General features: G+C 52.1%; 47 protein-coding genes (1 of these 47 running past the window's edge). 15 read left to right on the plus strand and 32 right to left on the minus strand.

Annotation, left to right across the window (positions count from 1 at the left end; all coding sequences use genetic code 11):
- Window positions 1-240 precede the first annotated feature (240 nt).
- The 8 genes from KJB30_RS01915 to KJB30_RS01950 form a co-directional block, all read right to left on the minus strand.
- Window positions 241-2,358 (minus strand): chemotaxis protein CheA, encoded by a 2,118-nt coding sequence (locus tag KJB30_RS01915; RefSeq protein WP_214296252.1) that lies wholly within the window; start codon window positions 2,356-2,358, stop codon window positions 241-243.
- 78 nt (window positions 2,359-2,436) lie between these two features.
- Complete coding sequence (locus KJB30_RS01920) at window positions 2,437-2,802, minus strand: response regulator (protein WP_214296253.1); 366 nt, start codon at window positions 2,800-2,802, stop codon at window positions 2,437-2,439.
- Window positions 2,802-3,143, minus strand: a complete 342-nt coding sequence (locus tag KJB30_RS01925; RefSeq protein WP_214296254.1) for a hypothetical protein — start codon at window positions 3,141-3,143, stop codon at window positions 2,802-2,804. The genes KJB30_RS01920 and KJB30_RS01925 overlap by 1 nt, the downstream gene beginning before the upstream one ends.
- A gap of 11 nt (window positions 3,144-3,154) precedes the next feature.
- Window positions 3,155-4,990: a methyl-accepting chemotaxis protein gene (locus KJB30_RS01930; RefSeq protein ID WP_214296255.1), complete on the minus strand. Its 1,836-nt coding sequence runs from the start codon at window positions 4,988-4,990 to the stop codon at window positions 3,155-3,157.
- A 62-nt stretch (window positions 4,991-5,052) separates the two neighbouring features.
- Window positions 5,053-6,726, minus strand: a complete 1,674-nt coding sequence (locus KJB30_RS01935; RefSeq protein WP_214296256.1) for a methyl-accepting chemotaxis protein — start codon at window positions 6,724-6,726, stop codon at window positions 5,053-5,055.
- Window positions 6,727-6,781: 55 nt separating this feature from the next.
- Window positions 6,782-7,258 carry a chemotaxis protein CheW gene (locus tag KJB30_RS01940; RefSeq protein ID WP_214296257.1) on the minus strand — a complete coding sequence of 159 codons (477 nt, stop codon included), beginning with the start codon at window positions 7,256-7,258 and terminating at the stop codon, window positions 6,782-6,784.
- A gap of 60 nt (window positions 7,259-7,318) precedes the next feature.
- Window positions 7,319-7,930 (minus strand): MBL fold metallo-hydrolase, encoded by a 612-nt coding sequence (locus KJB30_RS01945; RefSeq protein WP_214296258.1) that lies wholly within the window; start codon window positions 7,928-7,930, stop codon window positions 7,319-7,321.
- 262 nt (window positions 7,931-8,192) lie between these two features.
- Window positions 8,193-9,902: a sigma-54-dependent Fis family transcriptional regulator gene (locus tag KJB30_RS01950; protein WP_214296259.1), complete on the minus strand. Its 1,710-nt coding sequence runs from the start codon at window positions 9,900-9,902 to the stop codon at window positions 8,193-8,195.
- A gap of 282 nt (window positions 9,903-10,184) precedes the next feature.
- Here KJB30_RS01950 and KJB30_RS01955 point away from each other — a divergent pair, with 282 nt between their 5' ends.
- Window positions 10,185-11,840 carry a PAS domain-containing hybrid sensor histidine kinase/response regulator family protein gene (locus tag KJB30_RS01955; RefSeq protein ID WP_214296260.1) on the plus strand — a complete coding sequence of 552 codons (1,656 nt, stop codon included), beginning with the start codon at window positions 10,185-10,187 and terminating at the stop codon, window positions 11,838-11,840.
- A gap of 202 nt (window positions 11,841-12,042) precedes the next feature.
- Here KJB30_RS01955 and hypF read toward each other — a convergent pair whose 3' ends face one another.
- On the minus strand, window positions 12,043-14,319 hold the full coding sequence (gene hypF / locus KJB30_RS01960) for a carbamoyltransferase HypF (RefSeq protein ID WP_214296542.1): 2,277 nt from the start codon (window positions 14,317-14,319) through the stop codon (window positions 12,043-12,045).
- On the opposite strand from hypF, the gene KJB30_RS01965 reads away from it, so the two are divergent.
- The gene (locus KJB30_RS01965; protein ID WP_214296261.1) at window positions 14,230-14,478 is read left to right on the plus strand and encodes a hypothetical protein; all 249 of its coding nucleotides are present in this window, start codon (window positions 14,230-14,232) and stop codon (window positions 14,476-14,478) included. The genes hypF and KJB30_RS01965 overlap by 90 nt on opposite strands.
- Window positions 14,479-14,486: 8 nt before the next feature.
- Here KJB30_RS01965 and ahcY read toward each other — a convergent pair whose 3' ends face one another.
- From ahcY to KJB30_RS02030, 13 genes are all read right to left on the minus strand, one after another.
- Window positions 14,487-15,881 (minus strand): adenosylhomocysteinase, encoded by a 1,395-nt coding sequence (gene ahcY, locus KJB30_RS01970; protein WP_214296262.1) that lies wholly within the window; start codon window positions 15,879-15,881, stop codon window positions 14,487-14,489.
- 42 nt (window positions 15,882-15,923) lie between these two features.
- A complete protein-coding gene (locus KJB30_RS01975; protein ID WP_214296263.1) occupies window positions 15,924-16,844 on the minus strand; it encodes an ArsR/SmtB family transcription factor in 921 nt (306 codons plus the stop codon).
- 70 nt (window positions 16,845-16,914) lie between these two features.
- Complete coding sequence (locus KJB30_RS01980) at window positions 16,915-18,561, minus strand: fatty acid--CoA ligase (RefSeq protein WP_214296264.1); 1,647 nt, start codon at window positions 18,559-18,561, stop codon at window positions 16,915-16,917.
- Between the two features lie 111 nt (window positions 18,562-18,672).
- Complete coding sequence (locus KJB30_RS01985) at window positions 18,673-19,746, minus strand: NAD(P)H-dependent flavin oxidoreductase (protein WP_214296265.1); 1,074 nt, start codon at window positions 19,744-19,746, stop codon at window positions 18,673-18,675.
- Window positions 19,747-20,175: 429 nt separating this feature from the next.
- The gene (locus tag KJB30_RS01990; RefSeq protein ID WP_214296266.1) at window positions 20,176-21,360 is read right to left on the minus strand and encodes an ImmA/IrrE family metallo-endopeptidase; all 1,185 of its coding nucleotides are present in this window, start codon (window positions 21,358-21,360) and stop codon (window positions 20,176-20,178) included.
- Between the two features lie 8 nt (window positions 21,361-21,368).
- A complete protein-coding gene (locus KJB30_RS01995) occupies window positions 21,369-21,653 on the minus strand; it encodes a type II toxin-antitoxin system HigB family toxin (RefSeq protein WP_214296267.1) in 285 nt (94 codons plus the stop codon).
- Window positions 21,654-21,778: 125 nt separating this feature from the next.
- Window positions 21,779-23,050, minus strand: a complete 1,272-nt coding sequence (locus tag KJB30_RS02000) for a restriction endonuclease subunit S (protein ID WP_214296268.1) — start codon at window positions 23,048-23,050, stop codon at window positions 21,779-21,781.
- The gene (locus tag KJB30_RS02005) at window positions 23,043-24,677 is read right to left on the minus strand and encodes an HsdM family class I SAM-dependent methyltransferase (protein ID WP_214296269.1); all 1,635 of its coding nucleotides are present in this window, start codon (window positions 24,675-24,677) and stop codon (window positions 23,043-23,045) included. The genes KJB30_RS02000 and KJB30_RS02005 overlap by 8 nt, the downstream gene beginning before the upstream one ends.
- Window positions 24,671-27,790 carry a type I restriction endonuclease subunit R gene (locus tag KJB30_RS02010; protein ID WP_214296270.1) on the minus strand — a complete coding sequence of 1,040 codons (3,120 nt, stop codon included), beginning with the start codon at window positions 27,788-27,790 and terminating at the stop codon, window positions 24,671-24,673. The genes KJB30_RS02005 and KJB30_RS02010 overlap by 7 nt, the downstream gene beginning before the upstream one ends.
- A gap of 479 nt (window positions 27,791-28,269) precedes the next feature.
- Window positions 28,270-29,598 carry an anaerobic C4-dicarboxylate transporter gene (locus KJB30_RS02015; RefSeq protein ID WP_214296271.1) on the minus strand — a complete coding sequence of 443 codons (1,329 nt, stop codon included), beginning with the start codon at window positions 29,596-29,598 and terminating at the stop codon, window positions 28,270-28,272.
- Between the two features lie 299 nt (window positions 29,599-29,897).
- Complete coding sequence (locus KJB30_RS02020) at window positions 29,898-31,313, minus strand: sigma-54-dependent transcriptional regulator (RefSeq protein ID WP_214296272.1); 1,416 nt, start codon at window positions 31,311-31,313, stop codon at window positions 29,898-29,900.
- Window positions 31,306-33,066: a transporter substrate-binding domain-containing protein gene (locus KJB30_RS02025; protein ID WP_437179721.1), complete on the minus strand. Its 1,761-nt coding sequence runs from the start codon at window positions 33,064-33,066 to the stop codon at window positions 31,306-31,308. The genes KJB30_RS02020 and KJB30_RS02025 overlap by 8 nt, the downstream gene beginning before the upstream one ends.
- Before the next feature lie 187 nt (window positions 33,067-33,253).
- The gene (locus KJB30_RS02030) at window positions 33,254-35,107 is read right to left on the minus strand and encodes a cytochrome c3 family protein (protein WP_214296274.1); all 1,854 of its coding nucleotides are present in this window, start codon (window positions 35,105-35,107) and stop codon (window positions 33,254-33,256) included.
- Between the two features lie 293 nt (window positions 35,108-35,400).
- On the opposite strand from KJB30_RS02030, the gene KJB30_RS02035 reads away from it, so the two are divergent.
- Together KJB30_RS02035 and KJB30_RS02040 are read left to right on the plus strand one after the other, a co-directional pair.
- Window positions 35,401-36,474, plus strand: coding sequence for a pyridoxal-phosphate-dependent aminotransferase family protein (locus KJB30_RS02035; protein ID WP_214296275.1), 1,074 nt, complete (start codon window positions 35,401-35,403; stop codon window positions 36,472-36,474).
- 96 nt (window positions 36,475-36,570) lie between these two features.
- Window positions 36,571-36,747: a hypothetical protein gene (locus KJB30_RS02040; RefSeq protein WP_214296276.1), complete on the plus strand. Its 177-nt coding sequence runs from the start codon at window positions 36,571-36,573 to the stop codon at window positions 36,745-36,747.
- Window positions 36,748-36,779: 32 nt separating this feature from the next.
- Here the strand turns inward: KJB30_RS02040 and rd are convergent, their stop codons facing one another.
- Window positions 36,780-36,938: a rubredoxin gene (gene rd / locus KJB30_RS02045; RefSeq protein WP_214296277.1), complete on the minus strand. Its 159-nt coding sequence runs from the start codon at window positions 36,936-36,938 to the stop codon at window positions 36,780-36,782.
- 20 nt (window positions 36,939-36,958) lie between these two features.
- On the minus strand, window positions 36,959-37,150 hold the full coding sequence (locus KJB30_RS02050; RefSeq protein ID WP_214296278.1) for a ferredoxin: 192 nt from the start codon (window positions 37,148-37,150) through the stop codon (window positions 36,959-36,961).
- 99 nt (window positions 37,151-37,249) lie between these two features.
- Here KJB30_RS02050 and KJB30_RS02055 point away from each other — a divergent pair, with 99 nt between their 5' ends.
- Window positions 37,250-37,873: an MBL fold metallo-hydrolase gene (locus KJB30_RS02055; protein WP_214296279.1), complete on the plus strand. Its 624-nt coding sequence runs from the start codon at window positions 37,250-37,252 to the stop codon at window positions 37,871-37,873.
- A gap of 11 nt (window positions 37,874-37,884) precedes the next feature.
- Window positions 37,885-39,075 carry a bifunctional phosphopantothenoylcysteine decarboxylase/phosphopantothenate--cysteine ligase CoaBC gene (coaBC, locus tag KJB30_RS02060; protein WP_214296280.1) on the plus strand — a complete coding sequence of 397 codons (1,191 nt, stop codon included), beginning with the start codon at window positions 37,885-37,887 and terminating at the stop codon, window positions 39,073-39,075.
- Between the two features lie 11 nt (window positions 39,076-39,086).
- On the opposite strand, the gene KJB30_RS02065 is transcribed toward coaBC, so the two are convergent.
- A complete protein-coding gene (locus KJB30_RS02065; RefSeq protein ID WP_214296281.1) occupies window positions 39,087-39,989 on the minus strand; it encodes a zinc dependent phospholipase C family protein in 903 nt (300 codons plus the stop codon).
- A 101-nt stretch (window positions 39,990-40,090) separates the two neighbouring features.
- On the opposite strand from KJB30_RS02065, the gene KJB30_RS02070 reads away from it, so the two are divergent.
- A complete protein-coding gene (locus KJB30_RS02070; RefSeq protein WP_367618908.1) occupies window positions 40,091-40,849 on the plus strand; it encodes a uracil-DNA glycosylase in 759 nt (252 codons plus the stop codon).
- Between the two features lie 6 nt (window positions 40,850-40,855).
- Here KJB30_RS02070 and KJB30_RS02075 read toward each other — a convergent pair whose 3' ends face one another.
- Together KJB30_RS02075 and KJB30_RS02080 are read right to left on the minus strand one after the other, a co-directional pair.
- A complete protein-coding gene (locus KJB30_RS02075) occupies window positions 40,856-41,854 on the minus strand; it encodes an NlpC/P60 family protein (protein ID WP_214296283.1) in 999 nt (332 codons plus the stop codon).
- Window positions 41,855-41,860: 6 nt separating this feature from the next.
- Window positions 41,861-42,772 (minus strand): DMT family transporter, encoded by a 912-nt coding sequence (locus KJB30_RS02080; RefSeq protein ID WP_214296284.1) that lies wholly within the window; start codon window positions 42,770-42,772, stop codon window positions 41,861-41,863.
- 186 nt (window positions 42,773-42,958) lie between these two features.
- Here KJB30_RS02080 and KJB30_RS02085 point away from each other — a divergent pair, with 186 nt between their 5' ends.
- From KJB30_RS02085 to KJB30_RS02110, 6 genes are all read left to right on the plus strand, one after another.
- Window positions 42,959-43,702, plus strand: coding sequence for a basic amino acid ABC transporter substrate-binding protein (locus tag KJB30_RS02085; protein ID WP_214296285.1), 744 nt, complete (start codon window positions 42,959-42,961; stop codon window positions 43,700-43,702).
- A 51-nt stretch (window positions 43,703-43,753) separates the two neighbouring features.
- The gene (locus KJB30_RS02090) at window positions 43,754-44,536 is read left to right on the plus strand and encodes an amino acid ABC transporter permease (protein WP_214296286.1); all 783 of its coding nucleotides are present in this window, start codon (window positions 43,754-43,756) and stop codon (window positions 44,534-44,536) included.
- A complete protein-coding gene (locus KJB30_RS02095) occupies window positions 44,523-45,266 on the plus strand; it encodes an amino acid ABC transporter ATP-binding protein (RefSeq protein ID WP_302466912.1) in 744 nt (247 codons plus the stop codon). Before KJB30_RS02090 ends, KJB30_RS02095 begins: the two co-directional genes overlap by 14 nt.
- Window positions 45,267-45,354: 88 nt before the next feature.
- On the plus strand, window positions 45,355-46,785 hold the full coding sequence (locus KJB30_RS02100) for a hypothetical protein (RefSeq protein WP_214296287.1): 1,431 nt from the start codon (window positions 45,355-45,357) through the stop codon (window positions 46,783-46,785).
- 89 nt (window positions 46,786-46,874) lie between these two features.
- On the plus strand, window positions 46,875-47,162 hold the full coding sequence (locus tag KJB30_RS02105) for a hypothetical protein (RefSeq protein ID WP_214296288.1): 288 nt from the start codon (window positions 46,875-46,877) through the stop codon (window positions 47,160-47,162).
- Between the two features lie 26 nt (window positions 47,163-47,188).
- Window positions 47,189-48,370: an ABC transporter substrate-binding protein gene (locus KJB30_RS02110; protein ID WP_214296289.1), complete on the plus strand. Its 1,182-nt coding sequence runs from the start codon at window positions 47,189-47,191 to the stop codon at window positions 48,368-48,370.
- A 101-nt stretch (window positions 48,371-48,471) separates the two neighbouring features.
- Here KJB30_RS02110 and KJB30_RS02115 read toward each other — a convergent pair whose 3' ends face one another.
- Window positions 48,472-49,989 carry an FG-GAP repeat domain-containing protein gene (locus KJB30_RS02115; RefSeq protein WP_214296290.1) on the minus strand — a complete coding sequence of 506 codons (1,518 nt, stop codon included), beginning with the start codon at window positions 49,987-49,989 and terminating at the stop codon, window positions 48,472-48,474.
- 287 nt (window positions 49,990-50,276) lie between these two features.
- Between KJB30_RS02115 and KJB30_RS02120 the strand changes: the two genes are divergently transcribed.
- Both KJB30_RS02120 and KJB30_RS02125 read left to right on the plus strand, forming a co-directional pair.
- Entirely contained in the window at window positions 50,277-51,884 is a 1,608-nt protein-coding gene (locus KJB30_RS02120; RefSeq protein ID WP_214296291.1) for an alginate export family protein, read from the plus strand.
- Window positions 51,885-52,023: 139 nt separating this feature from the next.
- Entirely contained in the window at window positions 52,024-52,281 is a 258-nt protein-coding gene (locus tag KJB30_RS02125; protein ID WP_214296292.1) for a hypothetical protein, read from the plus strand.
- Between the two features lie 108 nt (window positions 52,282-52,389).
- On the opposite strand, the gene KJB30_RS02130 is transcribed toward KJB30_RS02125, so the two are convergent.
- The 4 genes from KJB30_RS02130 to KJB30_RS02145 form a co-directional block, all read right to left on the minus strand.
- Window positions 52,390-52,731, minus strand: a complete 342-nt coding sequence (locus tag KJB30_RS02130; protein ID WP_214296293.1) for a P-II family nitrogen regulator — start codon at window positions 52,729-52,731, stop codon at window positions 52,390-52,392.
- A 50-nt stretch (window positions 52,732-52,781) separates the two neighbouring features.
- Window positions 52,782-55,886 (minus strand): efflux RND transporter permease subunit, encoded by a 3,105-nt coding sequence (locus tag KJB30_RS02135; RefSeq protein ID WP_214296294.1) that lies wholly within the window; start codon window positions 55,884-55,886, stop codon window positions 52,782-52,784.
- 145 nt (window positions 55,887-56,031) lie between these two features.
- On the minus strand, window positions 56,032-57,288 hold the full coding sequence (locus KJB30_RS02140) for an efflux RND transporter periplasmic adaptor subunit (RefSeq protein WP_214296295.1): 1,257 nt from the start codon (window positions 57,286-57,288) through the stop codon (window positions 56,032-56,034).
- Window positions 57,285-57,671 carry the 3' portion of a TolC family protein gene (locus KJB30_RS02145; RefSeq protein WP_214296296.1) on the minus strand. The gene runs 909 nt beyond the window's last position, so only the last 387 of its 1,296 coding nucleotides appear in the window; the start codon falls outside the window, past its right edge; its stop codon occupies window positions 57,285-57,287. The genes KJB30_RS02140 and KJB30_RS02145 overlap by 4 nt, the downstream gene beginning before the upstream one ends.

Here is a 57,671-nt window from a genome sequence, read left to right on the forward strand (position 1 = left end):
TTTCCTTCGTGTCTTTGCGCCTTTGTGTGATAACGATCCGGTTCCTACAATGATTCTCTTTCCTGCTGCTCGATGTTGTTCCGGCTGTCGTGGCTCTGCGACACTTCATGATTCTTCCAGAAAATAATTCAGGACAACATTATTCTCACACGAAGCCACGAAGGCACAAAGAGAGAGTTAAAGGTCCGGGCATGCTTTTCCTTCGTGTCTTTGCGCCTTTGTGTGATAACGATCCGGTTCCTACAATGATTCTCTTTCCTGCTGCTCGATGTTCTGCAGCAAAACCGCCATATCCAGAATAAGCGCCACGTTGCCATCCCCGAGTATGGTGGCACCGGAAAGCCCCTTCACATCCCGGTACATCTTACCCAGGGACTTGATCACGGCCTGATGCTCGCCCAACACCTTATCGACCACAAAACCTACCTTGGTGTCATGGATATTGGCGATCACAATCTGCTCGATATCGGGACGCTCTCCTGCAATCATGAAATGCTCTCGCAAAGGTATATAAGGAATGATGGCTCCGCGTACATTGGCCAGATGACGCCCATGAGAATTAAGCACATCTGCGCTGGTCAGCTCAATGCATTCCTCCACCGTCGCCAGGGGCAGGACGAAATGATCGGTGCCGATCTTGACCAACAGACTGTCGATGATCGCCAGGGTCAGCGGGATCTTTAGGGTGATCGTGGTTCCGACTCCCGGCACACTGTCCACACCGATCGAGCCGCGCAGTCCGTCGATTCCGCGCTTGACCACGTCCATTCCGACACCGCGGCCGGAAACGCTTGTCACCGCAGTGGCGGTTGAAAAGCCTGGTGCAAAAATCTGGGCGTAGATCTCCTTGTCAGAGACCTCGGCATTGGCATTGAGCAGTCCGCGCTCAACTGCCTTGGCGCGAATCGCGTTGCGATCGAGACCGCCGCCGTCGTCGCGAATGGTGATCAGCACTGAATCACCGGAATGTTCCGCTCCCAGAGTGACCGTGCCGGTTGATGATTTTCCTGCAGCAAGACGGGCTTCGGGCATTTCGACGCCATGATCGATGCTGTTGCGAATGATGTGCACCAGCGGATCGTTCAACTTCTCGATCACGGTCTTGTCCAGCTCCGTATCAGCGCCAAAAGTCTCCATCTCGATTTCTTTTCCCAGCTCCTGAGACAGATCGCGCACCAGGCGCTTGAACTTGCTGAAGGTGCTGCCGATAGGGAGCATGCGAATGTTGAGGGCCGTATCCCGCAACTCATTGGTCAATCGCTCGACCTCTTCGGCAATGGCAATGTACGTGGAATCTCTGCCGGCCATGGAAACCTGGGAAAGATGGGCCTGGACCGTGACCATTTCGCCCACCAGGTTGATCAGTTGATCCAGTTTTTCGGCAGGCACGCGGATGCTGGCTGCTGCTTCCTGGGGGGCCTCACTGCGCTCTTTGCGGACATTTTTTACATGCTGCTGCTCCACGAGGGCAGATTGAACCTTTCCCGGCGATACGATTTCCTGTTCCACCAGCAGTTCACCGAAGCGCTTCTGCTGCAGCAAGACCTTCTGCATCTCCTCCAGCGACAGGTCTCCACGCTCCACCAGGATATTTCCCAACTTTTTGTAATCCTGGTCAGGATCGATCTTGCCGCTGTCGATCAGCTCAATCCTGATATCACAATCATCCTCCACAAAGATGAAAACATCCCGGATGGCGTCTTCACCTCGGGTGCTGGTCAGGATAATATCCCAGTAAATGTGACAATGTTCAGGGACCAGGCTGTCAAGCAGCGGAACTTCATCAAACTGGGCGATGACATAGCATACTCCCAGCCCCCGCAATTCATTGATCAGGGAGATTGGATTGGTGCCGCACAACAGGATTTCCGGTGCGGGACGGAATCGTATCCGCCAGGTTTTCTCATCAGCTGGTTCTTCACCCGCCATGGAGAGCGCGGAAACATTGGGTACGTCGGAGGCTACCTCCACCATGTCTGCCTTCGGCACAAGCAGACGCAAGCCGGAAATGATCTCGTCTCCCCGACTGCGATCAACTTCACCGGCTATTCCTGAATCATTCAGCAGAGCCAGGATATGATCCCGCGATGTAAGGGTCAGGTCCAGCAGCTGTTTGGTGACTGCCATCTTGCCGTTACGTACCAGATCGAAGACGGTTTCTACTTCGTGGGTAAATGCGGCAATTTCATCGAATCCGAACATGGCTCCGGAGCCTTTAATGGTATGCATAGCCCGAAACACGCGGTTGATCAGATCATCATCATCCGGAGTCTCCTCCAGATCGAGCAACGAAGTCTCCAGTTCTGCCAGCAGCTCAGCGGCTTCTTCGCGATAGGTTGCCATTGCCTGTTCCATCATAAAGTGCACCTCTGCTTCGTGATTCAAGTAGTTCGGGGTTAACCGATCCCCAGTCCCAGCCTTTCCCGGTCCCCGCTGTTATCCCAAGACTTTCTTGATCACCGCAATCAACTGGTCCGGCTTGAACGGCTTGACGATCCAGCCGGTGGCACCGGCAGCTTTCCCTTCCGCCTTGCGGGAATCCTGGGATTCCGTGGTCAGCATGACGATTGGAATGAATTTGTTGAGCGCCCCGGCACGTACCCCTTTGATGAGGCCGATGCCATCCATGTTGGGCATGTTCAAGTCAGTCAGCAGCATATCGACTTTTTGCGCACCCAACTTGTTCAGAGCGTCACGACCGTCCACTGCCTCGACAACTTCATAACCGTTCTGTTTGAGGGTGAATGCCACCATCTGCCGCACACTGGCCGAGTCATCAGCCGTCATGATTACTTTTGCCATTATTGTGTTCCTCCGGACCAGATGCAGGTAGCATCAGTATTGTACTTGCATGCAAGGCGATTTTCCAAACCGCAGGAAGTGATCATGTCACCGAGACCCTGGAGCTGCTGGCAGTGATATGAAAATATCTTGCCCCTGGCGGCGGCGGTTTTGCAGGCCGAACGGAGGATCTGAATGCCGGTGATGTCCAGAACGACCCCCTCATCAAACTCCACAGATACATGCTGGACCACCTCAAGGGCTTCACGAATCAGCCGGGCAAATTCCGCCGCATTTTCTATGGTCAGACGATCACCACTGGCGATGACGATGGAACCGTCTTCACGGTAAGAACTGTTCATAATCTCTCCTGTCAAAACAAGTCAACGTTATCGCCAAACTCAGAGTCGCTGTCCGAAGGGTTCCCGAGATCAACCTGCTCTGCTGCAGCAACCTGACCGCCCCGTTTTCGGGCTATCGCCTCGTGGATGTGCCGTTCGCTTTCCATCGTGTAGCGCTGCTCCATGTGAAGGAGGTTCTGCTTGAACTCACTGCTGGCAGGTTCAATCCGACGAGCCTGGGTAACGATCAACTCCAGGCCTTCAAGCACCCCTTTGGCCATCTCCCGGGTCCGCTCATGAACGTCGATTTCGGCGGTGGCCTGTTCAATATCCAGGGTCAGGGACTGGACATTTTCGCTCAATGCCGCCAGCAGGGAGAAAAGGTCATTGTTCATGGCAGCCAGGGTTGGCAAAATTTCGGCCAGTTCATGTTCTATTGCAGAAATGTCGGAAGCGGAACCTGATTCGTCGGTACTGTTTTCTGCCGCAAGATGACCGGTTGCCGTGTGGATATTGTTCAGTGTGGAGGAAACCAGATCCGTCTGCCGTCCCGCTTCATCGGAAAGCCGCTTGATCGCTTCGGCCAGCACCCCCAGGGCAGCCCCCTCATGCCCGGTGTGAGCCGCCTTGATCTGGGAATTAAGCGCAATCAGGTCTATTTCGGTTCCGATGAACTCAATATCACCGACAAAAGAGGTGATCTGTTGAATCGTACCAGCCACATCCTGCATGGTAACCGCCATGTCATGATCCGTTCTGGCACATTTTGTCAGCACCGTGGTAACTGATGTAACCCCCTGCCTGAGCGCATCCACAAACGAACTTCCACCGGCGTCAGCCACTCCGGCAACAGTCAGGGTTTCCTGAGCAATTGCATTCTGTTTGCGGGCTATGTCGCGCAAATTATCCACAATGGCGCAGACAGCGGCATACAGCTCTGTTGAGGCAAAACGTAGCTGAGCTTCCTGCAGCTCGCAGACATCGCCACATTCAATCACCAACTTCCTGAGCTGGTCCTCCCCCGGACTCTCAGTATCAGTGGCATCCAGATTATTGATCAGGCGCTCGAGAGCCTCCACCACATGTTCCACCTGCTGGCGGGTGATATCATGGGTTTGTTGGGATGCCACGACTTCCCCTATGTCCGCAATGACATCGCTGGAGACCGCCGCGACCATTGACCCAAAACGGGTACAACGGTCATTAACCGCAATGAGCTCTTGAAGATTATCAGCGGTTGACGCCACGGAAATACGCAGTTCTTTGTCCTGTAATTTTTCACTGGCCCGGACCGCCGCAAGATTGGAAGTGATCGTGGAGGCCAGGATCTGACGCTGGTTAAGTATGGCCGCGGACTTGTCATTAACCTGATGGGAAAGCTTTTCAACGTCCATGGCGAGGTTTACAAAAGCGTTGCCCATCTCTCCCAGACGTGAACTCTCGATTTTTGTGGAGATACTCAACATGCGCAGGGTTTTGTTCATTTTCTGAAAACCCTCCAGCGGCTGAGTCACCTCCTCCAACAGTTCCTGAACCCGCACCAGAATTGAGCTACTCTCGCTGCTGCGAAGACGGGAATCGGCCAGATAAGTTTCCATTGCTGTCATGATCTGCTGCAGTCGGGCAATCAGCATCTGCAGACGATCGCCCGATACAACCTCCATCAACTGACCGGCCATCCGGGAGATATCCACCGACCGCTGATAAAACGACTGCATTCGCGAGCCGATCTGCAGGAATTCATCTTCCGTGGTGCCGGCCATCTGACGCAGCGTAGAGAGCGAAGGAGTAATAACCCCGCGCCAGGCTGAGAGGTTTACCTCTCCTATCTCATTTTCAGAAAAATTATATTGTTGTATGGAAGACATGCGATTCCTTTATGCGGGTTCATGGGCACAGGAAAACTCCGGTGCCCATGAAATTTTGCGTTTCAGTATCTCTCAAACTCGTCATCCAGATGATCCGGCCCAGCCTGTCCCAGCTGCAAATTTATCCCGCCCTCGGAGTTGCGTTTGACAGGTGCAGCAGGACCTTTAGCATGGGCAATCTGGGTCCTTTTTCCAGGCTTACGGCTGACTGCTGCCGTACGGCGTTGATTGCCGATATCGAAGAAGCTGATTGAACTCTGCAGCTGTTCCGCCTGGCTGGAAAGCTCTTCCGAGGTGGAAGCCATCTCTTCCGAAGCAGAAGCATTCTGCTGAATAACCTGATCCAGTTGCTGAATGGCCTTGTTGATCTGCTCGGCCCCGGTATCCTGTTCCTTGCTGGATGCGGTGATCTCTTGCACCAGCTCGGCTGTCTTCTGGATATCAGGCACCATGCGGGTCAGCATCTCGCCCGCCTGTTCGGCAATCGCCACGCTGCGGGTGGAAAGACCGGAGATCTCGCCGGCAGCGGATTGGCTCCGTTCAGCCAGCTTGCGAACTTCCGAGGCAACCACGGCAAAGCCCTTGCCATGCTCACCGGCACGGGCAGCTTCGATGGCGGCATTCAGCGCCAGCAGATTGGTCTGGCGGGCGATTTCCTCGATGATGCTGATTTTGGTGGCGATCTCTTTCATGGCAGCAACAGTCTCGGTGACAGCCTTGCCCCCTTCCTTGGCATCCACGGAACTCTTCATGGAAATCTTTTCAGTCTGCATGGCGTTGTCGGTGTTCTGGCGAATGCTGGAAGCCATCTCCTCCATACTGGAAGAAATCTCCTCGGCGCTGGCAGCCTGCTCGGTGGCACCCTGGGACATTTGCTGGGCAGTGGAGGAAAGCTCCTGACTGCCGGAAGCTACGTTATCGGAAGCAGTCATGACATCGCCCACAACCTGCTTGAGCTTTTCAACCATCTGGCTGATGGCAGCCATCATCAGGCCGGTTTCGTCCTTGGATTTTGATTCAACGGTAATGGTCAGGTCCCCTCTGGCCAGGGAGTTGGCAACACCAACCGCTTCATTGATCGGGCCGGTAATGGTGCGGGTGATGAACAGGCCCAGGCCTACTGCCAACAGGGCGCCGAGTACTGCAAGGATGGTCATCAGGCGGGAAGCAGCTATTGCGATAACTGTATTTTCATCGGAGGTCAATTTGGCCTGATTTATCTTGGCATCAACAAGTTTGTCAATTGTTTCGCCAAAAGCCCCTGCAACCTTTGCCAACTGACCGGAATCAATAATTGCCTTAACCTCGTCCTCTTTATTAGCCAAAGAGAATTGCAGTAATTTTTCCATAGTCGCGTAATAGGACTTTCGTTCCTCTTTAAATTCGCTGAACATTTTTTTGCCAGCTTCTGTGAGGATAGTTTTTTCAAATGACTCTGATTCTTTGTCCACTTCTTCACGCAGAACTTTAATCATCTGTACATACTTTTCTTTTTCAGCTGTATTAGTTGCTTTAAGAAGGTACAGGATATTGACACGTATTTTTTGAAAACTGGTTCCAATTTTCAGTAATTCAGCCGTTGGCACGGTGATTTTTTCATAAAGTTTTATGTCCGCATCTTCTATCTGATGAATTTTCTGAATGCCGATAAAGCCGATAATTCCTGCAAATAACGCTACAATAATGAACCCCGAAATAAGTTTGGTACCTATCTTCAGATCATTGAACCATTGCATGGTAACCCTCCTGATTGGTATGTTGCCTGGATATGGTAACTGATACTGGGACTTCTTATCCTGAAACCGCGGCCAGTTCAGCGCCGGAAAAGACTTTGTCGATATCGAGAATCATGACGAACCGTTCGTTGTGCTTGCCCATCCCTTTCAGAAATTCTGTTTTCAGATGCGTGCCAATGTGCGGTGCCGCTTCGATCTGGGAGGGTTCCATTTCAATCACCTCCTGAACACTGTCCGCCAGCGCGCCAAGAACAATGTTCTCACCCCCCATATCGACTTCGACCACAATGATACAGGTGTTGACGGTTTGAGCTGTTTCCTCCAGGCCGAACTTCAGCCGCAGGTCGATCACCGGCACAACACAACCGCGCAGATTGATCACACCCCGCATGAAATCCGGCACCTGCGGCACCTTGGTGATGCTGGTGATCTCCAGGATTTCCCGCACCCTGGCCACATCAACGGCAAACACTTCCTCGGCCAGTGTAAATGTCAAAAACTGGGTTGTTTCCATCATTGTTTCCATGCTCATGTTCCCTCCATTTCATTCTGCTGCGACGTTTTTTGCCCGTTAACTAATTGCAGCCTGAACTCAAGCCTCGTTGTCTGTAATGAAAATATTCCGCCTGACGTTATCCAGCATGTGCAGAATCATGCCCTGGCTCCCCCGCATCACCGGCTCATCATGAGTTGAATAAATTGTCAGGATTTCTCTGCATGCAATTTTCAAAAGTGAATCCATATGATTTTGCCTGTAGATTTCTCTCCACATGGCGAGTCGCAACTGCATGTCGCCCGAAAAAAGTGCTTTTTCAGACGGTGCATACAGGCAGATGGAATCAGATACATCACTGGGAGTATGAAGCACCTCGAGACAGTCGTCGCCTGCATCCACTGACTGCCCATCCTGAAGAAGTTCATCAATATCAGGCCCGGCGGTCAGGGCCAGAGTTTTCGACTTGTAATACCTTTTAAGAGCCTTTGCGCCACCGGACTGATCCACATAACTATGAGTGAGAATCACCTGGGACACCGGCGCATTGCCATAGATACTTAAGACCTGTTTTACCTTTTTAAGAATTGACGCATCAGTACCTGGATCAATCATAGTGGTAATGGTAGTGGGACTGTTCAAGTTGCCGAGGATCAGGTATGAGTTGCAGCAATTCTTTTTGTTATTTTTTTTCAGCGTGATTATTTTCATGTCACATCCACGACTTCTAAAATTCGAATCACTTAGATGTAAATAATTTAATTAAATAAGTGCTCCTCGCATAAATGAATTCCACTTCATATTACGTGCCGTACTGCAGCCATTGATCTTATTTAAATTAAAAGCTTTGTAGAATTGAACGGATAGAGATGCGACATGCGGAGGCAGGGGTTAAGCGAAGTCAAACGGATTGTGTATCATGCGACATATATGTAGCAGATGCATGCCTACCAAGTGTCGCATGAGACAGTTATTACAGAGAGTTGTCGAGGAGAGTTGGATCTTCTTGAAGTTTGCGGTAGATGGTGCAGCGGCTTACACCCAGCAGACGGGCAGCCTTGGCCTTGTTGCCGCCTGCCTTTTCCAATGCCTCAGCCAGAGTGAGTTGTTTTTCGAAAGCAGAATCAGGCACTTCATCGTGAGGATGGTGTCGGACAGCGGAGATAAAGTCCTGGGGGAGATCTTCCACGGACAACACCGTGGAGGGGCATAGGATAGCGGCATGTTCAAGAGTATGTTCCAATTCGCGTACATTCCCCGGCCAGGAATGATGCATGAACAGCTCAAGTACATCCCGGGATACGGCTGACAAAGGCCTTTTGAACTTCCGGCTGAACTTTTCCAGAAAATGCTCAACCAGAAGAGGAATATCATCCCTGCGATCTTTCAAAGGAGGAATGATCAGGCGAACTACGTTCAGCCGGTAATAGAGATCGCTTCGAAAGGTGCCGAGCCGGACCTTCTCAGCCAGGTCCTGATTAGTTGCTGCGATTACTCTGACATCGACCTTGATTGAATTGGAGTCACCGACCGGCTCAAACTCCTGCTCCTGGAGCACACGCAACAGCCTCATCTGCATGGCAGGGGAGATGTCGCCGATCTCATCGAGAAAAATTGTTCCACCATCGGCTTTTTGAAAACGGCCTACCTGGGCGCTCACCGCGCCGGTATAGGCGCCACGCACATGACCGAACAATTCGCTTTCCAGCAGGTGTTCCGACAGAGCGGCGCAGTTGACCTTCACAAAGGGCTTATCCCGCCTGACCCCCTGATGATGCAGTGCAGCGGCGACCAACTCTTTGCCGGTGCCGCTCTCGCCGTTGACAAGAACAGTTGTCTGCACGTCGGAAAGCGCCTCAATGAGGGTATACATGCGTTGCATAGCCGCATTCTGGCCCATTATCCCGCTATAGCCATTTTGGCGGTGTACCCGCTTTTCAAGAGAGACCAATTCGGTTTCGTCACGCATAATAGCCACTGCGCCATCGACGGTGCCGCTCTTGTCGAAAACCGGGGAGACGCTGATGCTGATAATCCGCTTTGGTCCATTAATTTTCCTGCATTCCAGTCGGCGAAGATTACGCTGAGTACCGTCACTGAGGACTTCTGCCAGCATTTGTCGACAGGTGCCACCACAACCCGCTTTTATGGACAGGGCGGGCATTCCCAACTGATCTGCCGTGTACCCGCATGACCGCATGGACGCTTCGTTGAACTGGATCAACCGGTTGTTGCTGTCAACCAGCATGATTCCATCGGAAGCGCTTTGGAAAATGGCATCCAGGTTTGCCTGTTTACGCTCGCTTTCTTCGATAAGTCTTTTGCTGTAGAGGGCGCGCTGAGCGGTACTGATGATCTGATGAAAGGAGATAGGCTTGGTCAGGTAATCGAAGGCACCAAGTCTGAGCGCTTCGGCGGCCGATTCAACGTCCGGCAGTCCTGTAATCAGAGCAACCTGGGCATTTTTGTCAAGCGACTTTATATGTCGCAACAAATCGATACCATTGCTCTTGCCGATAAAAATATCGGCGATGATCAGATCAAATTTTTCAGCTTTAAGAATTTCCTCGGCCTCACCGATAGTCGATGCGCACCTGACAGCAAAACCTTCACGCTCAAGAAACATCTTGAGAAGTCTTTGTATGGATTGTTCGTCATCAACGATAAGGGCACTAGATATCATGCTAATAAATTATGCATTTTGGTTAATGAGGTCAAAGAAAAATCTTGTTGTTTACACTATTTTTTTCTCATTAGTGCAAAAGTCAGCTTCACCACACTCAACCAAATCATGATGCAGGTATTATTGTCGAGCGCCAGCCTCTCCCCAGGCGCTCGATTACTTAATATGAAATTGTATATATAACCAGCCAATGAATTGTGTTATTGCGTACGCTATAGCTTCAGATGCGACATAGAGCTAAAGAGTGCCTGAAGAATTGCAAATTTTTCAAAGGATCTAACTATGCAGATCAATACAACAAATTCCATCAAAGAGTTGCAACTTCGTCTTGCTGAATTGGAAACCAGGAACAAAGAACTGCAACAGTCCAAAGATGCAACGGAAATTCTGCTGCAAAAAAGCACAGAACGTAATCAGCTCAACCTGCAAATAATCGCCTGCGCCCAGGAAGGTATTATCGTTTACGGCCCGGATCTGCGCTATCTGGTGTGGAACCCCTATATGGAGCGTATAACCGGTGCTCCAGCCAGTGACATCCTGGGTCGGCATCCCTTGGAAGTCTTTCCCCACCTTCGCGATAATGGCGTAATCGATATGCTGGAAAAGGTTCTGGCTGGCGACACTATTAAACCTGATATGCACCCATTTCACGTTCCCAAAAATGAACTCACCTCGTGGGGGGCTTTTTCACGAGCCCCTTTGCGGGATGCGCAGGGAGAGATAGTCGGCGTCATTGTTACAGTGCGCGACATTACCGGTTACAAACGGTCGGAGGAGGCACGCGAGAAATTGCAGTCACAGCTGTACCAAGCCCAGAAGATGGAGGCAGTAGGCCATCTTGCAGGCGGAATAGCTCATGATTTCAACAACATCCTGACAGTCATCAACGGCTACTGTGCATTGCTGAAAATGGATATGGACAAGAACTTACCGGAGACGCCACTCGTATGGGAAATAGCTGAGGCAGCGAGCCGAGCCACACATCTGACACACAGCCTGCTGGCCTTCAGCCGCAAGCAGATCATGAGAATCCAGGATATTAACCTGAACCTCGTTGTCACAAATGTTGAAAAAATGCTTAGAAGGGTGATCGGTGAAGATATAGAACTTCAAATAACAATCGGCAGTGATCCTCTGCATGTGAAAGTCGATCATTTGCAGATCGAGCAGGTATTACTGAATCTGGCTACTAATGCCAGAGATGCAATGCCCAGGGGTGGAAAATTACATATTAAAACTGAATACAAGGAACTTGACGAGGCTTCTATCAAAAACATATACCCTGTTATCGCCGGAAATTATGCCATTTTATCCGTCTCTGATTCAGGCAGCGGCATCCCCAATGATATCCAGGAAAAAATATTCGAGCCATTTTTCACAACCAAGGAAGCGGGTGTCGGCACTGGTCTTGGTCTTTCCATGGTGTACGGGATTGTCAAGCAACACGGGGGGTACATCTATGTTTACAGCTCACCGGGGGAAGGAGCCACTTTCAGAATCTATCTGCCTGCTGTCATGGGCACCCATGAAGCACTGAAAGAGGGGGCTGTTCAGGAACTCCCTCCCTCAGGCAATGTGACCATTCTCGTGGCCGAAGATGAAGAACCGATCCGCAAGCTGATGAAGGCTATTCTCGATAAATTTGGTTACAAGGTTATTCTCGCAGTGGATGGACAGGATGCTGTTGAAAAATTCAGGGAAAATCAGGAAGAGATCAAACTGGTCCTGATGGATGTGATCATGCCGAGAAAAAATGGCAAGGAAGCATCATCTGAAATTGCCGGGATAAAGAAAAATACCAAGTTCCTGTTCATCAGCGGCTATGGTGCAGACATCATCAGGAGTCGTGGTGATCTTGAAGAAGATGCCGAGCTTATTATGAAGCCGGCAGAACCAGGTGAATTACTGAAGAAGATTAAAGAAATGCTGGACAGGTGACAATTAAACCTTGAGCTTCAGTCGTCGACAACAGATTCTAAAGGTTTTGGAAACCTTTAGGCCTTGACCTCCTAGTGCGCTGTAACATCTAAACCCCCTCCCTAACCCTCCCCCTCCAGGGGAGGGAACGCGCTCCTCCCCCAAGCGGGGGGAGGTTGGGAGGGGGGAAGCCTTGGCACGAAAAAATAAGAGTTACATGGTACTAGACACATGGAAAACTCCTTCCCGCTATGATGGCCTGGCCCAAAGCAATCCCGGCATCATTGGGAGGAGCGAGCCGATGGATAAAGACCTGAAAACCGTTTTTCTTTAAAAGATCCATTACCCCCTCGGTCAATAGTTTATTCTGGTACACGCCGCCGGTGAGAACAACACGATCCATCCCGTTTTCCCCTCGAATCAGGCCGCAAATCTCTGCGGTGGCGACCGCCACGGTATTGTGAAAGCAACGTGCAATCTCCGCGATCGGTTTTTCCGAAGCCATCTCTTCGACCATAACGCGGATCATCGGACTGAAATCGATCAGGTACTTCCCCTCCGAAGCCGTAATGTGGCAGGGATAGACATCGTCACAGCACACCGACTCAGCCAGTGCCTCCAACTCAATGGCCGCCTGACCTTCGTAGGACACCTTGGTACGCAGACCGATCAGAGCGGCAATGGCATCGAATAATCTGCCGCAACTTGAAGTGAGGGGCGAATTGATTCCTCGTTCCAGCATTTTCAGAAACAGCTTCCTCTGGTCCGCGGTAACATGGGCAATGCAAGCAAGCGGAAGGTCGAAGAGCGCCGCGCCGAACACGGAATGCAGATACGACAGGGCCATGCGGTACGGCTCTCTCACCGCGGCATCGCCTCCAGGCAGCGGCAGGGTGCGGAAATGCCCTTTTCTTGCTGCCCCTGCATATCCACCCACCAGGAATTCTCCCCCCCAGATGGTCCCGTCCGGGCCGTATCCTGTGCCATCGAAAATGACCCCGATGACCTCCCCCTCCAGGCGATTTTCCGCCATACATGAAGCCATGTGGGCATGATGATGCTGCACCCCGATCTTCGGCACCCCTTTGAGGTCAAGGGCAAAACCTGTTGAGAGATAATCGGGATGAAGATCGTATGCCACCACCTCGGGCTCGATCTTCAGGACCTGTTCCAGATGGCATACCGTATCCTCCAGAGAGCGCAGGGTAGCGGCATTTTGCAGGTCACCTATATGCTGGCTGAGAAAAGCCCGGTTTCCCTTGGTCAGGCAGATGGTCCCCTTTAATTCGGCACCTACGGCCAGAACGTTTTTGCTGATTGGCGGGAGGGAAATGGCACGTGGCACATAACCCCTCGAGCGGCGCAGAAAAAGGGGGTTGCCCTGGAATACCCTGATGATCGAGTCATCGGTGCGGGTGTGGATTTCGCGGTTATGGATCAGAAAGAAGTCGGCAAGCTCGCCCAGTCGCTCCAGGGCCTCGCCGTCTGTGTAGGATATTGGCTCATTCGACAGATTGCCGCTGGTCATGACCAAAGCATTGAAATTGTCTCTGAGAAGCAGGTGGTGCAGCGGGGTGTAGGGCAGCATCACTCCAAAGTAGCCGTTGTTCGGTGCCACCAGCGGCGAAATCCGGTTCCCTTCGCGCTTGGAAAGCAACACGATCGGGCGTTCGACGCCGCTGAGCAGCTTTTTTTCCATCTCGTCAAAAACGGCATACCCCGCAACAGCGGCAAGGTCCGGCGACATTACTGCAAAGGGTTTTTCATCCCGTTTTTTCCGTCTTCTCAGTTCCCGTACAGCTTCATCGTTAGCGGCATCGACTGCCAGGTGATACCCGCCCAGACCTTTCACGGCTAGTATCCGGCCTTCCTTGAGCAGGCTGATTGCAGTGTCCAAAGGGGTACCGGCCAATTTCTTCCCGTACCCGTCGAGTAGCGTGAGAACCGGACCGCAGACGGGACAGGCATTAGGCTGTGCGTGAAACCTGCGGTGATTTGGGTCGTGGTATTCATTACGGCAGGTGCCGCACATGGGAAAGGCGGACATGGTGGTGGCTCCCCGGTCATAGGGAACGCCTTTGATGATGGTGTAGCGCGGACCGCAATTGGTGCAGTTGATGAAGGGATAGCGATAACGACGATCGCTTGGGTCGAAAAGCTCGGCGAGACAATCGGAACAGACGTCGCAGTCAGGGGCAATCTGCACCTCGTTGCCCAATCCGCCACTCTCCTTGATAACAAAACCGCTTTCTGCACACGGAGTAATTTCTTTGATCAGCAGAGAGCTGATCAGGGCTAATGGTGGAGCATGTTCCGGGATAGCACAACGAAAGAGTTCCACATCTTTCGCGGCACCCTCTACCTCCATGACCACACCGGAAGGAGTGTTCATGACCCAACCGGCCAGGTTGTGACTGTTGGCAAGCCGATATATGAAAGGCCGGAAACCAACCCCCTGCACTATTCCTTCTATATCAATCCTGATTCTTTTAATAGGAATGCTCCGGCGGCTATTTCAGCAGGCCCGACGCAAGCCACTCATACCAGGAATCCATCCCCGCACCGTCATGCTGGTAACATCGATATTCCTGATCGTGGGGTTGAGGACTTGATCAGCATTCAGGGAGATGCCAATAACGACATCTCCCTGAATGCTTAACCTGAAAATCAGTAGCGGTAAAACTCGCCCTTATATGGTCCATCCTTCTTTACGCCAATATAGGCAGCCTGGGCATCAGTCAGTTCGGTCAGCATGGCGCCCAGAGTCTTAAGCTGCAGACGCGCCACCTTTTCATCAAGCTCCTTGGGCAGGGTATAGACGCCGATCGGGTATTTGCCGGGGTTACAGAAGATCTCCATCTGCGCCAGAGTCTGGTTGGCAAATGACGAGGACATGACGTAGGAGGGGTGGCCGGTGGCGCAGCCGAGGTTGACCAGACGACCTTCGGCCAGCAGAATGATGCGCTTGCCGTCCGGGAAGATGATGTGATCGACCTGGGGCTTGATGTTTTCCCACTGGTACTGTTTCAGCTTGGCAACCTCGATCTCGTTGTCGAAGTGACCGATGTTGCAGACAATGGCGTTGTGCTTCATGGCCTTCATGTGGTCATGGGTGATGACGTCGATATTACCGGTAGTTGTGACGAAGATGTCGGCCTTGTCGGCAGCGTATTCCATGGTTACGACTTTGTAGCCTTCCATGGCAGCCTGCAGTGCACAGATCGGATCGACCTCGGTCACCCAGACCTGGGCCTGGAGACCACGCATGGCCTGGGAGCAGCCTTTGCCCACATCGCCGTAACCGCAGATCACGGCCACCTTGCCGGCCACCATCACGTCAGTGGCGCGTTTGATGCCGTCCATCAGGGATTCGCGACAACCATAGATGTTATCAAATTTTGATTTGGTAACCGAGTCATTGACGTTGATCGCAGGGAACTTGAGAGTTCCCTTCTTGTGCATTTCGTAGAGACGGTGCACACCGGTAGTTGTTTCTTCGGTAACTCCCTTGATGCTGGCGGCGGTCTTGGAATACCAGCCCGGCTGCTCGGCCAGACGCTTCTTGATCGCGGCGAACAGGAACTGCTCTTCCTCGCAGGTCGGATTGGCGATCACGGAAGCATCCTTTTCGGCATCGCTGCCCAGGTGCAGCAGCAGGGTGGCGTCGCCACCGTCGTCCAGGATCATGTTAGGGCTGCCGCCGTCATGCCATTCGAAGATTTTATGGGTGTAATCCCAATAATCAGCCAGTGTCTCACCCTTAATAGCAAAAACAGGGATACCAGCAGCAGCAATGGCGGCAGCGGCATGGTCCTGGGTCGAAAAGATATTGCAGGAAGCCCAGCGCACTTCGGCACCCAGGGCAGTCAACGTCTCAATCAACATGGCGGTCTGAATAGTCATGTGCAGCGAACCGGCGATGCGGGCGCCCTTAAGCGGCTGAGTCTTGGCGAATTCCTCGCGGATCGCCATCAGGCCGGGCATTTCGGTCTCGGCGATGATCATTTCCTTGCGTCCCCAGGCTGCCAGGGACATGTCTGCTACGATGTAATCTTGTGACATGGTTTACTCTCCTTTTGTGGTTAATATGTTCTTGTCGTGTCTTTAACTATGTTTAATGCCTTGAACCAGCAGCACACTCTCCTGCCTTGCCGTACCACTGACCCGCTCTGCGATGATGGTTTTAAAACCTGCCGATTCCAGCCAACTCCGCAGCTCATCCTCCTCGAAACCGAGCCACTGGTCTGCCAACTGTTCCCGCACCCAGTCCTGCTCATGCCGGGCAAGGTCTACCAGCAGCAAAATTCCGCCTGGCGACAACACCCGGCTGATCTCATTCAAAACGTCAACCGGAGCGGCGGCATGGTGCAGCACCATGTTCAGAATCGCACAGTCCGCAGAATTATCGGGCAGCGGCAGATGAGACATTTCCCCCAATCGCAGGTCAACCCCACTCACACCGCTCGCCGCCATTCTGCGGTTCGCCTCGCCAAGCATCTCGGGTGAGTGATCAACACCTATCACGGTGCGTGCCTTGGCTACCAAGGCGGGAAGAAGTCCGCCGGTACCTAATCCTACTTCAACAACAACTTTTCCCTCCGGTACCAGGGTCAACAGTTTTTCGCGATAATCCGGCACCGGCAACAGTGTACGGGCAAGGTCATCCCATTGGCGGGCATGCAGATCGAAGAATTCCTGGCTGCGTCGCCGGCGCTCCTCAAGCGTACGGGCCACTGCTGCCAGATCTTGAGGTCGCTCCGGCAAAGTCTTCAGCTCCTGTTCCAGAGCTGGACGTATGGCTGCGAAAAAATTGTTGTCACCAGCAACCCGGTAATAGCTCCAGGTGCCATGGCGTTTGACGGAAAGAACCCCCGCCTCGGTCAGGATTTTCAGATGCCGTGATATGCGGGACTGCCCCATGCCGAGTATGGCAGTCAGTTCCTGCACGGTAAATTCGCCGCGCAGCAGGATTGCTGTAAGACGAAGACGGCAGGGATCGGCTAGGGCTTTGAAGAATTCGAGCATAGATCATGTTTTCCAATAAGACTATATCAAGTTTTCTTGATATAGCACATTATAAATAACCTGGCAAGTCTCAGGGCACAGATCCATATTTTTCGCGCAGGATGACTTTGCTTATTTTACCGACGCTTGTCTTGTCGATGGCTTCCACAAAGCGCACCCGCAACAATACGACCTGTTTGTTCACCTGTCCCCTGTCGGCGTATTCCCTGACATGGTGACTCAAGATCTTTTCGGTCACACTGCTGCCAGGACGCAGTACTACCAACGCCAACGGTCGCTCACCCCATTTCTCGTCCGTAACCCCAATCACCGCCACTTCAGCCACAGCAGGGTGATGAGCAATGATATCTTCCAACTCCAGTGAGGAGATCCATTCTCCAGCAACCTTGATGACATCCTTGGTCCGGTCGGTGATCTTCACATAACCACGCTGGTCACGCATTGCCACATCGCCAGTATGCAGATAGCCACCCTCCCATAGCCGCTCGGAAGCCTTGTGATCCTTGAGATATCCCTGTGTTAACCATGGTGCCCGCACCACAAGTTCACCTTTGCTGGAATTGTCGCGCGGCAATTCCCGGTGTTCACTGTCCACAATGCGCAGATCAACCAGAGGTATGGATTGTCCGGTTTTACAGCGGATCAGCGCCTGCTCTTCCGACGACAGCTCCAGCATCTCCGGTGTCAAATGGGCAAAGGTCAGGATCGGGCAGGTTTCAGACATGCCGTAGCCGGTAAAAAGATCAATACCCCTTTGCATTGCCTCAATACAAAGGGTCCGTGACATGGCCGCACCTCCGATGATCAGCTTCCACCCGGAAAGATCAATGCGCTGGGCGTGAGGATGCTTGAGCAGCATGTGCAGAATGGTGGGGACACAATGAGAAAAGGTGACCTTCTCCTTTTCAACAAGTTCCAGCAGGTGGTCAGGCACATATCTGCCGGGGTAAACCTGCTTTACACCCAGCATAGTGGCAACATACGGCATTCCCCAGGCGTGGACATGGAACATGGGAGTAATCGGCATGTAGACATCCTGCCGATGGAATCGGCCATGGCTGGCTGTACCCAGGGCAGCAAGGACTCCCAGGCTATGCAGCACCAGCTGACGCTGACTGAAGTACACACCCTTGGGCATGCCGGTGGTCCCGGTGGTATAAAAGGTGGTCGCACGAATATTTTCATCAAAATCAGGAAAATCAAAGGTGGTGGCGGCCTCTTTTAACAACGCCTCGTATTCTCCGTCAAAGGTTATCGTGGTTGCGGGGAGCTTGTCTTCATCATTGAGCACGATGTAGTTTTTAACCGTATCGATTCGCCCGCGAATCTGCTCCAGGATCGGGAGAAATTCGCTGTTGACCAACAGTACGTCATCCTCTGCATGATCGATGGTATAGAGAATCTGTTCCGGAGAAAGTCGAACGTTGATGGTATGCAGTACCGCACCAATCATCGGCACGGCAAAAAAACATTCCAGATACCGGTGAGAATCCCAGTCCATTACTGCCACAGTATCCCCCGGACCAACCCCCAGATTGGTCAATGCATTGGCAAGGCGACGCACCCGCTCATGCAGAGTGCGATAGGTATAGCGGAAGCTGCCACGATAGACGATTTCCTGTTCTGGAGCATCAACCGCGGGACAGAACAAAAGGCTCTTGATCAGCAGTGGATAATCATAAGCGGAGGTGGTGCGGGGAATGCTTGAATCGGGCATATTGAACTCCTTTTGAATACCTTTCAGATATGTGGAAACCGGCTAACCTCAAAAAAAAACCGCCGGAGATTTTTCCGACGGCTTTCCCATAGTGCATGAGGTTCTATCCCTCTAAGCCTCCGGCTGTTCACCAAAAAGCTCGTCAAAAATGGCTTGCACGGTTGTGATGCGGTCCGCCTTCCAGGCATTGGTACCGCAAAAGACCAGTCCGGTTTCCGTATCACCCCGCTGGGCACGATCGAGGGACGAGACGATGCAGAAACGATCCCCGGTCTCCTTGTAGGTGCACTTCTTGAGACAACCCAACATGCATGACGTATCGTAATCCAGGTCATGCTGCCGGATCTGGTCTTTATTGGTGATAATCGCACGCCCCGGCAGACCGGCCGGGCTCATGATCAGCCCGATGTCCTCCTGGTTGCACGCCATGTATTTCTGCTTGAAAGCCTCATCCGCATCGCACTCTTCGGTACAGACAAAGCGGCTGGCCATCTGTACACCGTCTGCGCCTTCGGCCAGAGCGTGTTCAACATCGGCACGGTCCCAGATGCCGCCTGCAGCAATGATCGGTATTTCGGTGCCGTATTCGCGGCGAAAGAACTCCTTTACCTGTCGGACAGTGTCGTACTGGTCATATTCACCTGTGCCGATATTCTCGATTTTCTCACCCAGGTGACCGCCAGCTGTATCGGGATCTTCCACGACCACCGCATCCGGCAGACGCTGGTAAGACTTCTGCCATTTGCGGGCAATCAGCTGAGCCGCCCGCACAGATGACACGATCGGTACCAGCGCAACATCAGGATGATCCGCGGTCAGCTCCGGCAAGCCCATAGGAAGCCCTGCCCCGCAGACGATCACTTTGGCGCCACCCTCAACAGCCGCCCTGACCAGCTGTTCATAATCGGTCAGCGCCACCATCACGTTGACACCTATGATACCATCAGGAGCAATTTCATAGGCTTTGGCAAGTTCAGCCTTGAATGCCTCTGCATCAGCTTGAAAATAGTTTCTGCCATCATAAAGGCCGCTATTGAGAGCAATTCCCGGCGCTGCCACCAACCCCACACCGCCGCATTTTGCCACATGCCCAGCCAGACTGCCGGCGGATATGCGTACCCCCATACCACCTTGAATGAGGGGGTATCGAGAGATGTGTTTACCAATGCGAAGTGGTTGCGTCATGGGTTCCTCCTGCTGGGCATAAAATTACTACAAAGCATACCAGCTGCACTGCATACTTTTTGTAATAGTTTTGTAAAATCATAATTCATCGAGTTTCATCAATTACTTTCCAGAAATGTAATGCCTGTATCACTGTATAGGAGAAGGCTGGAATCACAGCGGATGGTATCAAATACCAACTCAATGATCTGAGTGAAAAAGGTGTTATCAAACGCGTCGGGGCCAGATTGGGGTGGGCACTGGGAAACAATGGGGTATGAAAATCACCGCTAATTTTTTAATTCTAGACAGGAAAGGTGGTTCTAAGGGGGGTGAAAAGCGGAAACTGGACTTAGGCATTATGATGTCAGGGTTGCGTTGGTTCCGACCTCAGAAGAATTTTTTTTTATTATGATAGTCTTCGTACTAATCCCTCAGAGACGCTGCTTGTTATGCATAGAGTCTGCGAACTTTATTACGTCCGATTAAGCCGTCGTATAGCTTGTAGTTGCCTGTTTCCTTACGGATACGGCCAGCCGGGATCGCAGGAGTGATTCTGAGGCTGGCAGCAAAATTGTAGATAGCCTGCGTTGTAGGCCTTTTTCCAAATTGAGCTGCCTGCCATGACTCCGGTGGAATCAGCGCATCTGAAGCCCAACGATCCGCATCACCCTCGAAGACATCAAGGCTTGCCTGCTCAAGGTCATCGAAAAAGGCTGTTTCTTCTCCATCAAAATGAAGCGCGATATGTGCCAACTCATGACTGAGGGTAAACCAGAAATTGTCCAATCTGTCATGACGAAGTGTTACCGCAACAAGTGGCGAACCATCCGGTAATTTTATGGCGGCGCCATCCAGATGGGTATGTTTCAGATGGTTTTCTACAACAAAATGAATACCGTTTTTTAGAAGAAACTCCCGCGCCAATAATGGGCCTTCATCCAAATAACTCAGGCGAACCAGATCGCGGACAAAATCATGAGTGACAGTTCCCTTCTGGTATTTTGGCACCTTCTGTTCCATTGCCAAAAGAGATACCCGAATCCTCCATGCAGTCAATGCATAACGATCAGCATCACTTCCCGAGCGCACATGCTGACGGAGAAGCGCTGGTTGCGGCACTTCGAAACCAAGTGAGCCCGCCCAGGCTGTAAGTAATTCACCCGCCTGTTTTTTTGCCTCGGCAACGGTGCCGTGAAAATCCTGGAACCAGTTCCGTTTAAGCATTTCTGCAAGTGGAAATCTGTCCCATTCAATGCATTCTGCTGCAGGTATAATCTGCGCACCAGGCTCTTTCAACAGCACCTCTGCCGGGATTCCCAACCCTTCATGAAGCTTGCGGATCATGCTGATGCTCAGAGGGCGTTGATGTGACAGCACCTCTGAAACCTTGCTGCGGCTGCCGATATAGGGAATCAGGTCTTTTTGTTTCAGTCCCGCCTGCTCCATACGGAACTTAATTGCTTCGACCGGATCAGGCAGGTCTATCGGATAAAGTGATTCCTCATAGGTATGGACCAGAAGCACCAGCAGCTCAAGCCGGTCTCTATCGGGCTTTGCGCTGTCCATCAGCTTCTCGATCTCAGCAAGAGCCGTTTCGTACTCTTCTTCTGTTTTCAAGACCTTGAGTTTCATAATTACACCTAAAATTTTTGTTTATCGTAGTCGGCATGGGTGCCGAACCACTTGATGAAGACAACTTGTGACAGATAATCAACCTTCACAACCAGCCGGTATCGATTTCCCTTTATGTTAAAGATGACAATGTTTTTGTGTAAGAAACTGGCGCTGGGGTAGCGATCCTTTATGTCCTGGGGACCATTCCAGGCAGCCTTGTCAACATCGTGATACCAGGTATCGAGCTGGCTTTTAGCGTCACCGAATCTAATTCCATATTCGATTAGCGTTTTTCTCTTGATGACATTCATGAGGAGGGAGTTTCCGCAACCATAATTATTACCACAATATTCCCAAAATGGGAATTCATATTATCAATCCACGAAAATATTCCTTAATTGGGACAACCTGACAAGTTGATCTTGGCATAGCCTCATCAACTAACCGTGACCTGTCCGTTCATCAGCATGGGGAGTAGCCAGTCGCGGAGTTGGGCGAGTTGCTGGTTTTCCTGCTCAAGCGTATCTTGACGTTTGAAGATGGGCTCGACTGAATTTGTAAATTGCTCGACAACATCCGATTTAGGCAAGCATACCTTTACCGTCTTCAGCACCGTGCCCGAAATCTCTTTGAAGGTAGAACCGGAAGCGTACTGAGTGATGACCTTCATCGAATTCTTTACGGTGTAATAGATGAACGCTGTTGAGTAACCGTTGGTGGGCACAAACGATTTAAACCCCTGATTGGTGGTCACTTCATTCCGCGCAATGGCCATGTATCCGATGGGGGCTCTGGAGCTGAGCAAGACAGTGCCCACAGGGAATTTTTTCAGCGAGGCATCCTTGAAGCCCTTGTCGGATATGTCCTGTGCTCCACGAGTAATGAACTTGTTTCCCTGGTTGTCAGACAAATCATTCGGGGTAATCCAAGGTGTCCCGTTTGTGGTGAAATTGTCTGCTTTTTTCGTGGATGGCGTACTACCGCCGACAATCTGCCCTAAATCGTCCAAAGCACCGTCCTCCCAACACATCGGGATTTCCCGTTTCAGTGTGGAGTTGTAGACCATCTTGCCGCCGGAGGATTTGTAGGGCTTGCCGTTTTTGTCGGGGAAGTCGAACTGGATGAACCAATAGTCGTACAGGGTTTTGACCATGGCCTCCAGCTCGGTATTGATGCGGTTGTTGCAGTCGATTTTGGCATCGAGGGCGGAGAGAGCGGCAGCGATTTTCCTTTGTTCTTCTACCTTTGGTAAGGGGGCAGTAACGGCGTATATTCTCTCCGGCGAAGTGTGCTTGACCTTCGAGCCAGAGGAAGTCAGGCGGATTTGTTCCCGAACAGAACTGGTTTGAAACAGGTAGTAAACAAAAATTCGGTCTAGTAGTTTTGGTTCAGCGGTAATCAAACCTAGCCGTTGATTGTGGAGATACAGATTATCGTTTGGCACAAAGGCGCAACTTCCAAGCAAGCCCTCGGCCTGCTCGGTCATGGCGACAATTAGATCACCTTTGTTGTGTAGGTAATCCTTTGGAACCTCACCAATGTAGAATTTCTCTTTTCCTGCTTGCCTCTTGAAGCCGCCCTCTTCATAAAAGTTGCCTGGAGTCAGAACAATATAGTCACCAACGTCAGAGAAATATTCGCCCTTAAATGGATAGCCATGCTTGATGTGGAGTTTTCCTTGAAGTGAGGAAACAGGCCACTTACTCATACCGCAACCCCGCCAATTGCTTCCGAATCTCCTGCTCCAGCCCCGCCGACTCCTTGAACAGCTTATCCAGATTGTCGCTGAAACCCCGTATCTTCTCGGCGAACTGCGCCGGCGTCAGCTCGACATACTCGATCTTCACATCAAAGTACTGTCCGGCACTCAAGCTGTAATTTTTGGCGGCAATCTCGTCGTAGCCGATTACCACCGAGAAATCCTCCACCGCCTGTTTGCCGTTAAAGGTGGCAATAACTCGGTCTTCCTCATCCTCGGAAAGCAGTGTCTTCTGATTCTTGCCGTCTTTGACCTTTGTGCCGAGGCCGGAGGCGTCGATCAGTACCACCTTGTCCTTGTTGCTGGCGTCAATGAAGAGGATCGAAACATTGGTGCCGGTGGTGGCAAAGATATTGCTCGGCATGGAAACCACTCCGGCCAACATCCGCTCGTTCACGAGCTTTTCACGTATCTTGCGGTCTATGCCCGACTGGGCGGTAATGAAGCCGGTGGGCACCACCACCGCTGCCTTGCCGCCCGGTTTGAGCGAATGGATGATGTGCTGCAAAAAGAGCTGGTAGATGGCCATCTTTTCCACGGCCTGTTTGGGAATGTTCGGCACCCCGGCGAAGAAGCGGGTTTGATGTTCCTTAGTGTCCAACTCGTTGCGGAAATCGCTGAAATCCATCTTGAAGGGTGGATTGCTGACGATGTAGTCAAACTTCCTGAGCGCCTTGCCGTCCCGGTGGTACGGGTGCGTCAAGGTGTTACCCTGGATGATGTTGGGGATGGAGTGGACCAGGTTGTTCAGGATCAGGTTCAGCCGCAGCAGGCTTGATGACTTCTGCGAGATGTCCTGGGAATAGATGGCGCAGCGCTGCTCGCCGATGGCGTGGGCCAGGCTCATCAGCAGCGTTCCCGACCCGGCCGAGGGATCGTAACAGCTGACGTTGGCAACCTTACCCCGCCGCGCCTCCGGCACCAGGATGGCGGCCATAATCTTTGCCACGGCATGGGGGGTGTAGTATTCGGCGTACTTGCCGCCACTGTCCTTGTTGTAGTCTTTAATCAGGTATTCGAAGAGCGCAGCGTAGAAATCGTACTTCTGGGTAAAAATGCGCTCGAAGCTGAAATCTACAAGTTTGTTAATGATGGCACGGCAGAAGTCGTCGCGCTTGGAAACATCGGAGATGAACTCGCTTACGCGATCGAACAGGGTGACTTTGGCGCCGCCGTCGGTTTTGACGGCAAAGATGTCGTTGTTAGTGATGGCGATGTCGCGCAGGGTATCGTCAAACAGCTTGGCAAACTCCGGCGCATTCTGGCTGCTAAACAAATGGGCGATGAAGTGCTCAGGTTTCAGTCGGGCGGTGTCCGGTCCCATCTGCAGTTGCATCATCTCCAGTTCGTCAGAGGAGAGGGCTGTGACGGCCTGCTCCCAGCTTTTAGCCTTGGCTAGTTTGGGGTCGATGCGCTTTGCTTCAAACGCAAATTTGTCGTTTAGAAATTTGTAAAGAAAGACCTGGGTAATGATCTTGAACTCGTTGCCGTCGTTACCGAGTCCATAGGCGGCACAGATCCCCTTAAGGCTGTCTATCAGTTGCCGGGTTCTTTTTTCGAAATCCTGGGTTACCACGCATGTACTCCTGTTCTGTTACCTGATGCGTATTCATTCATATATTCGGTCACTACCAGCCGGTTGATGGTGCGGGAAGCGTCCGGGTTGAGCTTGATGCTACGGCGATTTCGGAACTCGCCGATGACCAGCGGCATCATCATCCGCTCAAAATAGCTTTCATTGGCCAGCAGCTGGGTGTTCTGCAGTACCTGGTCGTCGGCCTGCTGTTTGACGCCAGTGAGTGCTTCGAATATGCGGCGCTCGGATTCCGTGAGCAGGTGGTGCTCCAGCAGCCGCTTGTGAATGCGGGTGTATTTGACATCCCCCAGGTACTTGGCCCGCAGCTGGTTGTTCTGCCGGTTCAGCTCCTTGACCTGTTCGTGGATAGCGTTAAGCGCACCGATGTTGGCATTCATTTCTTCCTGTGTCACCTCATTAAGTTTCTTCATCTTGAACAACCGCTCCAGTTCTTCCTTCAAGGTGATAAACTTGGGGTCCTGCTGGTCAAAGTTGTCAGCAAGAGCCTCGCGGGTCTGTCGCAGGGTGCTCTTCAGCTTGTCGGCCAACACAAGCTCTTCTTCCCTGACCTTGGTAAACAGGAACAGTACTTCCTCCAAGGCGACATTGAGCAGATTTGTTGTGTCGGCGCAGTTTTCGATGATCTCCTTCAAGTTCAACAAGTCAAGGTGGTTGCTGGCTTCGCGGTAAAGCTGGTTGAGCTTCTGGAAATCGAGCTGTTGCAAGAATTCGTATTTGCCTTGCAGGCGAATCACGTTGTAGAGGCTGCGGGCATCGGCAAGGGCTTTCTTAAGGGCCAGCACCGTGGCGCGATCCTGAATCTGGCTGATCTGCTGCGAGAAGATCTCAGCATTTTCTATGTCAAAGCGAAATAGGATGTCCTTGATCTGCTCGATTTCCTGTGCAATCTCATCAGCAGACTTGAACAGGTGGGAGTAGTGCTCGAGCTCGTCACCCAGCTCGGCCTGTAACTCATCGAAATAGGCTTTGTTGGTAGCGTCGAACTCTTTGCGAATATCGGCAAAATCGACCACGTAGCCATAGCGGAAATCTTTATAAGGGCGGTTAACACGGGTCAATGCCTGGAGCAGGTTGTGTTTGCGGATTACCCGGCCCAGGTAGAGCTTTTTCAAGCGCTTGGCATCAAAACCGGTGAGCAGCATGTTGTAGACGAAGAGCAGGTCAATTGTGCCAGCCTTGAACTCCTCCACCCACTCTTTGCGTTCTTCTTTGCTGCCGATATCGTGCAGAATCAGCGCGGCTCTTTTTAGCTTGTTGGCCTGCTTATGCTGTGCCGCATAGGTCGGCGATGGATCGGCGGCTAGCGGCAGATCGGAATGATATCCATCGCTGGCTTGCGGGGTTAGCTCAATAACCTTTGCCGTATCGCGTTTCTGGAAAATTTCGAACATCTGCTTTGCCTGCTCGGAACTGTCACAGATAACCATGCCGCCGATGGAAGGGTTGTTCAGCGCTCCCCGGCTTTTTTCAAAATCTTTGATGATGTAATCAAGCATCGGCTCAACAAAGCGGGGATGGGCGTAAACAAGCTTTCTGTCGATGTCGCCCTGCTGAAGTTCCACGGCTGCCAAAGCTTCCTTCAGTGAAAGTTTATAGTTGGTGGCGATCTCCTCGCGGATCAGGCGCAGAGTGTAGCCGTCGGCGATGGAGGCGTTGTAGTAGTATTTGTGGATGTAATCGCCGAACAGAGCGCGGGAATTGTAGTCATCCCCCAACAACGGCGTGCCGGTTAGGCCAATCTTAATGGCGTTCTGGTCCGACTGGCTGAGATTGGCGAGAAAACTACCCTTTGGGTTGTAGCTGCGGTGAACCTCGTCGAGGAAGTAGACCCGCTGGATACTGACGTCGTAATCCTCTGTGCGAACCACATCCGGGTCATCCTGGAATTTCTGAATATTGACTACGGTTATCTCAGGTCTGCCGGTGTGATTATGCAGCGCCTTGGTGGCCTTGATGTCACGGGCGAAGGCCTCGCGGGTGTCGATGGTGTAGACTGTCAGACCTCGGCTGGAAAATTCGCGCTGCGCCTGAATCAGCAGGTCGATCCGATCTACAATGAAGTAGAATTTTGGGATGATGGCGCGTCGCTGAAAGTAATCGGTCAAAAAGCGCACGTTGTAGTAGGCCAGCGCGGTCTTGCCGCTCCCCTGAGTGTGCCAGATTATCCCTTTACGCACTCCGGCATCGAGTTTTCTTTCGATGGCTTTGGTGGCAAAGATCTGAGGGTACCGCATGACATGTTTGTGCAGTCCGTCGGCCTCGTTCACATAGGCCAAGGCATATTGCAGCAAAAACGAGAGACGGTCGCGGCTGAACAGAGACGTGCACATCCGGTTGGTTGGGGTGTCGGGGGACTTATTGCTGAGAAACTCGGGGCTGTGCTTGATGATGTTCAGGTTGTTGTCGCGGAGAACTTCGTTTTCAACTGCGTCGTCCTCTCCAGACAGTAGGTCGGCCAAGTTAAGCTCTTCCTCTTCCCGGAAGTAGTTGAAGGTTGGTGCGTCATAGGACGGACTGGCGTAAAAAGCGCCCTCAATCGGCTGCGGCGAGCCGTCGTCATACTCCATGTTGTTGGAGAACACCATCAGTTGAGTGATATTTATAAAACGGCGAAAACGGGGATTCCGGCAGCGCGTGATAATACGGTTACGTTCGGCCAAAATACCTTCTCGGTTGTTGGGCTTTTTGACCTCGATGAAAACGAGCGGCATACCATTAATGAGCAAAGTGATATCCGGTCGGAACTCATCATCCCCGTTTTTACAGGTCAGCTCGGTGACCACATGAAAGCTGTTGTTGGAAAAGTCGGTAAAATCGAGCAGCTTAATACCTGAACGTTCGGTCATCCTTTCGTAAAAGGCTTTGCCCAGATCTTCGTTATCCAACAACAAGTTGACATCTGCCTGTAATCGTTCGATGCCCTCACAGTCAATGCCGGGGTTAATCTTGGCGATGGCCTCGCGAAACAGGTCAGGAAAGATATTGGTCTCTTCATCCCATTTGGCGTACTTGAGAGAGATATATTGGTAACCAAGCCTGACCAGATGCAGCATGCAAGGGATTTTAACGCGAGAGTCTTCTGTAAATTTCATTTGCCCTCAATTTTCAACCCTGGAGAAAATCAGTAGGTTACCCTCATAGATACATCAAGGGGGAAGATAAAAGTGAGCGTCCCCGAACACAACCCAAATAAAAAGCCTGCCCTCAATATAAAAGGCAGGCTTTGTCGTTAATGCCACTTCGACAGCCCCACCATCCCCTCTTACTATCTCACCCCTTTGGGAGAAAGTATTCTTTTCCCTCTCCTTCTGGAGAGGTGGCCAAAGGCCGGATGAAGGGGACTGGAAGCTTTGTGCCATCAGGTTTCCCTGACTTTACCTTTTCGGTGACCATCTAAATATGAGAGTGAACTGGGCGGGACTATACCCCTAATGAAGTAAGGAGGTCAAACAGGGAATCATTAAAAAAGAACGCTTTGATTGCAAGCAGTCGGGCTTAAGACGTAGAAAGGCCGCTTCCTCACCAGGGAGCAGCCTTTCTACATGTTGATGCTATAGAGTTTAGCCTGCTTTTAGAAGATAAGCCTCGAAATCCCATATGCCACCACCGTCGATACGCTGACACCGATCAGACCAGGAATCATGAAACTGTGGTTGAGCAGGTATTTTCCGATGCGCGTTGTGCCGGTGCGGTCCATGTTGATGGCGGCCAGGTCACTTGGGTAGAAAGCGAAGAAGAAGTAGGCGTAGCTGGCAGGCATCAGGCCGAGCAGCAGCGGAATCGGCAACCCCAGAGCGAGACCCAGGGGAAGGGTGATGGCCAGAGTCGCGGCCTGGCTTTTTACAAAAGCCGAGATGCAGAAGGTGGCAATGGCAAAGGTCCAGGGAGCAATTTTGACCATGATGCCGATGTTGTCGATGAGGAATTTCTTGTTCGCGGAGATGAAGGTATCACTCATCCAGGCGATGCCGAAGATGGATACAACCGCGATCATTCCGGCGATGAACACGCTGGAGTGGGCGATATCCTTGGCTTTGACGTCAGCAGTGAACATGATGAACGCGCCATAGGCAAGCATGACGAACTGGACAACCGTGGTCATTGCAATCGGCTTTTTGTCAGCCCCCATCGGCAGCAGTTCAGGGAAACTGGCCAGCAAAATAATCGATCCGACACCGGCGAAGAACAGAGCAACGGAGATCTTTGCTGTAGTGGAAATTTTCTTGTCCAGTGTGGTCACATCAGCATCAAGAGCTTTTTTGAAATCCGGGTCCTGAAGGCGGGCCTGAAACTCCGGATCCTTATCCAGATCCTTGCCGCGGTTGAAGCTCCATGCTGCTGCAGCCAGCACTCCAAGTACCCCGGCCGGCATGGTCACGGAGATGATATCGATCAGAGTCACATGATATCCCGCCTTAGCTGCAAAGCCGAGGAAGAAGGTGACCGCTGCTGCAACCGGGCTTGCTGTGATACCCATCTGGGAGGCGACACTGGAAATGGCCATGGGGCGCTCGGGACGGATTTTGGTCTTAAGTGCCACGTCCGAAATTACCGGCAGCAGCGCATAGACAGCGTGGCCGGTTCCGCAGCAGACCGTCAGAAAGAAGGTCGAAAGCGGTGCCAGGATGGTCACGTATTTGGGGTGAGCGCGCAGCATTTTTTCGGTCAACTGCACCAGGTAATCGAGGCCGCCGGCCACCTGCAGAGTGGCTGAGGCGGTCACCACCGCCAGGATAATCAGCATGACTGCGATAGGCGGTTCGGAGGGAGGGCTGCGGAAGCCTAACACCAACAGTGAAACGCCGAGGCCGCCGATCATGCCGAGAGCAACGCCCCCCCTGCGAATGCCGATCAGAACGGCACCCAATACGAGTATGAATTGAATCCAGAACATTGCCATGACGTCCTCCACTTTGAAAACTGAGATTGGCGAACCGCTGACGGCCGCTCCTTCTGTTCTCATGAGAGCATGGACAATGCCAATGCGCTTAATTTGCACAAGCTGTCGAATTTATAGCTTTTTCAGAAACAAGCACAAAAGAAACCCCCATAACCGGAAGTTATGGGGGCAGAGGTCTGACTGCCGGCAAACCTGAATTCAAAAGGTTTACTGCAGATATGATCAATGGTTATGACTATAACCGCTGGTTATGGGGGTTTGATAAGGCGTGAAAAATGGATGTATCGGGGAAAGAGTTTTCATTCCTTAAGCAGCTTCAAGCGTTTGGAAAGCGCCGGCTGGGAAATGCCCAGCAGTCGCGCGGCCAGAGTCTGATTGCCGCTGGCCCGCTCCATGGCTTCCATTACCAGGAAAGCCGCAGCATCGGTGAAAGTGGGAAGTTCGTCAAACCCGGCGAACGGATTTTGACGGGTTGCTCCGCCAGCAGGGGTACTGCACTGGTACTGCAGACGCTCGATGCTTTGGATAAAGGAATCCATCGAAAGCATCCGATCACGATGAACGCTTACGGCATCAAAGACCATGGCTTTAAGCTCCCTAATATTGCCGGGGAAACAGTAGGTCGCGAGGTACTGCGCCAGGCCTTTGGGATGAGTCGGTTTTTTCTTGCCTAGCGTTTGGGCCGCTTCTGCCAGAAAATGTTCGAGCAGCAGGGGGATGTCACCAGTTCGCTCCCGCAGCGGCGGGATGTGCACCCGATGGGTGCGCAGACGGAAATACAGATCCCGGCGGAATGCACCGCTCCCCTCTTTCTCCGCGAGGTTCTGGTGGGTCGCAACAATGATGCGAGCCTTGAGGCTTTTGGGTAGATCGCTTCCCAGCGGGAAGTATTCCCCCTCCTGCAGCAGACGCAAAAGCTTGACCTGGGAGGGGATGCTCAAGTCGCCGATTTCATCCAGAAACAACGTGCCGCCAGCCGCCTCCTCGATCATGCCGCGCCGAACCTGTTCAGCCCCTGTAAAGGCGCCTCGCACATGCCCGAAGAGGGTGTCGCTGAACACCGTATCATCAAGGCCTGCCACATTGACCGTGACCAGCTTGCCGCGACAACCGCTCAGGATGTGGGCGGCCCGGGCAACCAACTCCTTGCCGACACCACTCTCACCGGTGATCAGCAGCGGTTGCGGACTTTTGGCCACAGCCTCCACGTAGGAAAAGATATCCAACATCGCCCTGTCAGCGGTAACAATGCTGGAGAACGCCTCGGGATGACGCAGCTCCCGAGATACCAGCCGACCGGCAAGTTCCTGGTACTCCCGCCGCATCTCAACCATTCTTACCGCTCTGAGCACGCTCCCTACAATGCGATCCTCTTCATCGGTCTTGATGCAGTAATCAAAGGCGCCCAGCTTCATGCAACGTACAACCGTCTCCACCTGATTCAGGCCGCTGACAACGATAACCGCCACCTCCGGATGCCGCTCTGCAATTCGTTCGAGCAGTTGCTCTCCAGAAACGTGCGGCATGGTCAGGTCAAGCATGACCACACCGGTCGAAACTTTTTCAAGAATATCCATTACCTGAAGGCTGTCGCTGCAAGTCAGGATGTTGCTGATGCGACCGCGGGACTCAAGTGTCAAAGCCAGAGAACTGAGCCAGTCAGGTTCATCATCTACCAGCAGAACCGGAAAATTTGGATATATGGCATCACTCACGGGATGTATCCTCTCTGTATTCCGGCAGTGTAAGAGTAACCGTAGTTCCGCTGCCGGGGATCGATTCAAAATTCATCGTACCGCCGTGTTCCTTGACAATCCCCGCGGAAACCGACAGTCCAAGGCCGGTACCCCCCTGGTCCCGTTTGGTGGTGAAGAAGGGGTCGGTGAGTCGGGAGATGTTTTCCGGACTGATGCCGCTTCCTTCATCAGTAAGGGTAAGCACAACTTTTCCGGAATCAGCATCATAGCCCGTGGTTAACTGTATGCCTCGGCCGGTATCCGGCAGCGCCTGGCAAGCGTTGAGAACCAAGTTGACCAGCACCTGTTCAATACGTTGAACATTTCCACGAACTGGAGGCAGAGGAGTGTATCTGGCATTGAAGCGTGTTGTGGCCTTGCGGATGGAAGGCTCCACCAGCCGCACGGCAGCCTGGGCCACTGCATTCAGATCAACCGTTTCATTACCGGCAGAATCATCTCGCCGGGCAAAGTCCTTGAGATCATCCACAATGCGTTTGATCCGCTTGCCGGCATCGTGCAGTTTGTCAAGACTGCGCGGCACCTCTTCCCGCATCCGCGAATAAGGCAGGCCACCACAGCTGAAATCGCCATTCTCACGATAATATTGTTCCAGAACCTTGGAAGCGTCAGCATGAAACCTCTTCAGAATCGGCACCTCCAACAGAATCAACCCCGTTGGGTTATTGATTTCGTGGGCCACTCCGGAGACAAGTATCCCGAGGGCCGCCATCTTGTCTGCCTGGATCAGTTGCTGCTGGTTAAGCAGCAATTCCTCTTCGGCATGTCGCCGCTCAGTGATCTCCCGCGTCAGATCAGCAGTACGCCTGGTAACCTGACCGTGCAGGGTACGCGACCAGAGAGCAAAACCTCCCAATAGCACCACCAGCGGAATTACCACCACCGCAGCATATTTGGCAAGAACACGCGGAGTGATTTGATTCGGCTCCAGCACCCCCAGCCATTTGTTGTAGATGACCTCATACTGGCCGGTTTTTTTCAGAATCGCCAATCCTTCATTGAAACGGGAGAGCAACTCCTCATTGCCTTTGTCCACAGCATAACAGTAACGGTGGCTGGCAACATTACGTATCGCCGGCAGCAGATTGGTAAGCTTGAGCTCACGCATGATGTACATGCCGGGCACAATCGCGACCACCGCATAATCGGTTTTGCCGGCAGCCAGCTGACGCATGGCCTCTGCCGGCGTTTCGGTCAGGATCAGCCGGGCCCCGAGCCCTTGGTGCACCAGGTAATCATGCATGATACCGCCGCGGTGAACTGCCACACTCCTCCCCCGCAACTCTTCCAGTGAATTTATCAAGGGAGAGTCGCGACGGGCAAAAACCGCATGGTTGACAACCGTATGAGGCAGAGAAAAGTCAACTTCCTTTGTCCGCTCCTCTGACCATGACATGCCCTGAAGCACGTCCACCTTGCGGCTCTGCAGTGCATCACGCATCTCCGACCAGCTACCCAGGCGGAATTCGACCTTAAAACCCATCACTTCCGCAATTGCTTTGGTCAGTTCCACATTATAGCCGGCCGGCTGGCCGTCTTTATCGATAAATTCATAGGGAGGGTAATCACGGTCGCCCCCCACGATAATAGCGGATCTGGCCATATCCGGCCCGGCAAAGGACTGCACGGGAAACAGCAAGAGAGCCAGCCAGAACAACAGGGAAATTGGATGAAATCGGGCTGAAGCAGATTGGTGAGGTATGGACGACATAAGGAAACTGGCCATTGAGAAGCCTGCCTTTCCACATCGTAGACTGGATGCTGAGGAAGAGCCTGAAGAGTATTTAGAATAGCACAGCGAGAGGTCAATCACCGGCAGGAAAATAATACAGGAATCTCCCGGGCACAAAAAAAGGGGGGCAAATAGCCCCCCTCTCATTACTCAACAAATTCAGGGATTAGTGACTGCCCCCGATGAAGGCCATGATCATCAGTATCAGCAGGGCCAGCCCGGTGAACAATGCAATGAAGCCGAATCCTTTGACGAGGAAGTCATAGACCACACCGCTGGTACGTTTGCAGGCAAACTTTTCAGTGATACCAGCTGCTTCATAGCGTTTCCACTGATCGCCTCGCTCCTCAAGCATCTCTTCTTTGCCGATCTGGCCATTGAAGATAACGAAGTCCATGGGGAATTTCTCGGGACGTCCATGGGTATTGAAGAAGTGGACCGAGAAGATGAACCCGGTGGCCAGCAAAGCTTCGTCGGAGTGGATGATGGTGGCCACGTTAAAGGCCCAGCCCGGCAGAATCATGCCGAAGATTTCCGGGAACCAGAGCATCAGACCTGATCCGCCGATGGCAAACATACCCCAGAAGACTGCGATGAAGTCGAATTTTTCCCAGTAAGTCCAGCGTTCGAAGGTCGGCTTCGGCCCTCTGAACAGGAACCATCTTACCATGTTGACCACATCAGTGATGTCGCGCAGGTTCGGGCAGAGTGAGTCGGGACCGAACAGGCGCTGCAGGAAGTTGCCCGGGATATCCTTGCGAATGAAGAGGAAGTTGATGCTCATTACCAGTGCCATTGCAAAATATACAAAGGTGATACCGGCGCAGTAACGATGAATCAGACCGGCATTTGCAGAACCGCCGTACATGTTCATCATCGACACGGCCCAGTGCTGGTCGCTGAACTTGAGCGGCAGACCGGTCAGAGAGAGACCCAGGAAGCTGGTTATTACCAGAATATGCATGAAAATGTGGATGCGGTTAAATCGACGGTACTGCTTGTGAGCATCAGGCATGACATGATGGTGTTCACCGCTCTGCAGCTTATCGGCTTTCTCGCGGTTTTCAACAAAGCCACGGAACATCCAGAGCAGCGTATGGATCCAGAACACACCGAATGTACCGACCAACAGGCCGGTCATGGCGATGAATGTGTAGTAGAGAATTGGGTACTTTTCACGATCGCTATGCTCACCATGTGCATAGAACTTGGTGAAAAGAGGTGTTGCTCTGGTATGACATTTGGCACAGCTTTTAACAAGATTGGCCGGATTTACGCTGGATTCAGGGTCGTCCTTGGGCAGAACCGAGTGGGCGGTATGGCAGTCGGCACAGCCGGCAACCTTTTCTGGGAAGCCGAGGCGGTAGTTCTTGCCGTGATAACTTTCCATGTATGACTTGACAGCAACTGTCGTAACTTTGTTTTTTGCCATCAGCTTTTCATCACTGTGGCACTTCATACAGACTTTAGTATGGAATTCTCTGTTTGAATGGCTTTTAGGATCGCCCAGCGGTTTGATCTCGTGCAGGTTATGGCAATCGCTACAAGCGGCGGAATCCATGTTTCCGGCTGCGACAGCCTTGCCGTGAACTGACTTCTGGTACACTGCCAACTTGTCGTGGCACTGGATGCATTTTGCAACTACCTTGCGCTTATCTTTTTTCCAGTAGGTGTGGGTATGGATGTCGGTGTGGCAGTCGGCGCACATGACACCTTTGGCGATATGCACGCTGCCGTAGTGCTCGGCATTTTCCTTCTTGTGGCAGCGCTCGCACTGTACCTTTTGGACCTTGATCTCTTTTCTCATGTGCTTGGCGAGATCAGTAATATCAATGTGGCAACTGGTGCAGGCGTTTTTACCATGTACCGATGCTGCAAAGGAGTGGATGGATATCTTTTCGCTATGACATCCCAGACAGGTTGCCGGATCGATGGCCATACCCTGCTCGGCCATTGAAGTCCCGGCCCATACGGACAACAGCATCAAGACAGGCAGAAAACGACTGAACAACATGCGCATACGAACTCCTCCATTGGTAAAAATAAATGAGAAACATAGGGTGTATAAAATCCATATACAACTACACAAAAGAATAGGGAAATGCAACGAAAATTGAATACAGTATACAGTTTAGGACCAAAATTATCTCTTTGTTACGAAGAGTTGCAGGAAGAGCATTCCTTAAGCTCCGAAAAGCCTGATTTATAAATAGAGTCACCTTGACTTTGAAGTGGCCTTTTGCTAGCGTAATCTCCTTTGTATAAATTAGAATCGTGAATGCAGCAGTACACGAATTGATTCAGGAGCAGGCAATGACAAAAAAACTTTTCATTCCGGGCCCCGTGCCTGTTCATCCCGACATTCTCGCCGCAATGGCTACCCCCATGATCGGGCACCGCATGAAAGAATATGCGGAGCTGCATGGCCGTGTTACTGCGGGACTCAAAAAATTGCTATTTACCGAGGACAGGGTTTTTCTGGCGACTTCCAGCGCTTTCGGAGTGATGGAAGGCGCCATACGCAACCTGGTAGGCACCCGCTGCGCAAACTTCTGCAACGGCGCATTTTCCGACAAATGGCATGATGTCACATTGCGTTGCGGCAAGCAGGCAGATGCCTTCCGTTTCGACTGGGGCAGACCGGTCACCCCGGAAGCTGTTGATAAGGCACTCGCAACCGGAATGTATGACAGCATGACCATGATTCACAATGAAACATCGACCGGCGTAATGTCACCGCTGACAGAAATCGCCGAGGTAATGCGCAAATATCCGGAAGTCATGTTTATCGTAGATACTGTTTCATCAATGAGTGCATTGAAAATACCGGTTACTGAACTGGGTATCGACAGTTGCATTTTTGGGGTCCAGAAAGCATTCGCCCTCCCCCCGGGCCTGACAGTTTTCACCGCCAGTGAAAAAGCTCTCAAGCGGGCCGCCGGCATCGAAGGGCGTGGCTATTACTTTGATTATCTTGAATTTGCGTCCAACGATGACAAAAACAACACGCCGTCGACACCATGCATTTCTCTCGTATATGCAATGGACCGCCAGTTGGAACGCATGTCCGCTGAAGGTTTGGAAAACCGCTGGAGCCGGCACCGGGAATTGGCCGATTATGTTCGTGGCTGGCTTGCCTCCCGTGGCTTCGAGCTCTTCCCCGAATCCGGTAGTGCTTCGCTCACCCTGACCTGTGCCCGCAATACACGTAATATTGACTTGGCGGAGCTAAAAAAACAGCTGGGTAATTCCGGCTTTGCCTTTGATGACGGCTATGGCAAAATTAAAGGGAAGACATTCCGCATTGCGCACATGGGAGACATGACGCGCAGTGATCTGGACGAACTTTTTGCGGCGATGGTCGCCATCATGCCTGATCTGGCATAGAAACAATCACATGATTCCAGCAGACCAGGAACAGACCTCTGCAAAATGAACAAATAAATAAAAGTTCTTTTAAAAATCGGTAACAAGGAGTCAGGTATGAAATGCCCACATTGCGGAAACAGAAAATCTGTTGATCTCGACATTCACTCAAATGGTTTTACTTCAGAGGAGTTTCCGGTCAAGGAATGCGGCGAATGCGGTCTGGTCTGGCGGGTCAAAATGGAGGCTGGTGAGGCTAAACTCGATATCATCAAACCTGCAGCGAAAAAATAAGAAAGCCCCTGCAATGCAGGGGCTGGAATAGCCTATTCCTTTTCGAAGGAATCTTTGCCTACCCCGCACAGGGGACAGCACCAGTCATCAGGCACATCCTCGAACGATGTTCCGGCTGCAATCCCATGCTCCGGATCGCCTAAGGCAGGGTCATAAACATATTGGCAGATAGTACAGATCCAGCGGTCCATAGTTACTCTCCTTTTTTGTTTTAATTTTCTTCCCAGCTGATGCACTGAACAGGGCAAGCATCAATGGCACTTTGAATATCTTTCTCCGAGGCACCTGCAGCATCATAACATTCGGACTTATCATTGCTGTCAAAGCGAAAAACACCGGGGCAAGATGAGATACAAAGGCCGCAGCTGATACAGCTTTCCTGATCGACCCAAGGTTTTTTCATGTAACTCTCCTTTAATTCGAAGTTCGAAATGTATACCAGCACAAAGGGTCTGTCAACAGGGCAGCCGCCAATTCATACATGAAAAAAGGCAAATAAATAATGATATTCAAGAGTTTGGTAGTGGGACCACTGGGAGTCAACTGTTTCATTCTTGGTTGCGAAACCACCGGGGAAGGAATAATCATTGACGCCGGCGATGATGCCAGCCGTATCATTGACACGGCAGAAGGACTGGGACTGACCATCAGTCAGGTTGTCAACACACACGGTCATTTCGACCACGTGGGAGCCAACAGAGCTATACTGGATCATTTCAAAGCACAACTTCTGATACATGAAGCAGATTCCCCCATGCTTGCCCGGGCAGCGGACGTTGCTCGTGCCTATGGTTTGCAGGGTGAAAATTCACCTCAGCCGGAAAAATTCCTTACTGACGGCATGGAAATCGTTTTCGGCACCTGCCGTATGACCGTGCTTCATACTCCCGGCCATACCCCAGGTGGCTGCTGCCTTTATCTTGCCGAAGAAAAAACTGTTATCACAGGTGATACTCTCTTCGCCGACTCCATCGGCCGGACCGATCTCCCCGGTGGCTCTCACGAGCAACTGCTGGAATCCATCCGCACCAAACTTTTCACCTTGCCGGACGATGTGACCGCCTATCCGGGCCATGGGCCCGAGACGACTATCGGCCATGAAAAGCGCCATAACCCTTATTTTTGAGGAGCCGGGCCATGCTGCACGACAAACAGATCATACTTGGTGTGAGCGGAGGCATCGCTGCCTATAAGGCGGTCGAACTGTTGCGTCTGCTTACCAAAGCCGGCGCTGACGTACACGTGATCATGACCCGTGCGGCCCAGGAATTCGTTACTCCGCTCACTTTCCAGACACTTTCTTCCAATCCGGTACATACCGAGCTTTTCAACCTGATTGCGGAGCGGGAGATCGGACACATTGCTCTGGCCGACCGGGCCGATCTGTTCCTGATCGCTCCGGCTACCGCAAATGTGATTGGCAAGATCGCTGGCGGCATTGCTGATGACATGCTGACCACCACGGTCATGGCAACCAAGGCGCCGGTCCTGATCGCACCGGCAATGAACGTGAACATGTACACCAACCCGATCTACCGGGAAAACGAACAAAAGTTAGCTCGCCTGGGCTACTCTTTTGTGGCGCCGGAAAAAGGAATGCTTGCCTGCGGCTGGGAAGGGGAAGGAAAACTGGCCTCACCAGAAGCCATTTTCGAGGCTGCTGTTGTGGCACTTGCTCCCAAAGACCTCGCCGGTCACACCGTATTGGTGACTGCAGGCCCGACACGGGAAGAGCTGGACCCGGTACGCTTCATCAGCAATTACTCCTCCGGCAAAATGGGCTATGCGCTGGCCAAATCCGCCGCACAACGTGGAGCACGGGTTATTCTGGTCAGCGGACCAGTCAGCATGGCGGCTCCTTATGGAGTTGAGCTGGTAAATGTAAATAGTGCGAAAGAAATGCGAGAGGCTGTTCTGCAGCGAGCCGAGGAGTGTACTGTAATCATCAAGGCAGCGGCTGTCGCCGACTACCGACCAACCGAGCGCAGCTCGATCAAGATTAAAAAACAGTCCGATGAGCGCACCATCAATCTGATAAAAAACCCGGATATCCTGGCCGAGTTGGGCACATTGAAAAAACGTCCCTATTTGGTAGGATTTGCCGCAGAAACTGGCAAACTAAGGGAGTTTGGTCTCAAAAAACTAAAGGAGAAGAATGCTGACATGATCGTGGCAAATGACGTCAGCCAGCCCGATGCGGGATTTAATGTGGAAACCAACCGTGCACTGCTACTCTTCCAGGGGGGCAGGGAGGTAGATTGCCAACTGATGTCGAAAGAAGCCCTTGCAGGCGAAATTTTGAATCACATACTTGCTGAATTGAAGTAATCACTTCCAGACTACCCGCTGTACACCCCACTTAACAGCTCCGGCTCATGCAGTGCCTGTAATAGTTTTTTTCGAAGTTCCTCCACCTGTTCCATTCCTTCGGCCTTGGTCATTTTCCCGCTACCATATAACAGCCGCATATTTTTCCGTACAGCTTCGGCCATGGCCAATGCCCGCTCTCCAGTCGGATCAGCCTTCAGAAGATGACAAGTCTCAGGATGCTGCATGAAATCATACACAACCTGCCGGGTAAGTTGCATATATTCATCACGGTCCTCATCCTCCAACACGTAACGTGATTTGTCCGATAGTGCCTGCATCACCCGCTGCCATCTATCCAGGCGGGAGAGCAGCATGATAGAGTTGAAAATACGTTTGTTGGTGCCAAAGGAGAACAGTGTGGGGGCAACCACGCTACGCAGCAGCTTATCGTTGGCACGCTGATCCGTGGTGCAGACTTCACGCGCCCTTTCCCAGACCTCCTTGTCCACGAAAGTTTCAAAGCGCATTTCCCAATAGGCATGTTTCATGGTAACCGCAGCAAAAGAATGCATGATCTTATAGGGAACAAAATAGTTATGGGCAATGGTGTCCGCTGCCAGATGACTCAGATATCCATAAGCACAGGCCCGCTCACTGTCAGTACGTGCCGTGTGCAGCACTTTTCGGCCAATGCCCCAGCGATGGCAGTTAAGCAGGTAATGGGTGTATTTCTTCCCGACAATGATGTCCGCTGCAATACAGCCGTAGAGATAATCCAGGGGGTGTGCCGCCAGAATGGCGGAGATACCTGCGGGCAGTTGACCAAGGCTGGCCAGTACACTCATCCCGACCTGAAGATGCATTCCACCGCCCCAGGCAGAGGCGGTTTGAGGAACAAAAACCAGTGTAAACAATGCAATTATGAGGATCATTACGGTTCCCTTCTTTGTTTTGACAGGAGCGGGAACTTGCTGTTAGAGTTCATCTGTCAATTTACCCCTTTTCGCACCATCATACAACAGGAGCAATGTCAGTGACTCAAAGCCCGACCGCATCACTCTGTACGGCTTCTCTCAAAGCATATCTGCAGGCACTCCAGGAGAGTGGCATGGATGGCATTCCGGTCACCGTGGCAGGGGGGGCGCCGTTGCTACCTGAGGCGGCACTACCTGCGGCACCAGGAATTTCAGCTAAGAATCAGCACGAATCACTGGAGAAGATCAGAAAGGATCTGCAGAGTTGCCAGCGTTGCGGCCTGGGAAAAAAGAAAAAGAATCTTGTTTTTGGTGCGGGGGCATCCAATGCCCGCCTGCTTTTTATCGGTGAAGGTCCGGAGGCCGAAGAGGATACCAAGGGAGAGCCCTTTGTGGGTGAAGCGGGAGGGATTCTTACCCGTGTCATCACCGCCATGGGATTGAAACGCGAGGACATTTACATCTGCAATGTTATGAAGTGTTGCCTTCCGGAAAACAGAGACCTGGAAACAGAAGAAATCGCTGCCTGCGCCCCTTTCCTGTTGCGGCAGATCCGTTCGATCCATCCCGAAGTCATAGTAGCCTTGGGCAAATGTGCTGCCGATACTCTGCTGAACATCAAGGAGCCGATCTCAAAACTTAGGGGCAAATTCCACGATTACAACGGCATCCCACTCATGCCTACCTATCCTCCCTCATATCTGCTGCAACAACAGAAGCAAGGGAACCTGACATCATTCTGGGATGTATGGGATGATATGACTCAGGTCCTGCGACTGCTCAAACTGCCGGTACCTGAAAAAAGCAGGAAGAAATAGTAATCACTACTGCACCCACCACCTGCGAACAACAAAAGCATCCCGCCTTTTGCCGCCTGCCGGCCAGCTATCAACCGGCTTTCTGGTCCGCATGATTTCCTCCATTCTTTGCCGCAAAGGCGTTGTCATTACACCGCCATACCCAGGTTTGCCACATTCAAGCCTGCTTTCAATCACCCTTTCCCGGTCAAGAACGATGATGACGTGGCCGTTCCAAACTATCAGATCAAGCGGTTCCAACTGAGCGGCTATTTGTGCGGCCCCTTTTCCTGCCACTGATACTGCTGTGCCCCACTTGACCAATTCCGAGGTATTCCTAGGTGTCCAACCTCCCGTTGCCTCGTAAAGAAGACCGGAACAGTCCAGGCCGGCTAATGCTAATCGTTTTCTCTCCTGATCGGTAAAATTTCCCCGATAATAGCTTTCGATTAATTCTGCCACGCCTTGTCGCACATTCCCCCCCCAGACATAGGGGCTGCCAACAGAAGCAACCAATGTGGAGATAATCGTCTCGCGGGATGGCAACGAACGGGGACGGGAAGGAGGCTGTTTTTCTCGAGATTCGATGAAACGGCTGTCCACATATAGTGCAACTCCTGCAGGCGCCGGATAATCCTCAGTCTGCACACGATACACCACTGCTGCTCCACGCTGCACCTGTGAGAGGATTCGGAAGGGGGTACCCGGCAGTGCAATGAACTCAAGCTCCCGCACCTGGCCGCAGCTGTCGGTTTTCAGTGTATTGCCATTCCGGCCACCGAATACCATTTTCATCTCCGGCACATTTAAGACCGGTGTTGAAGTACGGGCTACTCCATAAAGCGCAGCATGGCCCGGCACGGCCACTATCAGATTACAAACCAGCAATGCAACTGCGATAAGCATATACATTCTGCGTATTCCTTCTGTTTTTCCGCATTGCTTTTGCCGTGCTCCCACGGTACTTAATTCTATCATCACACTCCTGCCGGCAGCATCAACAAAAACACCAAGAACAGCCTGCACTACCTTCTACTCTCCCACCCGAAATTCTTCTAATACATTAAGTTCCGATTCGTCGCTGGCTTCCCCGGCGCCTCCATCAGGCAATACCGATACAACCATGCCTGCCAGGATCAACACTGCCCCTACTACACCATAGATTCCCAACCGCTCATTGATCGCTATCCAGGCGTATCCCGCAGCAAAAACAGGCTCGGTGCAGAAGATCAACGCCGTTTTGGTAGGGCTGATAAACCGCTGCATAGAAGTCTGCACCAGAAAAGCAAAAACAGTGGCTACGAGAGAACAGACAAGAAAGGTACCCAGCAGGTCAGGATACCAAACAAAGATCGAATGCCCCCTACCAATTGCCCCCAGACTGCTGAGCAGAGCCACCATCCCTAGCTGAACCGCGGTCAGCCAGTAATAGTCGCTGCCGCGCGAAAATGCTCCGGTGCAAATCAAATGCAGCGAAACACAGACCGCACAGATGGCGGCCAGAATATCTCCCTGATTAAAATTCCATGAGCCGTTCCCGCACAACAGGAACAGGCCAGCCACTGAAAGTGCTACGGCGACCTTAACCGGCAAAGAGACACGATGGCGAAGCATGGCGGATGCCATAAGAGGCACCATGACTACATTGAGGCCGGTTAAAAAGCCGGTGTTTGATGCAGTCGTGTACCGCAAGGCGACTGTCTGGAAGGCATATGCACCAAACAGGAGTATTCCCATCAAGCTCCCCTGCAGAAGGGTATTTCTATCAAAATTTTTTCCCTTGAAGAAGCTGATCGGCAAAATGAATACAGTCGCCAGAATGAAACGCTGAGCAAGAAAGACAAAAACATCTATATCTGCCACAGCCTGCTTGACTATGGTGAAGGTTACCCCCCAGAAAAATGTAGTAGTCAGCAGCAGCACCGCTGCTTTGAATCTGTTCATGTAACCTCCGAAGAAAAAAACCTTAGCCTGTTATTTGTATACAAAAAGCCTCATATGGCAAAGCTGAAGCAGGGGCGTGCTGCTCAACGTTCAATAAAGCTACCGATTTTTTGTTGACATCAAACATTACATCCCCTAAAAAGGCAAGCGGTCTGACCATTTTAATCTTATTATAAGGAGCATATCATGAAGGTTCTACGTACTGTTGCTGCAACCTTGGCGTTGCTGGCCACCATGTCCCTTACTGCCCTGGCTGCCCCCAAGAGTATCAAGGTTGCTACGGATGCCACCTGGCCCCCCATGGAAATGCTGGACGCAAACAAGAAAATCGTGGGTTTTGAAATCGATTTCATGAATGCAGTCGCCGCAGAGGCAGGACTGAAAGTCGAATATAAAAATACCGCATGGGACGGCATTTTTGCAGGCCTTGAAGCCGGACAGTATGACGCGATTCTTTCCTCAGTGACCATCACCGATGAGCGCAAGAAGAAGTATGACTTCAGTGACCCCTACATTCAGATCGGCCAGATCCTTGTTGTGCCCAAAACCGACAAGACCTCAAAAAAGATCAGCGACCTGAAAGGTAAAAAAGTAGGAGCCCAAATCGGTACGACCGGCGCTTTTGAAGTCAAGAAAAATGCCGGTGTTGAAATGAAAACCTATGATGAAATCGGCCTCGCATTCGAGGACATGGCTGCCGGCAGAATTGTGGGTGTTGTTTGTGATGAGCCGACCGCGGCCCATTTCGCCCTGCAGAAGAAGGAATACAAAGAAAAATTCAAAATCACAGGCGATGCATTTACCCACGAAGGCTACGGCATCACCGTCAAGAAAGGCAACAAGGCTCTGGTTGACCAGTTGAATAAAGGCATCAAAGCTGTTAAAGCCAAGAAAATAGACGAAAAACTGCGCGTCAAGTGGCTGCGCTAATCCCATTATCAGGCAGTACGAAGACATCCTCGTACTGACAAACTCTCCTCAATGAATGAATTAAAAACACCATCCATCGACGTAGGTGATGGGGCCGCAATTCCTCTTAAGAGCGACGCCGGGCTGTTCACAGCCTGGCGCATCGCTTTTTTCGGGGCCATCGCAGTATCCCTTTATCTAGTCCTGACAAAACCCGATCCATATCTCGCTATTTTCAAGTTTGTGCCCGACGGCATCCTGGTTACCTTTAAAGTGACCATTGGTTCCATTCTGCTGGCCATTGTCATTGGCCTGATTACCGGCTTGGGCAGGATCTCCACCAATCGCTTTATTAACGGAGCGGCATCGCTGTATGTGGAAGTTATCCGCGGCATTCCGCTGCTGGTGCAGATCTTCTACATCTATTATGCACTTGGCCGCATCGTCAAAATCCCCGACATTCTCAGCGCCATCATCGCTATGGCAGTCTGCTACGGCGCTTATATGGGCGAGGTCTTCCGCGGCGGCATCCAATCAATCCCCAAGGGACAGATGGAGGCAGCACTTTCCCTGGGCATGAGCCGCAGCCAGGCGATGCGCCAGGTAATATTGCCCCAGGCTTTCAAGGTAGTTCTTCCCCCCATCGGCAACGAATTCATCGCCCTGCTGAAAGATTCCTCGCTGGTGTCAATCATTGCAGTAGCTGACCTGCTGCGGCGCGGCCGCGAGTATGCTTCAGAGACATTCAGCTACTTCGAGACATACACGGTTATAGGCTTGATCTACCTGATTTTGACCCTGTTCTTCTCAAAGCTGATCAGCAAGATGGAGGAGCGTCTCAATGAAGGCAGGTAGTCGACCCATGATTGAGGTAAGCGGAGTATCCAAATTTTTCGGATCATTCCAAGCTTTGAATGACATTTCCTTCAACGTGCATGATGGCGAGAAGGTTGTAATCATCGGTCCCAGCGGTTCGGGCAAGAGTACGATCCTGCGCTCCATCAACCGTCTGGAGACCATCGATCGCGGCCGGATAGTTGTGGACGGCATGGACCTAAGCGACCCTAAGACAAACATCTCTACAGTACGCGAAGAAGTCGGCATGGTATTCCAGTCCTTCAACCTCTTTCCCCACAAGACCGTGCTGGAAAATTTGACCCTGGCCCAGACTGTAGTACGCAAAAGAAGCAGGAAAGAAGCGGAAGAAATCGCCAGAGAACTGCTGAGCAAGGTTAATATCGCTGAAAAGGCGGATGCCTACCCTGCCAAGCTTTCCGGCGGACAACAACAGCGCGTGGCCATAGCCCGTTCCCTGGCCATGAATCCGAAGGCGATCCTGTTTGATGAACCGACCTCGGCCCTTGATCCGGAAATGATCGGCGAGGTGCTTGATGTGATGAAAAACGTGGCCCGCGAAGGAATGACCATGATCGTGGTAACCCACGAGATGGGCTTTGCCCGTGAAGTGGCAGACCGCGTCATCTTCATGGACCACGGCCGGATCGTTGAGGAAGGTACACCGGAGCATTTTTTCACCAACCCGACCCATGAACGGGCCAAGCTGTTTTTGAGTCAAATACTGTAACGAAGGAACTATAAAAAACGCGGGACATTTTATGTAGTTCTCCCTTTGGGAGATACTTTTGCAGTACACACCACAAGGAGGATTCACAATGAAGAGCAGCAAATCTCTGGCAGCGCTGGCCGTTCTCGGCCTGACCGTTGCCGCAGCCACTCCGGCACTGGCACTGGAAAATGAATTCCACGGCATGTTCGCTGCCAGGTACATCAACTCCAACTTCAATGGAACAAGTACTACAAGTTTTGGTGACGGTGCGAAATACGGTGGAGACACCCTGTACATGCCCGAAGGTAAACCCAAAAAAGTCTACTCGGCTAATTTTATCGAGCAACGCGCCCGCCTGCAGTATATTGCAAAGGCCAACGCAGACCTCAAACTGGTTACCCATTTCGAGCTGGACTACACCTACTGGGGTAACAGCTCCTACGGCGCTAACTCTGCCCCTGCTGGATTTTCAGGTGCCGGTCGTAACGGTGGTGGGGCCATCGGCGCCGACACAGTCAACTTTGAAACCAAGAGCATCTACCTTGATGCCAATGTTGCCAAGAATGTCAACATGAGGCTCGGCATGCAGCCCTATAACGACTCTTTCAAAGGTATACTTTTCGATGCCGATATGGCCGGTATTGCTTTTTCCTCCAGCTATAACAAGTTTACTCCCTCCATCGGCTATTTCCGCTTCAACGACACTGGGGTCCAGCAAGACAGGGTATTGGGCCATTTGACCAACGATCTGTTCCTTCTGGATGCCAAATATGCAGTCAGCAATGAACTGAAAGTCGGCGCTGCCTACTATCTCTTCAGAAACAACTCGGATACCACTAACAGTAATCTTCTCAACGATATTTCGCGGCAGGATGTCAAGATGTCCACTCTCGGTTTGAATGCAGAGTATACCAGCGGACCGCTGACCCTGAACGGGTTTGGTGTTCTGCAGGCAGGCACTGTTAACAAGCGCTCAACAACCGCCTGGGCTCTTAATGCCGGCGCCAAGTACAAAGTTGGCCCCGGCACTGCTCGTACCGAATTCCTCTATGTCTCGGGTGAATCCGGGACTACCGGTCATAGCAATGCCTTCTACTCGGTATTTAACCATATTGGTCTTTCCGAGCATGGCTATTATGACAACGAGATGGCCATCCTGGGCCGTGACAAGAATGCTTACACCACCGACAACTCGATTATTGCTTCCGCAGGTAATAATGCCCAGGGCCAGATCGGCGGCTATATCGGCTATGATCTCCCTGTTACTTCAAAACTGACCACCGCCTTTAATGCCGGTTTTGCAGCCGTTGCCAAAGAAAACGCCAACAAGCCGACCAGGAACACCGGCTCTAAAAACAAAAGTAACTACCTCGGCACCGAGATCAATGCCGAAGCCACTTATCAGCTGCTGGAAGGCCTGAGTGTCGGTACCCGCGTTGCCTATGTCGTGCTGGGCGACTACTATAAGGATGTTGCTTCCAACGGTACGCCGGTAAATCCTTATGACTTCAAACTGATGTTCAAGTACACATTCTAAAATCTGGTATGTCTGCCGGGGCACTCTGATATGGGTGCCTCGGTTCGTTTTTGTATACATCAACACCATCTTTCAAAGGAGCGAACATCATGAAAAAAGTTCTGATTGCCGTACTGACAACCTTTGCCCTGTCCGCTGGTACCATGGTTTTAGCGGCAGATGCACCCCAGGCCAATGCCAAGGACGAGTGCCTGCTGGCCTCCAAAAACTGTGCTAATGAAGTCGACAGCATTCAGCAGAAGCTGAAGAAGATCAAAGCCGAGATCAAAAAAGGCAAGAAGGTTTATTCAGCGGAAGAGCTGAAAAAACTGAATCAGAAACTGAAGGAAGCCAATGAAATCCTGAACAACCTTGAGAAGCCGGGCGCCGGCAGATAATATATCCCACTACAAGGAGCAAAATCATGAACTTCAAAAAGATCGCAACGCTGTTACTGGCAGGCAGCATGGCTCTGTCCCTGACCGCCGGCTGCAAGAAGAAAGAGGAAGGCAAAGAGGCTCCCAAAGCTGCCGGTGATACCGTGAAAATCGGTTTCATGGGTGCTCTGACCGGTGATGTTGCCATGTTTGGCAAACCCACACTGGAAGGCATGAAGATGGCCGCCGACGAGATCAATGCTGCCGGTGGAGTAAACGGCAAGAAGATCGAGATCGTGGAAGCCGATAATCGCGGCGACAAACAGGAAGGGGCTTCAGTTGCCCAGAAACTGATCAGCCGTGACAACGTCGTTGCCATCCTTGGCGACCCGACCACCGGTATTTCCAAAGTAGTTGCCCCCATTGCCCAGAAAGCTGGCGTAGTTCTTCTCTCCGCTGGTGCTACCGGTCCTGGACTGGTTGAAATCGGTGATTACATCTTCCGCAACACACTGCTGGACAGCGTCGCAATCCCGGCTTGTATCGACTACTTCGTCAATGAGCTCAAATACAAGAAAGTTGCTGTGATCACCTCCGACAACAATGACTACAGCGTCGGCCTCTCCCAGACTTTCCGGGACGCTGCCAAAGCCAAAGGCGTAGAAATTGTTGCTGACGAGAAAGTCAAAGACGGCGACAAGGATTTCAGTGCCCAGGTAACCAACATCAAGGCAAAGAAGCCTGATGTAATCTTCTTCTCGGGTTATTACACCGAAGGCGCCCTGATTATGAAGGAAGCCCGCAAACAGGGCATCAAAGCCAATATGTTCGGCGGCGACGGCCTCTTCTCACCTGAATTCATCAAACTGGGTGGCGAAGCTGTTGAAGGCTCCATGGCTGCTCTCGGCTTCTCCCCCGAGCAGGCAACTCCTGAAACAGCCAAGTTTATCGAAGCTTTCAAGAAAAAGTTCAACGGTGCCCTGCCCGGCTTGTTCGATGCCCAGGGTTACGATGGCCTGATGATGATAGCTGACGCCATGAAGCGTGCTGCAAGCAACGATCCCAAGGTCTTCAAGGATGCCCTTGCCAAGACCAAGGACTTCAAAGGTGTTTCCGGTACAATCACCATTCGCGCTAACCGCGAGCCGATCAAAACCCCGCTTTGCCTGCTGATGGTAAAAGGTGGTCAGTACGCGCTCAAAGCAAAAGTTCCGGTCAAAATGGATTAATCCGCATTGCAGTTGACATGGTTTTAAATGAAAAGACCGTGCAACCTTAGATGGCTGCACGGTCTTTTTATTTTATGATACTGGGGCCAATCTTCCAGGCTTTAATCCAGCTTATTGATCGAAACCACCGTCTTGCCGGTGCCCAGCAGACCAGCCTGTTGGACTACTTCCAGCAGTACAACTTCATGAGTTGCGGCATCATAGGCATAGTCAGCCAGGTAACTGGGGGTCAGGCGGGTGTGCCATTTCTCTTTGAGCATTGAACCACTCCACTGCAGTCCGTATAGCGAATGTTTATTATAGGAACGGTTGTTACCGATGCTAAAAGTGCCGGCGTCATTGCGTGGCACTATCAAGTTTCCGCCTGGAAGAACGGTGATACGCTGTTCCAGGAAGTTCCAGCTGTATCTGTCTCCCTTGGCTCTCAACTGCGCAACGGTTTCATAATTAAAAAACGTCTCGGAACCGCCGTATTTGTCGCTGCTTTTCCAGAGTTCGCTGTTATCCGCCGCATAAACGTGCAGATAACCTTCCCCATCTATAACGACCAGCTTTTCTGCACCGGTCGCATCATTGAAGCGGGTGGAGTTGAAGATGTGGCCCGGGCGGGGAAGTATCCTGCTTTTGCTGGTTTCAAATTGGCGGCCCGACTTTGCCAACTCGGCTACACCATTGGAATACTCGCCCGAGCTGTTCAGCCCCTGAACGAAAATCGTACGATTGCTGAAATCAGTTCCGGCTCCGCGATACAGCCAGGGTTGGTTGTCGGCAATCAGTTCCAGACCCGTTCCCGAAGGCTGATATACCCGTGAGCTGACGGTTTTGCGGTCCACGATGGTGACATACAGTTCCGGTGTGCCGTCACGATCCAGATCTGCTGTATCGAGGGCAAGTATCTTGGCAGAAACCGGCATGGCCAACTCGGCTACCTGAATCAGTTCCGTCCCCTTGCGCAGGTAACGAATCGTTTGTTCACCGGCCACAAAAATTTCCCTCTCCCCCGAAGGCAGTGTCCGACCCAGCGCCAGAGATCTGAATACCCCGCTCAACTGATCACTGGTCCAGCTTCCCGGAGGATTGCCAGGATTGGCAGTCTTGACAAGGTAGCTGTTTTCAGGGGCGGCAGGTGCAGTCTCAACTTTGTAGGCAGCTACTGGTGCAGCAATTGGGGTTGCGGCTGGTGCGGGGGCTGGAGAAGACACCGTGATCGGCGATGCTGCTACGGTCAGGGTTTTGGCAAGCTCCTGGTCCACCTTCTGGGCCAATCGTCCGAAAGCCGGAATCAGGTCGTCCTGGCTTTCACCCTGCTCGAACACTTTGCTTATGGCTCCACTGAGAGTGTTTTTGATGAGCACGTCAATGCTGAACATCTTTCCAAACAGGGCATAGCTGCCGGCCAGGTGCAATTCCGCTTTGTCCGGCGATTCAACCAGTTTGATCTGGCTCGAATTCAGGCGAGAGGCCAGCAAACCCTGCAGTGTCGCTTTGAGCTCCTCCTTATTTGCCGTACCGGCGACACTGAATTCCGACACGTACGTTTTAAGCGGAGCGGCCCAAGAGATATCGGGCGGCATGATAAACAGGAAAGCGCTGAAAATGACAAGCAGGACCGTAGGCATATAAACTCCTTGAATAACGGATGAACAGCTGGGTTTATCTATACATAACCGCAGCTGTATCAGCAAACGAAAAAATTTAATGTTCAACTGTGGCAAAAGTTCCGGTCAAAATGGACTAAAACGGATAATAGTTCCGGCAAGTGAAAGCCGCCGCGCCGCCTGGATGGCATCCATTAAAATTTAGTTAACATTAAATTGTTGATTATTTAGAATATTTATTTTCTATTCTTGCTTTCATAACAAGCAGGTATCTGCGCCGTTAAAATATCAACCAAAAAGGAAACCAGATGGGAAAAATTCTGCTTCTTATGTTGCTGATCTGCACTCTCTCCTGGAGTTCCGCTTTTGCTGCCGATGAGGAGCAGCAGATCCCCGAGCAGGTCATAATGAGCCACTGGGCCTGCAAGCAGATTGCGGAGCTGGCAAAACAATATGATGCGAACAAGAAGCTTCCGGAGACATTAGAGGTCAACCACAGAACCATTTCCAAAGCAGAGCTGGCAAAATATCTTCTTTCTGTCATGGAGAAGATGGTAGAGAAGTGCGATTTAGAGGGAAAACATGCAGTGAACAAGGAGGATCTGGAACGGGTCGCTCTGCTGCATGATGCGCTGAAGGATGAATTGGCCAAGTATGAAGGATACCAGACACAGCGCGAAGCGATCGAGACAATGCTTGCCAAGCCCGATACGCCGGTATTCGAATACAAACTTGGTCTTAACGGTTTCCTGCGTGGGGAAGGAGCCGGCAATTTTCATCTTCCTGATTTCAGCTACACTCCCCGGCACAGCGAGGGACGTTTTGTCTACAGGGTAAAGCCGTATGCCTACTGGCATCCAACCGATTATCTCGATTTTCACGTTGAGGGGCAAGGATTCGGCTACATCGGTGAGAGACAGGAGTTCAGCAGGTACTCACTCTATCAGGCCTTTGCCGAAGCAAGAATTCCCGGTTCCGAACTGCTGACCCTGAAGGTAGGACGCCAGGAGTTCGTCTATGGCAGCACCTTCATCCTGGGCAATGATTCATTCAATGACGGTCTGACTTTCGATGCGCTCAGGTTGCGGATCAAGCCAGTGGAAAAGCTGGAAATAGACCTTTTGGGCGGATGGTACGCACAGCCTTTTGCCAACGGTGTTGAGGGCAATCTGGTGGGCAGCTATGCCACCTGGACCTTCTCCGAGGGTAATACATTGGAAGCCTACGGTTTCCGTGATATCGGTTCCGAAGACCATCACAAAGGCGAGCACCGGGACACGTGGGGAGTGCGGGGCACAGCAAAATTGGGACCCATTGCGCTTGAGATCGAGCCGGTGTATCAGACAGGTCGCCTTTACGGTGCTGACGGCAGGAATGAAGACATCAAGGCCTACGGTGGACATGCAGATGTGAGTGTCGATGGGACTGCCGCTGGCTACCATAACCGTCTCTTCTTGAGCTATGCCATCGGTTCCGGCGCCGGCGATACAGTCACCGGCATTTCATCCCGCAAGGAATTCAGCACACCGAACAACGATTCTTCGCTGTTTGGAGACATGCAAGTTATTGGCGGATTCGGCACCGATCTTGGAGATCACCACGCCAGTGGATTGCATATTTTTACCCTTGGCTGGGGGGTTGATTTTACGAAGGAGCTGAACTTTTCTGCTACAGGGCGCTACTTCCTTGCCAACCATGTGGAAGAAAATTTCAGTCGCAACATCGGCCTCGAAACCGACTTTGCCCTTACGTATGCCTTGAACGACAACCTCTCCATCATTGCCGGATACGACCATTTCTTCACCGGCAGATTCTTCCGTGATGCTGCAAGGGATCGTAGCGACATCCATTATGGTTACATGATGCTGCAGTTCGATATTTCACACATGAAGCCAAAGCTTGCTGCAAAGAAGTGATCCACAGTTGCTTCATTAGCTTTCAGATGGATTAAATTACCATACAGCACGCTTCCATCGAACCAACTGTTGACAAAGCAAAAATCTATCTGTAATTCAATTTTCCGTATCCTTATGGCTGTAAATGCGCAAACTTTGTATGACAGTTGTTATTGGTCTTGTTAATCGCAACCTGAATGCGCTGGTGGAATTTGTCGGCTCGGCCGAGCAGTCAGTCGTATCCAGTGGCGTGACGGAAAACAGCAACTCGTTCATCATCAATCCGGGACTGCGCTACGCAATTGACCTCAAGAATCTTCAAATTGTGCCGGGCATCTCCGTGCCAATCGGGATCGGCCCTTCCAAAGGTGAATATGGGGTAATGGCCTATCTTTCCTTTGAACACAATCTGTTCTAATTTTTGCAGTGGGAGGCTTTACACGGCCTCCCACTCTTCCCTACCTTCAAATCCACCTCAATTAACTACTACTCCCCTTTTTACTTTCATTAAGCAATCTCCTTACAACTAGACAGCCCCTGGCCCTCGTTCATTCGTTCGTATCTTCACAATCTCATCTACCGTTGACACAAATACCTTTCCATCACCGGTATTGCCGGTATGGGCGTACTTTTGGATCACATCGACAACTTCAGCGACCAGATCTTCGTTGACAACGACTTCCAACTGGATGCGCGGGATGAATTCAACCATCTCGTAGACAACCTTATCACTGGCATTCTTGCCCCTGCTTTTGCCGAACCCTTTAATTTCCGACACGGTTACACCCGGCAGTCCATCGATTTTCTGCAGTTCCTCGGTTACGTCCAACAGTTTTGATGGCCTGATGATGGCTTTTATTTCTTTCATGCTGTTCTCCGTTCAAATGAGAATTTACCTAGTTTCCGGATGGAAACTATCTACATTTCCGCTTCTACCTTTCGCTTCTCAAACCATCCGTACACCGCCGGGATGATCAGCAGGGTCAGCAAGGTGGAGGTGATCAGGCCGCCTACGACAACCGTTGCCAGCGGCTTCTGGATCTCCGAACCGGTCCCGCTGGCCAGGAGCATCGGCATCAGGCTGAAAATGGCGATGGAGGCGGTCATCAACACGGGCCGCAGACGATCAATCGCTCCTTTTCTGATGGCCTCACCCAGTTCCAGTCCCTCATCCCTGAGCTGCGATATGCGCGATACCATTACCAGTCCATTCAGCACAGCCACCCCGAAGAGAACGATAAAGCCTACCGACGCCGGGACCGAGAGATACTGACCGGAAAGGAACAGGGAGAAAATGCCGCCGATAAGGGCAAACGGCAGGTTGGAAATGACCAACAGCGCAAGGCGGATGGAGCGGAAGGTGACGTAGAGCAGCAAGAGGATCAGTCCAATGGCCACCGGGCCAATGATCATCAGCTTATTCATGGCCCGCTGCTGATTCTCAAATTGGCCGCCCCAGGTGAGATAATACCCGGCGGGCAGCTTGACCTGCTCCTTGATCTTCTGTTTCGCCTCGGCTACAAAACTTCCCATATCCCGGCCGGTGACGTTCATCTCGATACCAATCCGACGCACACCATCCTGACGGCTGATCTGTACCGGGCCTTCCACCATCTTTACTTCGGCCAGCTGTTCCAGTGGAATATTCATCCCGGTTTTTGTCGTGACCAGCAGATTCTTGATGGTCTCCAGCGAATTACGCTTTTCCTCCGGCAGTCGGACGGTGATGTCAAAGCCCCGGTTTGCTTCATAGAAAGTGGAAGCTGCCTTACCTGCCACTGCTATTTCGATCACATTCTGTACATCACTGATATTGAGGCCATAACGGGCGATTTTGGCCCGGTCAGTGGTGACAGTCAGGTAGGGCTGGCCGGAGACCTTTTCGGTGTTAAGATCGGTCCCCCCCCGGACGGTGGAGAGAACCTTGGCGATTTCGGCCGATTTATCATTCAAAACTCCGAGATCTTCGCCAAACAGCTTGACAATCAACTGGGCTCGTGTGCCGGCCACCAGTTCGTCGATCCTGCACTGGATCGGCTGGCTGAAGCCGAAGCTGATTCCCGGGATTGTTTCCAGCGCCTCGCGCATCTGGTTAGTCAGTTCTTCCTTGGATATATCCCGTTTCCATTCGCTTTTCGGCTTATACACTCCTACATAGCCGGTCTTGTCAACGCCACGGGTATCCAAAGCGACGCCGGTCTGACCGATGCGGCCGATGACCACATCCAGCTCGTCGAACTTCTTCAGTTTGGCAGCAGCCTGCTGATTTACTTCCAGCGCCTTGGCCAGGGAGACACCGGGTAGCATGGCAATATCCATGTCAAAAGAGCCTTCATCCATGATCGGGATGAACTCCGATCCCAGCCTGGTCATCAGGAACAGCGAGACCACCAGCAGACCACCGGCAATAGCGAGGACTACTTTTTTCTTGTTCAGCGCATACTCCAGCATCGGCAGATACTGGCTCTTGGCATACGCCATGATCCTGCTGTCTTTTTCCACCTCCGGTTTGAGAAACAGACTGCAGAGCACCGGAATGACGAAGATCGAGAGCAGCAGGGAGGAAAGCAGGGCAATGGCCACGGTGATGGCCAGCGGGCCGAACATCTTCCCTTCGATCCCCTCCAGGGTCAGGATCGGAATAAAGGTCAGGGCGATGATCAGCTCGCCGAAGATACTCGGCTTGCGAACCTCCATGACCGCTTTCAACACCGTGGTGAGCTTTGGATGCAGATGCCCTTCCTCGCTCAGGTGGCGTTGAACGTTCTCCACCTGGATAATGGTGGTATCGATGATCATACCGATGGAGATAGCCAGTCCGCCAAGGGACATGAGGTTGGCGGTGATGCCGGTCAGCTTCATGACGATGAAAGTTGCCAGCAGCGACAGCGGCAGCGCCAGCAGCACGACGATACTTCCCCGGATGCTGTTCAGGAGCAGGTAGAGCACAATCAGGACCAGGATGGAGCCTTCGATGAGCGCCTTGTTGACCGTGCCGACACTGGCCTTGACGATATCGCTGCGGTCGTAATAGGGAACCATCCTGACCCCATCCGGCAGCATGTTGCTTTCGTTGATTTCCTTGACCTTGGTTGCCACCCTGGCGACAACATCGCGACTGTTGGCCCCCCGCAGCATCATGACGATGCCGCCGACCGCCTCGTCGGTACCGTTTTTGATGGCAGCGCCCATACGGACCGCTTCTCCCACCTTGATGTGCGCTACGTCACGCAGGTAGGTTGGTGTGCCTTTTTGGGATTTGAGGACGATATTTTCAATGTCGCTGATGCTTTGGATCAGACCGACACCACGCACGATGTACTGGTCCGTGCCCCGCTCCAGAACGTTGCCGCCGACGTTGCTGTTGTTGCTGCCGATGGCAGTATAGACATCATCCACGGTAACGCCGTATTTCACCAGTTTCTCTGGCGACACCAGCACCTGGTACTGCTTGAAGTAGCCGCCAAACGAGTTAATTTCGTTCACCCCCGCCACACTCTTCAGCTGGGGGGTAATGACCCATTCCTGAATGGTGCGCAGGTTGGTCAGGTAGGCCCGTTTCTGTTCCGGGTCCTGGGGTACTTTCCCTTCCAGGGTGTACTGGTAGATCTCCCCCATGGCCGTGCCAATGGGCCCCATGGCAACCTGAACACCTTTCGGCACCTTTTCCCGCGCCTCGGCCAACCGCTCGAAAACCAGTTGCCGTGCAAAGTAGATGTCCACATTGTCCTTGAAGACAATCGTGACAATGGAAAGGCCGAACTTGGTCACGGAGCGCAGCTGCTCAATGTCCGGCAGGCCGCGCATCGCCATTTCTATCGGGTAGGTGACATTCCGTTCGATTTCGACCGCAGACAGGCCGTCGGCATGGCTGACCACTTCCACCTGGATGTTGGTTACATCCGGAAAGGCGTCTATGGGAAGTTTAAGGTATGAGTAGAAGCCGAAAACGACGATCAACAGCGCAGCGAAGATGACCATCCCTTTCTGCTTCAAGGTATATGCAATGAGTTTTTCTAACATACATAACTCCGTGTTTTCTGTGCGCTCAGATTTAGGTCAGATTTGGTCGCAATGAATGAGGTGAACCGCAGGCGTAGCAGCGCTACGCCGAGGATTCGACGATTGAAGTCCGGCCGAAGATGGCCTGAAGATGGGCGCACGACTATCAGTGTTCGTGTCCCTCGATTTCACCCTTCTTCAACTCCGACTTCAGGGTAAACGCGCCTTTGACGGCATAGCGTTCACCTTCCTTGAGGCCGGAAACCACTTCCACCATGCCGCCGGAAGTACGCCCCAGCTCAACCGGTCGCGGTTCGAACTCGGTCTCCTTTTCGGCGACAAAGACCAGCTTCTTGCCATCCAGCTCCTGTACGGCTTCTTCCGGCACCGCCAGCACCGGCGGCGTGTCTGCGGCAAGCGCCAGCTCGACAGTAGCGAACATCTCCGGCTTCAGCTTGCGGCCCGGATTGGGCACCTCGACCCGGGCCTTGACCGTGCGGGTAGCTTCGTCAACCAGGTCGGCAATGTAGGTGATTCGGCCGCGGAACTTCTGGTCGGGAAAGGCTCCGACAATAACGGTTGCCGCCTGCCCCCGGTGTACCTTGGCCAGGTCTTTCTCGTGAATATCGACCAGCACCCAGACTGACGAAAGGTTGGCAACGGTGTAGAGACTTTTGGAGGGGTCGGAGAGTTCGCCGACGATAGCGTGTTTCTCGGTGATGATGCCCCCGATAGGGGTACGCACCGGCAGAAGCGTTTTTTTGCGATGGTCACCCTGCAGGCCGGCAACCGAGACACCGTAGAGGGAGAGACGCTCTTCATCGGTATGTAATTCCGTCTGGGCCGTCTTGTAATCGGTCTCAGCCTGGAGGATTTCCTTGCGAGCAGCGATCTTTTTGTCCACCAGGGTCTTGATCCGGTCCATGTTGGACTGGGCCAGGGTCAGCTTGGTTTTTGACTGGTGGTAGCGGTTGAGGGCTTCACCCAGTTCCACACTGTCGATGGTCACCAGCACCTGGCCGGCGGCAACGCTGTCCCCCAGAGAGGACTTGACGCTGACAATCTTGCCGGAAATGCGCGGCGAGACATGGGCAATTTTGTCGGCATTGGCCTCCACCTTGCCGGTGGCGCTGATGACGCCGGCCAGGCGCTGCTTCTTGGCCGGGGCCACGACTATGCCGCTCTGCTTCTGCACTTCGGCAGACATCTTAACGAGCTTTTCTTCCCCGTGTTCGTCGTGACCTTCATGCCCTTCCTTCTTCTCCTTCTCTTCGTCATGGCCATCTTTTTCGTCCTTATGGCCGCCCTCTTTATGCTCGGCATGCTCGCCACCTCCCGTTACGGAATGGGTCAGCCGGTAGGCGACGCCACCCCCCAGGGCCAGGGCCAGAATGAGTCCGATGATGATTGCTTTCTTGTTCACTGCGCACCTCCGTTAATGTCTGTCGCCACTGCTGATTCGAGTTTTACGAATGCCACCTGCCGGGCGTGGAGCGCCGTCAGATAGCTGTCGCTGACCTCGAAGAATTTTTTCTGTTCCTGAATGACCGAGAGGATGCCGACCTCACCAAGACGGTAGGCCTCCTGGGTCAGCTTCAGGTTTTCCTCAAGCTGGGGGATGATGTTTGACTTGTAGAGCGACAGCACTTTCTCGGCATTTAGAAGGCTGGCGTAGGCGGTTTCCACGTCCCGTTCCACATTTCTGGTGACGGCAGTCCAACGGCTTTCGGTGCTGCTCCGCTTGGCCCGGGCCTCCTGAACACCGGCCTGATTCCTGTCGAACAGTGGAATCGGCATCGACAGCTT

Source organism: Pelotalea chapellei (genome assembly GCF_018531195.1).
Lineage (GTDB): Bacteria > Desulfobacterota > Desulfuromonadia > Geobacterales > Pseudopelobacteraceae > Pelotalea > Pelotalea chapellei.

Excerpts from the sequence above, each read along its gene's own strand:
- KJB30_RS01915 (WP_214296252.1), bottom strand. The coding sequence starts at position 2,358 with ATGATGGAACAGGCAATGGCAACCTATCGCGAAGAAGCCGCTGAGCTG.
- KJB30_RS01920 (WP_214296253.1), bottom strand. The coding sequence starts at position 2,802 with ATGGCAAAAGTAATCATGACGGCTGATGACTCGGCCAGTGTGCGGCAG.
- KJB30_RS01925 (WP_214296254.1), bottom strand. The coding sequence starts at position 3,143 with ATGAACAGTTCTTACCGTGAAGACGGTTCCATCGTCATCGCCAGTGGT.
- KJB30_RS01930 (WP_214296255.1), bottom strand. The coding sequence starts at position 4,990 with ATGTCTTCCATACAACAATATAATTTTTCTGAAAATGAGATAGGAGAG.
- KJB30_RS01935 (WP_214296256.1), bottom strand. The coding sequence starts at position 6,726 with ATGCAATGGTTCAATGATCTGAAGATAGGTACCAAACTTATTTCGGGG.
- KJB30_RS01940 (WP_214296257.1), bottom strand. The coding sequence starts at position 7,258 with ATGAGCATGGAAACAATGATGGAAACAACCCAGTTTTTGACATTTACA.
- KJB30_RS01945 (WP_214296258.1), bottom strand. The coding sequence starts at position 7,930 with ATGAAAATAATCACGCTGAAAAAAAATAACAAAAAGAATTGCTGCAAC.
- KJB30_RS01950 (WP_214296259.1), bottom strand. The coding sequence starts at position 9,902 with ATGATATCTAGTGCCCTTATCGTTGATGACGAACAATCCATACAAAGA.
- KJB30_RS01955 (WP_214296260.1), top strand. The coding sequence starts at position 10,185 with ATGCAGATCAATACAACAAATTCCATCAAAGAGTTGCAACTTCGTCTT.
- ahcY (WP_214296262.1), bottom strand. The coding sequence starts at position 15,881 with ATGTCACAAGATTACATCGTAGCAGACATGTCCCTGGCAGCCTGGGGA.
- KJB30_RS01975 (WP_214296263.1), bottom strand. The coding sequence starts at position 16,844 with ATGCTCGAATTCTTCAAAGCCCTAGCCGATCCCTGCCGTCTTCGTCTT.
- KJB30_RS01980 (WP_214296264.1), bottom strand. The coding sequence starts at position 18,561 with ATGCCCGATTCAAGCATTCCCCGCACCACCTCCGCTTATGATTATCCA.
- KJB30_RS01985 (WP_214296265.1), bottom strand. The coding sequence starts at position 19,746 with ATGACGCAACCACTTCGCATTGGTAAACACATCTCTCGATACCCCCTC.
- KJB30_RS01990 (WP_214296266.1), bottom strand. The coding sequence starts at position 21,360 with ATGAAACTCAAGGTCTTGAAAACAGAAGAAGAGTACGAAACGGCTCTT.
- KJB30_RS01995 (WP_214296267.1), bottom strand. The coding sequence starts at position 21,653 with ATGAATGTCATCAAGAGAAAAACGCTAATCGAATATGGAATTAGATTC.
- KJB30_RS02000 (WP_214296268.1), bottom strand. The coding sequence starts at position 23,050 with ATGAGTAAGTGGCCTGTTTCCTCACTTCAAGGAAAACTCCACATCAAG.
- KJB30_RS02010 (WP_214296270.1), bottom strand. The coding sequence starts at position 27,790 with ATGAAATTTACAGAAGACTCTCGCGTTAAAATCCCTTGCATGCTGCAT.
- KJB30_RS02015 (WP_214296271.1), bottom strand. The coding sequence starts at position 29,598 with ATGGCAATGTTCTGGATTCAATTCATACTCGTATTGGGTGCCGTTCTG.
- KJB30_RS02025 (WP_437179721.1), bottom strand. The coding sequence starts at position 33,066 with ATGTCGTCCATACCTCACCAATCTGCTTCAGCCCGATTTCATCCAATT.
- KJB30_RS02030 (WP_214296274.1), bottom strand. The coding sequence starts at position 35,107 with ATGCGCATGTTGTTCAGTCGTTTTCTGCCTGTCTTGATGCTGTTGTCC.
- KJB30_RS02035 (WP_214296275.1), top strand. The coding sequence starts at position 35,401 with ATGACAAAAAAACTTTTCATTCCGGGCCCCGTGCCTGTTCATCCCGAC.
- KJB30_RS02040 (WP_214296276.1), top strand. The coding sequence starts at position 36,571 with ATGAAATGCCCACATTGCGGAAACAGAAAATCTGTTGATCTCGACATT.
- rd (WP_214296277.1), bottom strand. The coding sequence starts at position 36,938 with ATGGACCGCTGGATCTGTACTATCTGCCAATATGTTTATGACCCTGCC.
- KJB30_RS02050 (WP_214296278.1), bottom strand. The coding sequence starts at position 37,150 with ATGAAAAAACCTTGGGTCGATCAGGAAAGCTGTATCAGCTGCGGCCTT.
- KJB30_RS02055 (WP_214296279.1), top strand. The coding sequence starts at position 37,250 with ATGATATTCAAGAGTTTGGTAGTGGGACCACTGGGAGTCAACTGTTTC.
- coaBC (WP_214296280.1), top strand. The coding sequence starts at position 37,885 with ATGCTGCACGACAAACAGATCATACTTGGTGTGAGCGGAGGCATCGCT.
- KJB30_RS02065 (WP_214296281.1), bottom strand. The coding sequence starts at position 39,989 with ATGATCCTCATAATTGCATTGTTTACACTGGTTTTTGTTCCTCAAACC.
- KJB30_RS02080 (WP_214296284.1), bottom strand. The coding sequence starts at position 42,772 with ATGAACAGATTCAAAGCAGCGGTGCTGCTGCTGACTACTACATTTTTC.
- KJB30_RS02085 (WP_214296285.1), top strand. The coding sequence starts at position 42,959 with ATGAAGGTTCTACGTACTGTTGCTGCAACCTTGGCGTTGCTGGCCACC.
- KJB30_RS02090 (WP_214296286.1), top strand. The coding sequence starts at position 43,754 with ATGAATGAATTAAAAACACCATCCATCGACGTAGGTGATGGGGCCGCA.
- KJB30_RS02095 (WP_302466912.1), top strand. The coding sequence starts at position 44,523 with ATGAAGGCAGGTAGTCGACCCATGATTGAGGTAAGCGGAGTATCCAAA.
- KJB30_RS02100 (WP_214296287.1), top strand. The coding sequence starts at position 45,355 with ATGAAGAGCAGCAAATCTCTGGCAGCGCTGGCCGTTCTCGGCCTGACC.
- KJB30_RS02105 (WP_214296288.1), top strand. The coding sequence starts at position 46,875 with ATGAAAAAAGTTCTGATTGCCGTACTGACAACCTTTGCCCTGTCCGCT.
- KJB30_RS02110 (WP_214296289.1), top strand. The coding sequence starts at position 47,189 with ATGAACTTCAAAAAGATCGCAACGCTGTTACTGGCAGGCAGCATGGCT.
- KJB30_RS02115 (WP_214296290.1), bottom strand. The coding sequence starts at position 49,989 with ATGCCTACGGTCCTGCTTGTCATTTTCAGCGCTTTCCTGTTTATCATG.
- KJB30_RS02120 (WP_214296291.1), top strand. The coding sequence starts at position 50,277 with ATGGGAAAAATTCTGCTTCTTATGTTGCTGATCTGCACTCTCTCCTGG.
- KJB30_RS02125 (WP_214296292.1), top strand. The coding sequence starts at position 52,024 with ATGACAGTTGTTATTGGTCTTGTTAATCGCAACCTGAATGCGCTGGTG.
- KJB30_RS02130 (WP_214296293.1), bottom strand. The coding sequence starts at position 52,731 with ATGAAAGAAATAAAAGCCATCATCAGGCCATCAAAACTGTTGGACGTA.
- KJB30_RS02135 (WP_214296294.1), bottom strand. The coding sequence starts at position 55,886 with ATGTTAGAAAAACTCATTGCATATACCTTGAAGCAGAAAGGGATGGTC.